Genomic DNA, 57,671 nt, shown 5'->3' with positions numbered 1-57,671 from the left:
GTAGGGCTCCCTGATATCACCTGGTTCCTGAATCATGAAGACTATAACATTTACTCCCCTTACGATGCCACGGATTCCGTTATTGATCCGGCCTACAAATCCAATATGCGGCTGCAGTTCCTGATGAGTAATTCGGGAGATATTGACCGTGTGAGCTTTTCGTATGATCCGTACGGAGATCCGGTGATATTTGATAAGCAACCGCCGGGCCCGGCTACGTCTGCCGCGGCATTGGAACGGTTTACAGGCACTTACAACCTATCCGGAACGCCTGTTACAATAAGTGTGGGTGACGGTAATGTGTTACAGATGGAATTTCCCGGTCAGCCTAAGTTCATACTGGAAGGAATTGACAGTAATGTTTTCCGCTTAAAAGGACTGAAAGACTATAAAGTGAAATTTATCAGGGATGCCAGTCAGAAAGTGCTTGCTTTAACTTTTATACAGCCCAATGGAACTTTCAGGGCAGAAAAAACGGAGAAGAAGACGGCAGAGAAGAAATAAAGAAACAGCATGGGCCCGGGAATGGGTATAAGCGTCATATACAAGAGCTTCGACACTTATCAGTATACCTCCCAGAACTCAGTATCAAATGGTGTTTCGGTAGAATCTTTTGACACTTTATCTGTTACAATACCGTCTCCAACGCCATGATACCAGGTGGTAATAATATAATCCTGGTTGGATAAGTCCATGGAAATTCCTCTTAGGAGAACAAGCCTATCTTTTTGCCACCGATATTCTTGCTTATTATGAAGGCCATAAGCACCTGATTCATAATAACTGCGGACAACGTTCGTGGCACTATCGTATTTCGCCTCACACACCCTGCCTGGTAGGACGGCCTTTACAAAACTATCCTGTCGATGCAGATATATATAACTGCTTCTCATGCCATGCATATCAGGAGGGCCTGCTGCCATCACATCTTTCACGCCATCCCCATTCATATCTTCCACTTTGAGGTAGAATGGGCCATCTAAACTATCTATTAACTGCCAGTGACTATCCCGTACGAAAGCGTATGCGATGCTATCATCTACCCATAAGTTAATAACACTGATATTACCTGAATTAAGCGAGTCTATTACTTCAAACTGTTTACTATCAAGTCTTCCGGCCATTTGTAATAATTGCTCCGTCAATGATAGTTTGGGTTGGGAATGGCAGGATAGCAATAGCAATATTGTCGCCAGGTAGGTCAGGGATTTAAGCATATAGGAGTGTGTGATTAAACAAGTAGCCCTACTCGTTATTTTTTTCCTTTTGCTCCGCCTTCCATATCAGCAAATCTATGCCGGATAATCCGGAAGGATGCGCCGCAGTTTCGTTCTTCGGTTCTTTTGCAACAGGGGCAGCCTTCTTGGCAGGCTTCTTCACTTCGCCAGGAAAATCAGTGGTGGCAGGCCGGTTGTTTTCCCAGAAGTTTGACAGGAAGTTCAGCGCTTGTTGAGGGGTATCTATTTTCTCTTCTTCCTTCAACAATTCCATTATCTTCAAATCAAATCTTACCGCAACTGGTTTGTTCTTTTCTTTTGCCATAGTTACAAATATAGGGAAATCATAGCCGATTCTGTCCCGGACACTATAATTGGGCAGGAGTCACACCAAAGCATACCGCACCATAAAAGGATTGATTTGTACATGAATTACCGTCAATTGTACAATTTTTATATAGCATTCCTTCCCGACCTTTGCGAAGCATTATCAGCAAACAGCATCCCCATAAAAATAGTGTTACAACTTAACAGTGTAACAGTTGTAGGTTTATAGAGCGGGCTCCGATGTTAATCGGAGCTTTTTGTTTGCAAATGCCCCTGGAGTCACCGACTACAGGAAGTAGTGTTCGCAGATAAACGGGTGCATGTTATTTAAGAGGTAGGCTTTTCCTCGTCAGGTTCTCTTTCTACAATAATACTGCATTCCCCGATCAGGGCGGCTACGGCGCCTATTGCCGCCAGGATGGGGGCAAATATAGCACCTACAATGCCTATCGTGAGTGGGAAAGACATTAGCTCTTTGCCCTCTTTATCTGCGATCGTAATTTTCCGGATATTTCCTTCTGCTATCAGTTCTTTTACTTTTTTTACCAGGTTTTCGCCGTGGAGGGTAAACGTTTCTTTTGTGGTCATAGTAATTATCTGGTTTTTCTTTAAGTTATCGAAAATTGTTTAATATCCGGAAGGAATTTTAAACCACCAGAGGAGGTGGTGGCCAGGTTCCCGGCCACCACTTTTTACTAGGCTACCAGGTTTTCCAATGCGCCAAAGGCATGGTCAATCAAAATTTTCCAGGTGCCATCTGCCTGTTGCTGCATGACTTCAATTCCTTTGGCGCTTACTTTCACTTCGTCGCCATCGGTAATGTTCCATTCAGAACGTCCTACTGCCAGGTTACCTGTTTGAAGACAGTACACTGTTTTAATTTCCATTTTCCCTTTAACAGATAAAATGGACCTGATGGCTGATTCAAAGGCTTCCTTACCTGAAACCGGCTTTCCTGGCTCAGGTACAATAATGCCGTTAAAATCATACATACTCAATACAGTCGCTACATCGCCGGTGTTGAATGCTGCAGCGAGCGTTGCATGTGCATCTGCTGCCCTTTTAGGTAGATTCATGGTACTTGTTTTTATATTATAGGTGAGAAATTGTTGGTGATGCTGATTTCCTGGTTAAGCCGGCCGATGCTATCATACACTTTGTTAAATAAAAATGGACCCATACTGGCTCGTTTTACGCCGAGTTTATTCAGTGTGTCAAAGTCAGGCAGACCGGGGATGCACATCACATTTAAAGGCAGGGATGTATTGCTTACTGCTATCGCAATATCTTCTGCTGCGCTGATGCAGGGAAGAAAAATGCCGTCTGCTCCGGTGTGATCATACATTTTTAATCTGCGGATGGTTTCGGGTTGCGTATGATCTACATTCAGTAGAAATGTATCACAACGAATATTCACGAACAATGACAGGTTTTCCTGCAGCAGTTTGGTTTTAATATATTCGATGGTGTGGGCAAATGTGCTGGCATCTTTCAACACTCGTCCTGTGCGATGAATAATGGAGTCTTCGATATTAATCCCTGCAACGCCCAGTTCAGCCAGCTTTCTGACGTTGGCAAAGATGGCTTCATCAGATGTGCCGTACCCCATTTCTATATCTACGGAAAGCGGAATTTGTATAGAAGACAGGATCCTGTTAATGACAAAGAGGTAGTCGTTGAAAGGCATGTCTTCGCCGTCCTGGTAACCGAGACTACCGGCAACGGCAGCGCTGGAGGTGGCAACGGCGGGAAATGCCTGCTCCTGGAAAAGTAAAGCGCTTTTAGCATCCCAGGCATTGGGTAAAATAAAAAGTTGCTCTGAATGATGCAGGTGGCTGAATTTTTCGAATGAGGAAGTCATGATGTAGCTATTTCAGATGAATAAATTTATTTGCTGATGTTATTGTTATCAGGAACAAAATTATTCACATCGCATCACCTGTAATTGTATAAAACGGAACTACTTAATTATTGGCAGTAGCCAATGTAACGGGGGAGTTCTCCAGCGTGTAGCCGGAAGGGGTATATCCTGTGAAAGATTTGAATTCTCTTATAAAGTGCGACTGGTCAAAGTATCCGCAGTCGTAGGCAATAGCGGTTAACGAAGATTCTCTTTTGAGTACGAGCTGCAGGCTGTTCTGGAAGCGGTTTATTTTGCTATATAGTTTGGGGGTAAGACCGGTATATTGTAAAAATATTTTTTGAAGATAACGGGAAGTGATACCGTATCGGGACGCAACGTTTTCTATATTATCAAAGAAATCATATCGCCGGATTTCTTTCATCACATCACTGACTACACCTATCTTATTAAATTTGGGTTCCGCAATGGCCAGTCTGTTTAACAGGAAATTTTCAACCAATGCAATCCGTGTATGCCAGGAACCTGTTTCCTGCAGTCTTGCATATAAGATGTTCACCGTATTATCTGACAGGTCGCTGAAATCTACTACCTGGTTGTTGAACAGGTCCACCTTCTCACGTAGAAACAGTGCGGCGGCGTGGGGGTAAAAACGAATGCCCAGCATGATGTTTTTGCCGATAGATTTAATGGGCAAAGGCCGGATGATTTGCCCCCACAATTCTATAGAAGGTGTGGTCACAAAAGTGTCGCCCACAGCCGTTTGCCATTTACCGGTTCCCAGGTTAAATATAATTTCTATGCAGCCGCTTGGAAATACGGTGTCATCAAAGGGAGTATTGATGTCGGATTCATAAATGTAATAACATTTTATGTAGGGCAGCAGCGGGTTACAAGGCTTGATTTCATTATATTTCATGGCAGACAAAATTAATGCTGGGAGCAAAGATCAGTCATACGAAACGTCTGAAATTGTATAAAACGGAACAAATCACCTTTGAAATACCGTAGCTGTTTGAAAGCTACGGTATTTCAAAGGTGATGCAGTTACTTTAATTTCCAGTCAGGCCGCTCAAAATGGCAGGTATATCCATGCGGATGCTTCTGCAAATAGTCCTGGTGTTCCTCTTCTGCATTCCAGAAGTCAGTGGCTGGTACCACTTCTGTTACAATCTGCCCTGGCCACTTGCCGGACGCAGTCATTTCTGCGATTAATGCTTTTGCTGTTTCCTGCTGAGTTTCATTCAGGAAGAAAATAGCGGAACGATAAGAGGTGCCCACATCATTGCCCTGCCTGTTCCTGGTGGTAGGGTCGTGGATCTGGAAGAAATATTCCAGCAGCTTCCTGTAGGAAATCTTTGCAGGATCAAATGTAATTTCAATACCTTCCGCATGCGTACCATGATTGCGATAGGTGGCATTCGGCACATTGCCACCGGTGTATCCAACTACGGTTGAAATAACACCTGGAAGGTGGCGGATGAGCTCTTCTACTCCCCAAAAACACCCTCCGGCAAGAATGGCTTTTTCAATCTCCATATATCTTTCGGTTTAAATCAGATGAAGTTTAACGCCAGCCATATGTCAGACTGGCAAAGGGTGAAAATTAACATATTTCCGCGATACGGAAAAATACCCTATTGATATACCTTCACCCAATCCACAATCATCTGCACCGGCAAGGTTGCGGGATCTACTTTTCCCACCCAGTCGCCACCCAGTTGCTGATCTATCAGCATATAAAAAGGTTGATCATAGGGCCATTGGGATGGATCCACGTTTTTTACCCGGGGATAGGTGAACGTTTCTTTTCCATTCAGCAGGAACACGATTTTATCAGGATACCAGCTGATGCCAAAGGTGTTGAAAACCTGCGGATCCAACTTTGCCGTTCCGAAATGAGGCGGATGCTCCGTTTGTTTAAGATCCAGGGTATAATAGGAGTGAGTGGTCTGGTAAATGAGGGTGTCATAGTTAAGATGCTCCATGATATCAATTTCCCCGTTCCTCGGATATTTACCATATTTGTCTGTTTCGGCCAGCAACCACATGGCAGGCCATGCGCCACGCGCACATTCCAGTTTTGCGCGGATTTCAATTTTCCCGTATTGAAATGCAAACTTCCCTTTTGTATAGATGCCGCCTGTCAGAAATGGTCTCGGATCTTTCGAGGTATCCGGGTTCCTGATACCACGGAGGTATATCTTGCCGCTATCAAGTTTGTAACATTGATCATCACTGCTCATATGCTTGTCCCAGGCGGCGGTACCTGGAGGGATACGGGTCCACCTGGTGGTATCCAGCGTAGCACCGTTGAAGTCGTCCTGCCAGACGAGTTTCCAATGCTTATTTTCCCGTCCTGATTTTTGGGTGTAAAGGTATCCATCTTTGCCACTTCGCGTGGTAACTTTGCACGCTGAGAAGCCAGCTATCATTGATAGCAGCAGGAGTATGTTTTTTTTCATTGCCGACTGTAATTGTTTGTTCTGAGCAAATATAAGCGTTTATATACAGGTAATTATCTGCCTTTTAAGCAGTTACATGGAGATGAATATTTTTGTAATTATCTTTATTTCATTAGCAACAGTAGTTAAATCATTCTCATAATGGGCAGTTACATAAACGTAATGATGCCGCTTAGCGGGTTAATAGTGTATCTCAAAGAACTGATAGAAAAGTACGGCATTGTTGTGTACCTCGAGAAAAGGGATGCGGCGATGAAACGAAGTCATGTACATTTGCAGCAGTCCGGTAGCGAACTGGAAGATGGATATAGCCAATTTTTCTTTAGCTCCAGGGAGATACCACTGGATGAAGAAACGAGTTTTTATGCGGATGGTGTTTTCGATTACTGTGTGGAAGGAAGCGGTGGGCGTGAAACGGAAGATGATATTGAGCTGATAAAGCTGCGAATCATCAGCAAGCAACCTGATAAAGCTATTCAATCTTTTTTTGCTGCAGTATACAGGAAGTTGAAGAAAGATGAAGATATGGGTATGGGCGTCTACGCGGGCGCCAGCTCGTTTTATAAGAATATCTTTTACCTGAAATCACTGGTGGGAGAGAAGAAGATGTGGTTTGATTTTAAAAGAAAAGATAATCCGATTAGCATACATGCGTGATAAAATATTTGTGGCCGCACATCGTGGCGGTCCGCCTGGAAAAAGAAGCGCGTCTGTTGCTCATTCAATGAGCGCACGATTGTGCAAGCCATATTTTGCCGCTCCAGGAGGGCGGATCATTGTCTCAGGGCTGTAGCGTATGTGCTGAAGGCAGCGGGCAGGTTGGTGGAGGAGGAGCAGCAATGGCAGGATGATCAGATGCCTGCCGGCGTGAGGTGCCTGATTTTAGCTGCACGAAAACAGGCTTGTTAACGTGCATGCATATACGTAATGGGAGACCCTTTCTCAGGAGTGATGATACTGCTCATCTGTCACTTGTTCCATCCAGTCAACAGGGGAACCATTCAGCTTCTCCTGGATAGCGATGTGGCTCATGGCCGTGGTGGCGGTAGCTCCGTGCCAGTGCTTTTCGCCCGGTGGAAAGAAAACGATATCTCCGGGATGAATTTCCTGTCTTGCTTCTCCTTCCCGTTGTACCCAGCCGGCGCCTGCAGTGATGATCAGTGTCTGACCAAGCGGATGGGTATGCCATGCAGTACGGGCGCCCGGTTCAAAAGTGACGAGTGCCATCGCCACACGGGCGGGTTCCGGGGGATTCATCAACGGATCGATTCTTACGGTGCCGGTAAAATATTCTGCGGAACCTTTGCCGGATGGTTGTGAGCCGCTGCGTATGATTTCCATAAATGGTTTTCCTCTGATTTTTAGGGTGTGAGTGAAATATTAACTAACAATCAGGAATGCTTCCTTGTTGCAGGGTACTGGCGACATATTTATATGATGCCGGTAATGATTCCATAAAGATACATCGATCAGCAAAGGAAGTGGCCGGTTTTAAAAGTATAACTTTTTCTCAGGAAACCAGCCACTCCGTTAAATCCGGATTTGAATAATAATTTTCAAGTTCTTCAAAGTCACCACCATCGTAGCATTTATTAATATAGTCTAGCGCCTTTTTGGCTTCGGGATCATTACTTGCCTGCAGATAGGCTATTGTAGCTGGTAGTCCCATAAAAGGTACCAGTTGTATATCCAGCCCGCAATAAGTATCAAAATCTGCATTTTTTGCTTCCCAGATCAACAGGCAATCCTCAATATTCTTATGAAGGGTCACGATAAAACAGGCAAACATGAGATCTTCTATATAAATGTTACTTTCATATGGTTTGCGTAAGATTATCAATGCGGTAAGTAGCCCGATGGCAAAATCCCGGTTCCGGTAGGAATGGAAGTAATTATATAGCTCCCGTTTATTACTGAGAATCCATGTAATATCATCTGTGGGAATGCTACGATGCGTATTGAAATGATCAATGATGACAGGAACTTTCATTGTTTTTCTTTTATGAAGTAATGTTTGGATGAATTGCATTTACTTAAAAGGGCGATTATGCGCAGGGGCTGGCTCTTTTAGTACATCCGACAGGCGTATTACCTTGTCTTTAAGCAGCAGCTCGATCATAGACAGAATAATAGTATCCAGATCGGTCGGAATCTCGTTCTTGTATTTGCTGCCTACAAAATCAACATACTCGCTGATCGTCAGTTTTCCTGTTGCATCCAGAAAGATCATCTGAGGCCAGGGGTCGAGGGTGATTACCCGGGGAGCATAGTTATCATTGATCGTTATCATGTTTTCAGTAAGCCAATACCAGGGTGCGGCGCGATAGAAGTACAAATCCTTCAACGGCGAATTTTTCAGGGCTTCAAAAGCAGGAGTGGACCGTTGACGTTTTTTGAAAAAATTAAATTTCATAAATAATGGGTGACGCTTATCAATGCCGGATAATATCTGACAGTCAAATGTAACAGAATTTGTTGGATACCTGTTACACTCAACGGCTTTCTGCCTGGCTGCCGGTGTCAGCAAAGAGCCGGTTCCATTATTATTAAGGTATTGTTATCATTGCCTGCATGATAAAATGGAGCAATGAAAACTTATACATTTATGACATGGAAAACGCCATTGTTTTTGAAAAACTTGCAGACAAAATAGCTGGCATTTTATATTTCAGCGAATCAGAGTACCCGCTTACCCTTGAGCAATGGGGCACACTACCAGCTACAGAATTGGCTAAGAAAATAGCCACCTTAAACAAGGTGGAACCAACCACTTTGAAGGCGGTAAAGGAAGAAGACTTTTTTAATGAGATAGAAAGGACCGCAGATCCCAGCGACACGCCGATAGTTGAAAATGCACTAAAATTTAAAGCACTTCATCAATTCCTGAAAGAAAACCTTACCAACATCCAGGTAACGCGCGTGGAAGGAGGAACCAATGTTCCTTTATACATTACCGGTTACAGGCCTGATGGTACCTGTGTGGCCCTGTTAACCACATCGATAGAATCCTGAACAACCCAAATATAGCTTCCTTCACCCTCTAAAAATGAATTATGAAACAATTCATCAGGCACCTCTGCGTAATAAGCTTTGCAGGTATATTGTTTGCTTCCTGTAAAAAAGAACTCGATGTAACACCCGTCCCGGAACAAAAAATCAACCGGGCAACTACTGAGTTGACCACCTTGCTAACGGAAAACTTTGAATCAGGCAGCAAATCAGCCTACACTTCCGGGTCGGTTACCCTTTCCAGTGGCTCCTGGACTTTAGACGATGCGTTAATAGGTAACCTCGCCACCGATCTGAAAAATGGCACTAAATCCGTACGGATCAGGAATACGGGTACCGTTACTTCCAATTTCAATATCACCGGAGGTACAGGTACTATCACCATCACCATTAAGCATGGTACATTCGGCTCGGACGGCAGCAGCGACTGGCAACTGTGGACCTCTTCCAACAGCGGGAGCACCTGGACACAACAGGGGAATACAGTTTCTACTTCCAATAGCCTGCAAACAGTAACTTTTACGGTTGCAGCAACCACCAGTCTGCGCGTTTCTATCCGCAAAATTTCCGGTGGCAGCAACAGAATCAATATAGACGACATTGCTATTACACTGGACGGCGGCGGTGGCACCACACCACCAACAGCAGGAGATGATGACAATATGCTGATGGGTAATCCCAGCAATGCTTTGGCTAGTATATCTTCGGAAAATAACTACCTGATGGTTAAAACCTATTACGCATTATCGTATAGCCGCAGTCGTGGCACCCCCAACTGGGTGAGCTGGCATATTCAATCGTCAGATCTGGGCAGCATCTCCCGTAGTAATGATTTCAGGGCAGATAATACATTGCCCTCCGGCTGGTACCAGGTACAGAATAGCAGCTACAGCGGATCAGGATTTGATCGTGGGCATAATTGTCCTTCCGGCGACAGAACCGCTACCGCTGACGCCAACTCCGCTACTTTCCTGATGACCAATATGATGCCTCAGGCACCTAATAACAACCAAAAAACATGGGCTAACCTGGAAAATTATACCCGCAGCCTTGTGAACGATGGCAATGAGGTATATGTCATCACCGGTTCGTATGGACAAGGCGGATCTGGCTCACTTGGTGGCACCACCAACACGATCAATAACGGAAATGTTACGGTACCTTCCAATATCTGGAAAGTGATAGTAGTCCTGCCTGATGGTAATGGTGACCTGAGCAGGGTTTCAGGCAGTACCCGCGTGATTGCGGTGAATACGCCCAACAAAAATGATATCAATACTGACTGGACACAGTATAAAACTACGGTGCGCAGCATAGAAAGTGCTACCGGGTACAACCTCTTATCCAGCCTGCGCACTACGTTACAGGACAGCTTGGAAACCAGGATAGATAATCAGTAATTTAATACAGGAACACGCACAACGATAGTATAAAAAGGAACGGGGAAAGATAGTATGTAATGACTATCTTTCCCGGTTCCTTTTTAATCCCATCATTTTTGGTGTTCCTGATTTTTCAGATGCGCCCATTTCACAAGCCGGTCATGCTGGGTTAAAATAAAAATTCCCTCTTTTTTTAAAATAAAATTTACTGCGCAGGTCAGTTGCGCAGTGTGGTATGCATCTTTGTATCGCAGCATTTATTATTTGCTGGTAAAAAACAAAGAGGTACACACATTTTTTTTTAACTTACAATTAAACAACTATTTGCCTTGACACTGGAAGCACTATACGAAACAATTCATCTGCGAAAAAGACCGGAAGACGTAGCCGCCCTGATACAGGATGTGCTGGGTTCCCGATTGAACGCAGCTGAGGCGGAGATATTGCAAAAAGCTGTGGCAACGGCCTTACGCAATACGGTGTGGAAGTACACGGCTATGCTGGAACAGTTTGCAAAAGTAATAGGTGCGGAGAAACAGGTACGTAAAGCTATCGAATTGTTTAAACTGGACATTACGCCCGGGGCAGACGCCTATGATGATCCGGAAGTAGTCGCGGCGTTTATAGCCACCGTTAGTCCATTGATACATAAGAACCCCGGATTTAATGATTATAAAACGGATCGGCTGAATCGTGAGGAAAGAGTGGCTGCCGGCCTTGATATTTCCAAACGTCAGTACAATAAACTGTTTCGTTGCCTGCGATTCCTGGAAAAGAAGTTGAATATCCTGATCAGAGAACGGAAAAAAAGTTTTTTCCAGCGGGCAGGTAAGCATGCTTTTGCGGAAGATATTTCAAAAGAAGATTTTATGGCGGATGTAAACAGCGCTTGTTTCATCGCCTATTATACTGCCCGTTGCAATCTCCGTAGCGAATTTACGGTGAGTGGACAACAACGGCCTTACGATGAAATTGCTGATATGCTTTTTCAGCGTTGCCTGCAGAGCAGGAAGATTGCCAACTGGTGGGCAATAGCGCAGGTATATGCGAGACCGGAGGTATTGGATAAGTTATCCGGTGAGCAGCAGGGTGCTTTACTTGGCAAGTGGACTTCCCTGCTGGAGCAGGTAGCCGTTTTTTTAGGAGAACTGTGGAGGCAGAATGACTTTAACCGTGCCACGATGACGGTTCGGCTGGGGAATGATTCTACTACCTGGAATAATACTGCCAATGCCTGGAATAAGGCAAGAGACAACTGGATGAACCTGATCTATGCGCTGGGAATGGAATTTGTGCTGGAGGAGATGTGTTTCGGAAAAGTGATGCGACTGATAGCAGGAGATGTGGCTGCCTGGCATCAATCAACAGGTAGTACCGGAGATCCGAATCTTCCTGTGTGGAATACGTTGCCGCTTCCCTGGGAAGTGTTTTCGGGAAAGGCGAATTGCAATCTTACTATGGTGCTGGAAGCCTGCAGAGCAGCGGGACTCGATCCGGAAAAATCCGGCTGGATAGCGCCAAGAGCCCATGGAGTAGTGCCTTTCCGACCTACACCAGAACTGGTGCATGGCGTCACCGTTTCAAATCCCTATCTTGCAAAAATATTAAAACAGCATAAATACTTTTCGGGGAAAGACACAAAACCGTTGTTTCCTGAACATAACTAACGGAGTAGTTCAGTGGTAGAGCTTCCGGCACTTATCCGGATAGACGCAGGTTCGAGCCCTGCCTCCGTTTCAAGGATCAGGTACCCGGCAGATAGCCGGGTACCTGATCGTATTTATCAATATCGTCACCAACGAAACCGGCACCCTCACGTGTAGTATCAGGGAATTAAAAAATCAACCGGATAGCTGATTTTTTAATTTAGTGAGATGCCTCCTATGCACCTATTAAGAGCAAGGCAATAAAAGATATTATTCTCTTAAATTATTCAGATCAGGCAGTTTTTAAAACTGTTATGTAAAGATCAACTTACAAGCTATGACCATTTACCCAATGACAGCTGATCATGCAGCAAGTGTCCTTCATATTTATGAAGAAGGTATCTCTACCGGAAATGCAACATTTCAGACCGCTGCTCCCTCCTGGGAAGATTGGGATAAATCTCACCTGACCACTTGTCGCATGGTGGTAATAGAAGATGACGAGGTGATTGGTTGGGCAGCACTTACTCCTGTTTCTGACAGATGTGTGTATGGAGGCGTAGCAGAAGTAAGCGTGTATGTAGCTTTGAGCGCAAATGGGAAAGGCGTGGGAAAAGCTTTACTGCAAAAGCTGGTGGAAGTGAGCGAAGAAAATGGTATTTGGACACTTCAGGCTGGTATCTTTCCGGAAAATGCCGGCAGTATAAAGATCCACAAAGCCAATGGCTTTAGAGAAGTAGGCAGACGGGAAAAGATCGGTAAAATGGGGAACCTTTGGCGTGATACCCTGCTACTGGAAAGACGAAGCACCAAAGCAGGTATGTGATTGACGGATTTGCGGATGCATAATTGCAACATTTTTATTGCCAGGTCTCGTTTTCCCCGCATTGCCGGTGCGCCTGTTCTACGTATTGTATATTAATATTATTATCATTATCTTGGATGAATTGTTTCAAAACACTTTTGTAAAGCCATGGGGGAGCCTGTAGAGGAAGGGGCTAAAGCCGCCACGTTATTACAGCCAGCCGTTGCCGATCTTGAGCTGGTATTTAAAGAGTGCTACGCAGTTCTCCTGGCTTATGCCTGTAAGTATGTATTGCGTGAAACTGCTGAAGACATCGTACAGGATGTTTTTGTACAAGTGCACCGGAAAAGTGCGTCCCTGCACATTACCACCAATATCAAAAGTTACCTGTTTCGCAGTATTCATAACAGTTGTCTGGATTATATTAAACACCAGGCTGTGCATCAGCGTTATGTGAATGCGGCCTTGCCAGCGCTTACGGCCGCTGAACTGGATTATTTTAATCCGGATGGTTCCCGGCAAAGCCTGCTGGAGCAGGACAACCTGGAGGCCAACGTATGGAGGGCCATAGAGGAATTGCCTCCTAAATGCCGGGAAGTGGTGAAACTTCGTTATCTGCAGGGGCTTAAAACCGGCGAAATCTCTGCTGCCATGGGTATATCCTCCCGTACCGTAGAAACACAATTATATAAGGCCATTAAGCAGCTGAGAGGAATGGTCCGTAGGGTAAATTACCTGTTCTCTTTTATTTTATTGTAGCCTGTAGTCCCGTTTTTGCCCATCTTTTTCTTCCTGAAAAAAAATATAAGAATCCCGTACGTAGAAATTATCTTCTTGTCGTCTAAATAAATGACATGTCACCACACTACAATACGAACGACTTGGATTATACGATTTTAATTAAGTTCATAGACGGACAGGCAAGTCCCGAAGAAACAGCCCTGGTGGCTGCCTGGTTAAAGGCTTCCCCCGATAATCAGGTGCTGTATTTTCAGATAAAAGACATCTTCGATCAGCAGCTGGCAACAAAGATCAGCGCCGCAGATGCAGATCAAAGCTGGCAGCAGGTAATGGCACGATTATCGGCAGCTGATCATCGTATGTCCACGGTAAAACAGTTTGGTTGGCTGAAGTATGCAGCGGCCATCCTGATACTGATACTGGCAGGAGGAATAGGTACTTACCTGTTTATGCATGCTGGCTCCCGGCAGGCGCCTTTGATAGTGCTGGTATCGAAAAAAGGATCCGTACAAACGGTATTGCTGCCAGACAGTACCCGGATATGGGTTAAGCCGGGAGGGTTAGTAAAAATGCGGGATGTAAAAGAAGGGGGCGGACGTGAAATATGGCTGGAAGGTAGTGCTTATTTTGAAGTAGTGAAAAAAGCCGAGACGCCATTTATGGTACATATGCGGGATATGACGGTGACGGTATTGGGTACCTCTTTTACCGTAAATGAAAATAGCCGTCATACAGCTGTAGTAGTAAATACCGGGTTGATTAAAGCAACTGCCTTTAACCAAGAGTTGCTGGTGCATCCGGGAGAAAGAGGAATGGTCGTAGATAGTCAGATACAGATGGATCATATAAACCCGCAGTTGTACGCTGCCTGGAAAGATGGAGATTATAAATTTGAGAACACATCTATAGATGAAATAAAAGATCTTTTGCGCGCGAACTACGGATATGAAATGGAAATATTACAACCAGAAAAATTCCGGGATACCCGTATCAGTGGACGAGTACTGATAACGGATGAAGTAAGTTTATGCAGATCTCTGGGTGCTATGCTGGAAGCCGGTGTGCGCAAAGAGGGTAACCGGATTATCGTTCAACCAAAATAAGTATAACTAAATCAATGTATCGTCAAATGCCTGTCAGCTAATCATTTAATCTGAATTTTCCTGTTTTGAAAAGCCTACGTATTACAGCCTGGAGTGGCAGGTGTAGTGATTTTATGTGCCTTGTTGGTTGAAATAGTTATCATGTAAACCGGATTAAGCCCGCGTTACGTATCTATCTTATCAACAAAGTACTGATCCGCTATTTGAATACATACATCTTTAGAAACCATATTATAATAACAGTGACAATTTATAAGAATGATAACGCGTAACGTAGTGATATCTGTACCATTTTAATAAAGTAGTCTTTAACCAAATATGTAGTCTTTAACCAAAATTTTTCCGTTATGAAATTTGGATCTCTACGGCATTGCCTGAAGGGAGTGGCTGGCCTGTGCATTGTACTGAGTGCTACGACTTCGTCCTTTGCGCAGGATGCAATGGCCGGCATCCAGGAACAAACCAACCAGGAACGCAGCAGAAACAGTCCTCCTGAAGCAGGCCGCACGCAAATGATACCGCTGAAGGATGCCCTGGAAAAAATTTATACCAAATACCAGCTCAGGATTGCACTCAACGAAAAGTATGCAAAAGATATTTATCTGCCTGACAAGGTATTGAAAATGGACCCGGAGAAAGTAGTGCCGTTTTTGCAGAAATCATTGCAGGGGCATCATCTCACCCTCAATCCAATGGGGCCTTCTCAGTATGTGATCACACCGGCAGAAAACCGCGCTGCTCCTGCCGTACATAAACCGGCAGTAAAGCTGAAGGTGTCCGGTACCGTAAAAGATAAGCTGGGCGCCCCATTGCTGGGCGTAACGGTGAAGATCGTCGGCACACCTACCGGTACTACTACCAATGAAAAAGGCTACTATGAACTGGATGTGGAACCTACAGATATACTTGAGTTTTCTTACATCGGCTATCAATCTCAACAGGTAACGGTGAGAAATAAAGTAGACATCAATGTGGAGATGCTCGCAAAAGAAGGTGGCCTGAATGAAGTGGTGGTAGTAGGATTTGGTGCACAAAAGAAAATCAGCCTCGTAGGGGCGCAGTCAACAATAAAACCAGAGGAACTGAAGCTGCCGGTGAGAAGCCTGACGAATGCACTGGGAGGACGCTTGGCGGGTATCGTAGCCGTGCAACGGAGCGGTGAACCAGGCTACGATGGCTCCGACATCTGGATACGTGGTATCTCTACCTTTGGATCCAGTCCGCGCGGCCCACTCATCATCGTAGACGGTGTGCCGGATCGTAGCATCAATGACCTGGACCCTGAAGATATCGCCAGCTTTACCGTACTGAAAGATGCTTCTGCCACCGCTGTATATGGTACCCGCGGTGCCAACGGCGTAATCCTGGTAAATACCAAAACAGGTAAGCCGGGAAAGCCGCAAATCAATATGGAACTGAACCAGGCGATTACAAAATTTACGCAGCTGCCTAAGTTCGTGGATGCACCCACCTTCATGAGATTGTATAATGAAGGTTTGCAGATGAGAGGAAGAACACCTCTTTATACAGAAGAGCGCATACAGCAACATGCTTCCGGTGAAGACCCTGATCTCTACCCTAATGTAGACTGGTTCAATGTGTTGTTTAATAAATGGGGACAGAGCAGAAGAGCCAACCTGAATGTACGTGGGGGCTCCGAATTTGCGACCTATTATATTTCCGCTGGTTATTATTCGGAAGTGGGTTTGCTGAAAAGGGATCATGTACAATCGTATAATTCAGATATTAAGCTGGATCGATATAATTTTACAACAAACGTAGATGCCAATATTACCAAAACAACCAAGCTTGAATTAGGTGTAAACGGTTTTATTATTAACAGTAATTATCCGGGCATTGGCACCGGCGCACTTTTTGACCTGGCTACCCAGGTGCCGCCTCACCTGATACCGCCGCAGTATTCCAACGGACAATGGCCTAAAATCCCCGGTGGTAGCTATCCCAGTCCCTATCGCAATCTTACGCAATCCGGTTATGCTACAGAATACCGTAATACCATCCGGTCCAATATCAGGCTCCGGCAAAATTTCGATTTCATCCTGAAGGGCTTGTCATTTACCAGCATGTTTGCCTTTGATGCTTATGGCTGGAATAATCTTAACAGGAAAAGAGAAGTACAAACATACTATGCTACCGGACGGGACTCTGCCGGAAATCTTCTTACAAAAATTGTAGACCCCGGATCCAATGTGCTGGGATTCGATGTGGCAAGAGGCGGAAACCGCCGCTTTTATACAGAAACGGCGTTGAACTATGCCAACAAATTCGGTGATCATGATGTATCCGGTTTACTATTGTATAATCAGTCGGACTATATTGATGCAGACGCCGGCACCCTTATATCTTCTATTCCCTACCGCATAAGAGGTTTGAGTGGAAGGGGTACTTATGGTTATAAGAACCGTTATTTTGCAGAAGTTAATTTCGGTTACAATGGTTCCGAAAACTTTACGCCCAACAAGCGATACGGCTTGTTTCCTTCTTATGGCGTTGGCTGGGTGGTATCCAATGAAAGCTTCTTTGCACCGATCAGTCATGTCCTCAGTTATTTAAAACTACGGTATACTTATGGTTTATCCGGCAACAGTAATACCGGATCAAGGTTTCTGTTTCTCACCAGGATAAAGAGCGATGGTGGTCTTGGCTATACTTTCGGTGTACCGGGCAACACTACGGGCTACGGCGGCTTACAGGAAGATCAAATCGGTTCTGAGGTGAGCTGGGAAACCGGTAAACGGCAAAACCTGGGCATCGAAATAAAAGCATTGCATGATGACTTGTCGCTGATTGTGGAACTGTTCAAGGAACGTAGAACAGGCATCCTGTTGAGACAATATGATATTCCTTATGCCTCTGGTTATACCAGTGATAACATCCCCTACAGAAATATAGGTATCACCGAGAATAAAGGGATTGATGTAACCCTTGATTATAATAAATCATTCTCCAAGAATTATTGGGTGGGCTTCAGGGGAAATTTCAACTTCAATATCAACAAGGACGTGTATGATGGGTTACCACCATGGCAGTATCCCTGGCTGAACCGTACCGGACATCCCATTGATCAACGCTTTGGCTATGTAGCCCTTGGCTTGTTCGCTGATTCCGCTGAGATCACGAAATCGCCCAAACAGGCCGGAGACGTACGTCCGGGAGATATTAAATATAAAGACCTGAATGGAGATGGTATCATTAACAGCTATGATCAGCAGGCGATAGGTTATGGTTCAGTACCCCGTATTGTATACGGACTCAATTTCAGCGTAGGTGTGAAAGGATTTGATCTGAGCCTGTTTTTCCAGGGTGTGGCGATGGTAGATTTTATGTATAGCGGTGGCCATGCCACTAATCCTTTTTATGAAGGACCTACTATCGGCAACCTATATACGATAGCAACAGACCGCTGGACACCAGACAACGCCAACGGCCGGCCTTTCTACCCAAGAATGTCAACCCGGCAGGATATTACCACCAACTATTATGAAAGCACCTGGTGGATGAAAAAGGCAGGCTATGTCCGTTTGAAAAGTGCTGAGTTAGGTTATACTTTCAGCAGCGACAAATTACAGCGATACGGATTGAAGAGTGTACGTACTTATGTGAACGGAACCAACCTGTTTACCATTTCGCCGTGGAAAATCTGGGACCCGGAACTGGGCGATGGCAGGGGCACTGCTTATCCTAACATGACTTCATTCAACTTTGGCATCCGCGCTAATTTCAAATAAAACTGAATCACTATGATGCGTCATTTCTTCAAAAAAAATATCCTTTTGATACTGTTGCCTGCATTGTTGGCGGCTGGTTGTAAGAAAGGATTTCTCAATACAGTACCGGATAATATCACCACATTGAAAGATGTATTTACCAACAGAGCCATGACGGAACAATGGCTGGCTCGTATCTACAATCCCATGCCGGATATGTGGAACCAGCCTTACAGCGTTCCCTGGACAGGTCAGTGTGATGAAGTGGACTATGCCTGGGTACAACCAGGTATTAACTCCGGCGCTATCACAGCAGATAATGCCAGTCCTTCCTATTGGAATGGTTATTACCAAACGATCCGGCAGGCGGCTATCTTCTTAAAAAACGCAGATCAGAATAAGGAAATCCTGGCCCAACCGGGTGGGGAACAATTACTGAAACAGTATAAAGCAGAGGCCCGCTTTTTAAGGGCATACTACTATTGGTTGCTGATGCGGCAATACGGACCGGTGGTATTGATGGGAGAAGAGCCAAAGCTGCCGGAAGATGATTTCCAGATACCTAGAAGTCCATGGGATGAATGTGTAGCCTATGTATTATCAGAAATGGATAAGGCGATGCCGGATGTGCCGGTACAACATATGAACCCTGTTGATCCCACACAGCCGGATGTAACGCAAACGGGCCGTATCACCAAGCCTATCATCCTGGCGGTGAAATCGCAGATATTGTTATATAGCGCCAGCCCTTTATTCAATGGTAATAGCGAGATGAGCAACTTTAAAAATATGGATGGTGCTGCCTTGTTTAATCCTTCTTTTGACAAGGAAAAGTGGAAGAAGGCTGCAGATGCTGCCAAGGCAGTAATAGATCTCAACAGATGGGAATTATATACGGTTGCTGATGCTGACCCGTTCCGCGCTGCTTTTCTTTCCTGCCGGAATTTATTCTTTGATGGCTGGCAGAAGGAAGCCATCTGGATCCGTACCAACTCTGATCATGTGGGCAACTGGGAGCGGCATTGTTCTCCCAGATGCGCTAATGGTGCCGGCTGGAACGGTATCGCCGTTACCCAGGAAATGGTGGATATATTCCGTACTGCCGGCGGTAAGGCGATTACAGATAACAGTAGCGGCTATACGGAAAGTGGATTTACTGCTACTGCCACTCCTTACTATGTAAGTGGTACTTCCAATATGTATAACGGAAGGGAACCCAGGTTTTATGTAGATGTGACCTTTAACGGGTCTGTTATTCCGGTGGTGCCGGAAAATGGCCAGACAAGAGTAGAGTTTTTCTTTACCGGTAATTCCGGCAAGAACGGTGCTCCCAGAGATTGGCCTACAACAGGATATACCGCCCGTAAAAATATTCACCCCAATACTGATTTCAGAAGCGGAAGAAGTTTTTCCCGCCCGGCGATGATGATTCGTCTCGGTGAAATTTACCTGAACTACGCAGAAGCGTTGAACGAATACGATCCCGGGAATCCTGATATTTTAAAATACCTCAACAAAATCCGTAACAGGGGAGGGCTTGCCGATATAGTTGCAGGAGCTGGTCAGGCAGAAATGCGTAAACAGATTCACCTGGAACGCCAGATAGAACTGATGTTTGAAGGACATCGCTACTGGGATGTTCGCCGTTGGAAAGTGGCGAATACACCGGAGCAACATCAGGGCGGACAATTCCACGGGATGAATATTGAAAAAGGAAGTTCCCTGTCTGATCCTGAATTTCATAAAAGGATTGTGGCCTTCACCAGGGCCGAATGGAATAATAAATTTTATTTTTACCCGGTGCCTCAGAGTGAAATTGACAGAAATAAAAAGCTGGTACAGTTTCCAGGGTATTAACGGAGATTTCAAAGAATGTTTAAGAAGATTTAATAACAGCCGGCTCTCACTTTGCGAGCCGGCTTTATAGTCAATATATTAATTTGCAACATAGTTGCAAATTAATATATTTGCTTTCTTTAGTAAAGCATCATGATAAATCTATACTGCCCTGTTAAGTTATTGTACATCTTACTGACCGCCATATGGCTACTGGCGCTACCTATGCAGTTGCATGCACAGGTAGCGCCGGAAGACAGTGCCATCAAAAGAAATGTTCCGGATAGCCAGCAAACAGTGGTACGGCCGTATTCGCAGCTTCGTACCATCGATATACGTGCCAGTACGCCACTGGTAAAAAAGGAGCTGGACCGGCTCATTTATGATGTACAATCAGATCCTGATCACCGCAGCCAGTCGGTATTGGATATATTGGCGAAGGTGCCACTGATCACGGTAGACGGAGAGAATAATATTAAGCTGAAAGGACAAGGTAACTTCAAAGTATTTATTAACGGCAAACCGTCTGCTATTACAGCCAGTAACCCCAAAGAGGCATTGAAAGCCATGCCTGCGGTAAATATTGCCAGCATAGAAGTCATTACCACACCGCCCGCTAAATATGATGGAGAAGGATTTACCGGCATCATCAATATTGTAACCGTAAAACAACGGAACGATGGATATAATGCATCTGTGGGAGTGGGGTTCAACAGCGTGAGTGGTGTTGGCCAGAATTATACCTTCCAGGCGAAAAAAGGAAAGTGGGGGATCAGCAGTACCGGGTATTTATATGAAGATCTTCAAAGAACCAATACCACCAGTCTGTATCAGCAAAGTACCACGGCAGTGCTGCGTCAGGAAGGCACTACTGCCTATCACAGTATTTTCGGAGGCGCCTCACTCGAAGCCAGCTACGAAATAGATTCCCTGCAACTGCTTACCAGCGCGGTATCTATCTATAAAAGCAGGGACTATTATCTAACCAGTCAACATACGGTAACATCTGCCAGTTCCTATCAGTATACCAATGATCATCATTTATACGATAATAGCCTGGATATTTCAGTTGGATATGATAAAGCAGCCAGGCGCAACGGCAAGGAAATATTTTCGCTGGGATACCGCTTTCATCACAGCCCGCAGCAACTTGCCAATAGCGTATTTTACGAACAGATAGCAGGTGAAAGTTTAACGGACTTCGGGCAGCAAAATAATAATCACCTGGATGAGCATACGTTGCAGGCCGACTATGTGTTGCCATTGTCCTCCATCCAGATAGAAAGCGGTATAAAAGGAATCTGGAGAGATGGGAACAGCAAATACCTGCTGGATGAACAAACGGCCGGCACACCCGGTTTCCTATACAAACAGCAGGTGTATAGTCTCTATCATTCCTACCAGCTGAATACAGCTGTATTGGCGGTTAAAGCGGGAGCACGGCTGGAGTACACCGCCATGGATGTATGGTATGGTACCGGGAAAAATATCGCCACCACTTATTATAACCTGATACCAGTGCTTTCCCTGCAGCATGATTTTCCGAACAGCAGCCTTTCGTTCGGATTTACCCGGCGATCAGAACGGCCAGGTATTGAACAACTGAATCCATTTATAGATAAGCGTAATCCCAACCAGTTTAATACAGGAAATCCGGCGCTTCGCCCGGTAATGCAAAATAGCGCAGAACTCTCCTTCCTGGCGGGTAAAAAATTGAGTTACCACCTGATCGGCAGTTTTCTTTTTGCCAATAACACGATTGAGAAGCTGACCAATTTCACCGATAGTAACGCCATTACTACCTATAAAAATATAGGGAATAACAGGGACCTTCATTTGAATGCAGGGTTTAGCTATCCACTCGGTACTCAGCTCAAAATAATAGTGAATGCTGATGCGGGTTATGTATGGCTCAAAGGCAGCGATGGTGAAAATAACTACCGCAATAGCGGTTTTACCGTATCCGGATTTTTCAATCTTCAGTATAAAATAGCGGACTCCTGGCGGCTGACTACCACACTCTATGCTATTACTCCATCTGTTAGTTTACAGGGAAAAACCAATGGCAACGTAGTACATACAATCAGGGTTAATAAAGAACTATTTAAAAAGAAGGCGACGGTGACTTTTTCTGTCAGCAATCCATACAGTAAATACCGGTACATTCGTACAACGCAGACTGGCGGAGCATTTGATCAGTTGTCGATACAGCAGCTGAACTATCGTAACTACGGCGTCAGCTTTACCTATACCTTCGGAAAATTATCTCAGGCCATCAGGAAAAATCAACACCTGATCCGTAATGATGATGTGAAAGCGGCATCCAAAAAAAGTAACTAAAATATTTGCTTATTTATTTGCAACGTAGTTGCAAATAATATATCTTTATAGCGTTGCAACGAGGGAGCGCCGAAACCCTGGATAACAGTAGGCATTAAACTTTTAAAACCTTATTTCATGAGAAACAATTCAAACAGCATCAAGCTTAACCTGGAAGATTTACAACTGGAAAGTTTTGTAACCAGCATTGACAGCGAAATGGCACAACGCCTTGCAGGTGGCCTGGGTAGTCTGGAACACCCAACACATACGCAGCCTACTGACACAGATGATATACCTCACGCAAAATGCACAACTGTAATTTGCTAAGCACCGTGGTATTTACAAGTGGGATGCAACTTTAAAGTTGCATCCCACTTTTTTTTATTGCTTTGCTGTAATCAATCCCGCTTCACCCAGGAGCAACAACTGCTGCCAAACGGTTTCTTTCGCCAGGGCGGAAGCGCTGGCATCAAACAAATCCGCAATATTAGCTACTAAAATCGCCGGTGGCATATCCTGCCTGAGTTGGCTCAAAATGGCGGCTGTCAAACGATTCGTTACTTTTTCGGTGATGCCTTCCGGCGTCAATTCCTGTAATATAAAAACAGGCCCCTTGCATTCAAGTGTATCCGGATGAAAAGCACATTCCACTATTCTTGCATGGTCCGATATGCCACAAATAGCGGCGTAGGCCGGGTTTGACAGTTGCCGGGCAGTATGGTCGTTCCGCTTGTAGTAGCAAAGAAAGCCTTTATGTGTTTCCCAGAAATGACAAAGCTGTTGTTCGTATGCATACACCTGTTGGACGAATGGATCCGTGATGAGTTTTTCCAACGCCTGTTGATAGTCGGGCAGCGACAAATGCTCCACCGGAATGTCGTTTTGATTTAACAGGTATAATGTTCTCCGGAAATATTTACCGAAGATCTTTTGACCTATGGATGCGGAAGTATAAGATGGCGCTACCGGAATATTACGGGCCGGCAGCTGAATATTTAAAACGTCATGGCAATTTCCCTTCTGTAAAATATTGATGAGCATGTATCCCACGCCGGCCATACCTGACAGGAGTCCCATATCATCGCTGTTGGTCGGCGCAAAAGTGTTGAAGGTGCCGGTACGCTCATATAATTCAAAAGCGCCGGTAGCTATTTTATGCAGCGCATGGTGCAGCGCCTGTTGATCTGCATAGAAAGATGTTGCCCGTAACAGGAACGTCACCATTCCTCCATAACCACTGCATAGTGTATAATCCTCCCGCGCTGCATCCAGGTGCGTCAGACTGCTTTTAACACTGGCCTCAATGATGTGGTGGTAACTGTCTTCTCCTGTAATGTTTTCAAACAGCATATGCGACAAGCCAATGCCCACCGCGCCATGCGCCCAGGAGTTTACCTGTTTCATTGTTGGCCTGAAAACGGACAGATCCCAGGTATGGGCACCAGGTAAATTGTATCGGTGTGCCCCGATACGCAGGTCCAGCCAGTTATGAGTGGGCATATCGTAATACAGCATCTCATAGTCAAACCCCAGCTTCGCCAGGCGGATTAATCCATCATAGTTAAAATAATGACCTACCTGCAGCAGTACATAAGCGATACCCGCCGCACCATGTGAAAAACCGGTGAGACTGTCGTACGCCATTTTTTTATGATCCCATTTTATGCCCTGTGGGGCTACCCTCGCGTCATCAATGATGCGGTTGAGGAGCAGTTGTATATAGGAATAAATGGTAGCATCCGCAGTATGATGATATAGTAACGTCATCACGAGCGTATTACCAGCGGCACCGCTCAGCAGGTCCATCTCCTGAATATAAATAATGTTGGAATGATGTTCTTTTGCCAGCAACAGGGCGGTTTCCAGGTATTTATCTTTACCGGTGATTTCATAAAGCTTTATGCATAAATAAATGATGCCACAGATGCCGGTATAGAAACAATAAAATTTAGGTCGCCGGCAATAAGTACTTTTCAGTATCCTGTCAGTTATTTTTTCTGCCCATTCCAGGTCTGTCTTATCTTTATTCAGTTCAAACAAAGCGAGAAAGAACAACGCAATGCCTGCGCCTCCATTGAATATTTCGTGATATTCCCGGCGGAGAAATTGCCCGCTACCCTTGTCGTAATAAGGCGTTTCCCAGAAAGGTCCTTTTTCATCCTGCACGGCGGTGGCCATGATTTGATCCCTTATTTTATACAGAAAATTGTGTATCATTTTGTTGAATATATTGAAGGCACGCTTTGGAGCAGTACATGATATAAGCTTCTTCGCTGTTTGCAATGCCCAGGCGGTTGTGTGTCATATGCATAATGCCGGTGATGGCTTCCATGAGCTGAGGCTCCGATAGCCCGCTGTGGCGGTACTGTTGCATGGCATGCCTGCTTCCCAGGAGTAAAGAAGGGCAGTCGTTTTCATACGACAGGTACCTCTCACGTATGGCGGTAGTGATTTTTTCTTTCCTGCTACTGAATGCTTTGTCAAATGTGGCGAGCCAGCCTGTTTTATCTGTTAGTGCCGCACGCAGGGGATGAAAAATTCTTAACCATTCATCAATAAAGTAATCACATATTTCCAATTGTTGTGCAATAGGGAAATCTGCTGCCTGCAGCAATTGCAGGTGAAATTGTATCGCCTGTATGCTGGCCATAGCCGATGGATTGGGCGTGGTCGCCAACCATTCCAGTACCGCCGCAGACGAATGGTAGAAAAGTTGTTCTGCCCATTTGATACTATGAATATCTCCGTAACGAGCTATTTCAGGGACGTATGCTACCACCATCATACGGGCATCAGGCAGGCTGGTACGGTTAAACGCATCGATGTGTGCCGATAACAGGGCGAGTACTTTTTCTTCCTGTGTGGTTTGTATCCGCAGGCGGATATGATCGCCCCCCTCCGGATAACGGATAAAGAAATAAGGAGTGTCGCGGTTAAAAAGCCCCCTATGCTTTTCAAGAAAAGGATGGATACAATAAAGCAATAAATCGTTCAGGGATTCATCATAATAAATGTAGGCAGATATCCAGGTTTCCATGTGCTCAGCGTTTATACCATTGCAATAAATATTCCTTTACCTGTCCGGTTGGCACAGGTAGTGCTTCTTCCAGCCAGATATGGCTGCCTGCCCTGGATAGTAATTTTTTTAGCATCGTTAGCAGGATAGGCTGTTGAAAGGAAATGAACTGGGGTTTATAGTCATCGGCCAGACCGCCGGCTTTTTCTTTTGTTTTGCTGTTACCCCGGCGCCGCAGGAAAAGAAATACGGCTGCATCGATCTGGTGTTGCTCCCGCCACTGCAGCAGCCGGATGAAATATTCCAGCTCTTTTTCATTATTCCTGATCACAGGGAAGTCCCTGGTGTCTATTTCCCATGTCTTTCTTCTCAATACTACTTGTGTGCGGTAAGTGATCCTCGGCCAAACATATACCGGTGCATTCTGACGGGGATGCTTTCTTTCATATTCACCATCTATCATTTTTACCAACGCTGTAATAGAAGGCCTGATATCCGGGTTGAAATGTGCAAGTAGCTGATAGAGACGGGAGCGGTTACGAAAGCTTTCCAGGCTCAGGTCATAGGCATATACCTGTTGCCCGCAATGGTAAAGCGATAGCTGCTTATCTTCTGCCGTAATATATAATTCGTTTAAGGAGATTTGCAGCTCCGGTGGATAGCTGTTATTGCCACCGGGCATTTTTATCTCATATGCCGCCAGTGGCGGATGGATATTGGCATTAAATCCGGACGCATCGTTTAGTTCCATGACCTTCTTGCCGGGATGCAGGGTGTGGTTGTAATCCAGGAAAGCAGTTGTTACCTTATTGTCAAATAAGGACAGAAACCTGCCATTTACCTTCCCCATGCCGGGAAGTATCGCATTCACCACTCCGCAGGTAATATTTTCCGATGAATAAAACTGCAGGAACATTCCCCTGGATTGCGGCGTGGTGGCTGTTGCTACGGTAGGAAAGTGTTCATCACGGAGATTAATAACAGCTGGTTGTCCGTATAACAGGCTATCGAGGGATTGCACAAAATTGTTTTTCCATGCGGTAGTTTCCGGATCTGGATTATTGACAACGTCTTCCTGACGAAGCTGCTGATAATAGGATTGATAGAAGCGGATTACCGGCGCCGATCCGTTAACATCGTAATGCGAGTAAAAGTGCTGGAGCATCCGTTGTCTTTCTTCATACAGTTGATCCAGCGGTTGTATTAATTCCAGCAGGGTATCTACGTTTTCTGTTATTTGTTGCACCGTGTCTTTGCAGATCACTTCTGTTTCCGGGTTATAGCAATCTTCGTAGAATAATTCATTTCCTTTAAAAAAGTGTGGCGCAAACTGCATCGTTCTTAGCCCGCTGTTGGTGCTGTCTTCCACGGTCGCGGGTGCTATCTCCACCGGCAGTCCTGCTTCCAGTTGTAAACCACTGAATACAGGATTGATCATATTTTCAGCGTTGGCTAATATATTGGCCCGTTCGGAGGCATTGGCAACAGCAAAGTTTTGTTTATATTTTTCGAGAGATGCCAACGCCTGGCAGATACGGAGAGCCGGATCATGTGCCGTGCTATGGGGATCAAAAAAAGCGATCACCTGACTGGCCCAGTTTTCTTCCATACCGGAAATGCCGGTACTCATTTCCAGCGCCCCGGTGGCGATCATCTTTAATAGGTAGTCTTTAATTTCAGCGCGGGGAATTGGAGACGCCGCTTCGGTAAGCGTATTGATCAACCTGTGAAAAGGGAGTGGCCCGTGTTCCAGCTGCTCAAGAATCAGGGTGTTGACGGCTGATGCAGGAATAGACTGAAAGGCTTCTACATTTAAGTAGTTGACAAGGAAATGAAGCTTTTTATCTTCTTCCTGAAGTGTCATATTCTTTGAAACAATTAGGAGTTCATTCAGTTCGGGATGCCGGCACAGTATACCGGTCAGGTACCTGAAAATACTGTTGTTCAGCTTTACCCGTCCGGCTGTCAGGCCGGGAGGATTTGTTTGACTGTCAGTGAAAGTACCCAAACGGGTATGGGTAAACGTACTGAAGGGAGACGTTTTGTAACAGGACCTGGTAAGATATCGTAACAGGCTGAATTCGATTTTATTTTCTGCATTTTTATAGTGGACGGGATCTTTCTCCCGGAAAGGTAGCAGTTGCCGGAATAACACCGGCGAGGATAATATGATGCCCTTTTCAATGTCCGACTGTGCCAGCAGTTCAGGAAGGTGACGTCGTTGTTGTAACAGGAAGGAATCGTACCTGTTATGTTGCTCCAGTAGCTGTTGCGCATGATTTTTTTTTGTGGAGATATAGCTATTGATATCAGCTGCTACTTCTTTTCCGAATAAAGGCAGCAGCAGATCCAGCAAATCATTGTCCGGTAGCTTATCATTGTATATCATCCTTTTCAGCGCAATGATTTTCCGGCGCAGCTGATCGTCTGTTTGTAACGTAACCAATTCATACAGTTTATCGCAGAGGGCTTCCCGCTGCTGTTGCTGTGATACTGTGTGAGGATGATAAAGGTGCGCATCCGGCAACTGCCATTGTTCCAGCAGGGAGGTATGGATGCCGGCATATCGCACTAATGTATATGGAAAGAGGTGTACTTTCATGGTCATCACTTATTTTGCTAATTCCAGTTGATTTTTTACAAGATGATAATAAGGTCCTTTTTGCAGGATCAGTTCTTCATGCGTACCTGTTTCAGCAATTTCTCCTTTGTGCATGACGATGATCTGGTCTGCATGTTTTACGGTACTAAGACGATGTGCTACCAGCAGCACTGTTCTGCCCACAAAGAATTCCTGCAGGTTGTTGACAATTACTTTTTCATTGTTGGCATCCAGTGCATTGGTGGCTTCATCCATAAAGAGGTAAGAAGGATTGCGGTATATCATCCTGGCAATCAGCAGTCTTTGTTGTTGCCCCTCACTGAGGCCGTAACCATCTTTTCCAATCACGGTATCATATCCAAAAGGCATTGATAAAAAGAAGTCGTGCATGTTGGCCATGGTAGCCGCTTCATACAGTGCCTGTTCATTTTTAACCGGGGCTCCGGCATAAATATTTTCGGCCACGCTGTCACTGAATATATATCCGTCCTGCATTACTACGCCGCATTTTTTTCGCCATTGGTTGGCGTGAATGCTGCTCAGGGACTGCTGACCGATCAGGATTTTTCCGGATACCGGTTGATAGAATTTCAGGAGAATTTTAATAAGGGTGCTTTTACCGCTGCCACTCATGCCTACAATGGCCGTTACCTTTCCTGCCGGAATGACCACATTGATATTTTTCAGCACCAACGGGCTACCTGGCTGGCCATAGCTGAAGTGCAGCTGCTGCAGTGTAATGTCTGCCGCAGTGCCGGAAATTTTTTCTTCCCGGAGATGAAAGTCTTCTTCCGGTTCCTCATATATTTCTGCTATTCGCTTTAAGCTGAAGGAGGCATTCTGGGACGATCTGATAAATTCGATCAGCTGCAGCACCGGTGTGTTCAATTGTCCGCAGATATAGGTAATGGCCAGCATGGTACCAAGACTGATATCTCCTTTGATCACCAGCCAGGCGGCAGTGAAGCTGATGAATATGTTCTTCACTTCATTAATAGAAACGCCTATTCCCTGCATAAACTGATCTAATCGTAAGCTTTCTGATTTTAAATCAAATGCCTGTCGTTGCAGTGATTCCCATTTTTGTTTTTTGTCATCGCCATTGCCGGACAGCTTTATTTCCTGCATAGCGTAAAATATTTCCAGCTGTAATTGTTGGCTGGCGGCCAGCACTTTAAACTTTTTCTGGTCCAGCAACTTCCTTCTTTGTTGCAGGGATATAGACCAGACAAAACTGCCTGCCGCACCTAAGAAGAACAATCCGAATATCCTGAAATCGTAGAACAGCAATACGCCTCCGAGGATCAGCAATGTGAGTACCGCCATTACGAAGCTGATAACAGCACTCGTAAGAAAATCTTCTATTCTTTGATTATCAGTAACACGTTGCATGTTGTCGCCGGCCTGCCGGTTATCAAAGAAAGTGAAGGGAAGCTTTAATAGTTTGTCGAGATATTTATGCAATAAGGCAATGCTGGTGATAGCGCCGATGCGGAATAGCCAACGCGCCCTGATAAAGTCCATTACGGTTTTGCCGGTGAAAAGCATTAGCTGTGCCAGGCAAATCACCACCAGTATATGCACATTGCTTTCTTTAATTCCTTTATCAACTATTTGTTGCGTGAGGATAGGGAGTGCCAGCGAAAAACCAATAACAGCCAGTATGCTGAGTGCCAGGGGAATAACAGCACGGGAATGTTTTTTCAGATAGGGCAATAAACTCCAAAGAGAAGTATTGTTTTCAACGGTGTCTTCCGCCTGACAAAATTGTGGTGTTGGGGCTACGAATAAGGCTCTACCCACATCGGTGGTGGTATTTTTTTGCCAGGATGATAAAAAACCTGTTACAGGAATAGTAATCAGCTGGTCCAGAGAAGGGTCTGCGATGAGTGCTTTTTTGGTATTTATTTTTAGTAGCACTACATAATGACTTTTTTCCCAGTGCAATATGCAGGGTAGCGGCGCTTTTTCTATCAGCGTTGATAGTGGGAGTTCCACCGCCAGGCTTTTCATGCCCATTACAGTGCAGGCTTCCTGCAGACCGGCTAGCGTGGTGCCTTGTTTACCAATGCGGCAAATATGTCTGAAGTACTGGATAGGCAGATATCTTTTGTGATAAGCAGCTATCATTTTCAGACAGGTGGGCCCACAATCCATGGAGTCTGCCTGGCGGTAGAACGGAAATTTTTGCCACTTTAAAAATTGTTTTATCATCTGTTGTAACGGGTCTTCTGTTTTTTTTCATTGATTTTTGCAACGATGTTGCTAATATCAGTATAAAAGTGCAACTTTGTTGCAAATAGTTACTGATTTTTTTTTTCCTGAATCTTTTCTGATGCATGTTAGAACGATTGTCAACCGCGAGTTAAGCAGTATTTACAGAGAACGGACATGGTTGCTTGTAAGCAGTATCACCTGGCTGTTGCTATTGGCAGCTATCGTGTTATCCTATTATCAGTATCAGCATGGCGTATCAACAAGAGCTGCGGCCAATGAGGCATTCAGGGAAGCATGGAATAAGCAGCAGCGGAATCCGCACCATGCAGCGCATTTTGGTACTTACCTGTTTAAACCGATTACACCGGCATCGGTTTTTGATCCGGGCCTGAATGATTACAGTGGTACTACTTTCCGCATTGAGGCACATGTGCAGCATGAAGTGGACTACAGCAATGCACAGGATAGTGACGCGGCGATGCGGTTTGGGAGTTTAAGTCTCGCGACTTTACTGCAGCTGATCATTCCTTTATTTATCGGTGTTACCACGGCGGCGGCGATCACTGCTGAAAAGGAGGGAGGTACCCTGAAAATGTTGCTGCTGGCTGGTGCCGGGAGGATAACTATTCTCTTTTCCAAAGCCATTACTTATTACGGTTTGTTTAGCCTGATCCTGTTGCCCTTCTGGTTATTGATGATGCTGGGAGGATGGCTCCAGGGAAATTATTTACAACCATTACTGATAGCAGGTATTTACCAGTTGTATTACCTGTTGGTGGTGTTACTCGCCATTACAGTTTCTTCACTGAGCAGGCAATCGGCTACTGCCACGCTGGTCGTGCTGGCTGGTTGGATACTAACGGGCATACTGTTGCCCAAGGTAATGGTGAATGCTGTCAACAGATCGGTGCCGGTAATGAGCAGGGCTGCATTTGAGGACAGTGTGAAACAGGGATATCTTAAAGGGATGGGTAATGACGGCAGTTATTATAGCAGGGGAGAGCAGTTTGCCCGGGAGCTGATGGACAGGTATCATGTAGATACGATCAGTCAGTTGCCCGCCTACCTGGAGGGGTTGATGCTGCAACACAACGAAGATTATCAGCAGCGTGTATTTGAACACTATTATGCCGGTGTAGCCACCGCCTTTGAAAAACAGGAATCCCTGCTGGACAAAGTATCGTTCATTAATCCTTTACTGGCTGTTAAGCGCCTGTCTATGCTGTTGGCTGGCAGCAGTTATGATCATCATCAACAATTTTACCGGCAGGCCCGCTACTACCGAAATGATTTTATCCGTACGCTGAATCTCCGGATGGTAGCATCAAAAATGCCGGAAGGCTTTAAGGAAGACCCAAATTTTTTTAAGGATATGCGGCCTTTTATGTACCGGGATGATACCGGTGGGATAACAGCCGTACGGAGCTGGCTATTATTGGCTGCATTGATGTTTTGGATAGTAATAGTGACCGGCGCCCTTTTTTGTACTGCTAAATTTTCTATACACTAACATATGTCATTACTTACCGCTGTTTGCCAGTTCGAAATCCGTCAGCTTAAACGGAGCAGGGTGGCCATCGCTTTATTTTTGTTGGTACTGCTCACCGGGATGTATAGTTTACGTTGCGGTTATGAGGTGATCAACAAACAATTGAAGGCACTGGAAATATTGGCGCAACAGCAACAAGAGCGGCTGGGTGAGCTGCATGCACGCTTCACTGCCGATACAACGGTGGTGGCGGGCGTAAAATTATCGGATCAGGCAGGTGTTCCGCAGGTCATTGAATTCAGAAGGCCTCCTGTTGCTACTAATCCACCGCATCGCCTGGCGGTACTGTCAATAGGGCAGCGCGATTTGCTGCCCTTTTTTGATATCGTGAATACCAGGTATGATGTACTCACACCACCCAACGCGGAGTTTGTGAATGCCGAAGTGCTGGCCGCCGGGAATTTCGACTTTTCTTATTTTATTATTTACCTGCTGCCATTACTGATCATTGCAGTCACTTATAACTGCTATTCGAAAGAAGTAGAGTTACATACGCTGAAGTTATTGGTATTGCAGGGTGGTAGCATTGCAAGGATGGTGCAGATCGTATTTACCATCCGGTTGATAGTTATATGGTTGCTGGTGGTGGCATTGAGCATTGCCGGTTACCTGCTGTCCGGCAGTAATGTAGCCGGTAGCTTCACAGATCTGGGATGGTGGATATATATTCTCACTTTATTATTGTTGTTCTGGTTTGCCTGTTGTTACCTTATCGTAAACCTCAGGAAATCATCGCGGCAAAACTTAATTATACTGCTTTCGTTCTGGTTAACGGTGACGATTATTTTACCTGGTATTATTAATAGTATAGCCGCACTGATAGCACCTGTTCCACTGAGATCTGAACTTGCCTCCAGGCAGCGTGAATGCAAAGAAGAAACCTGGGATCTGCCTGTCCCCGTACTGCTGGATAGTTTTTATCGGTATCATCCAGAGTTGCTTTCAGCGAGAAAAACGACAGATACCGCCACTTATGGCAACCGGAGATTTATAGCCTACTACGATTTGCTCGGGCGCCGGATGGATATGATTTCGCGGGACTATCAGCAGGAAGTGGCCCGTCATTTACAGATGGAACGAAGTGCCTGTTGGTTTAACCCCGTCATGCAATCACAATCCTTATTTAATGATATCGCAGCATCGGGATTAAAACAGTATGAGCAATATGAACAGCAGGTAAAAGCATTCAGGTGGCAATGGCTGCAATTCATGAACAGCTATCTTTTTTATGATAAAAAGCTCCGCGAAAAAGACCTTGATCAGCTGCCCGAATTTTCGCTTCAGCGCAAGGATCATATGGCCGCGACAGTGCTGACAGAGAGCTTTCCTATACTCTTCCTGACCGCCCTTATTTTCCTGGTCGGCATTTTTATACGCCCACAGCATAACATGTAATAATCTATACAAATGAGAACAACGCATTATTTTTTTTGCCTGGCCTGCTTCCTGCATGCTGCAGTGGTAAACGCACAACGCAAAGACAGTACCCTTCACCACCGTGACTTACGTGCCGTGGATGTATTGTCCAGGAAAAACAGGGACCTGGTAAAAGATACTTTGCCTGCTTCGCTGAAGCAGCAGCTATCTTACATAGAGATGCCGCAGAATATTATAGGGATTTCAGCGGAGCTGATAAAGCAACAGGGAGGGCTGGAGCTGAAAGATGTGGCCCGCAACGCCAGCGGCGTATACTTCGGGTATAACAGCACGCCCTTTGATTATTCATCGTCTATACAGATAAGGGGATTCAGTGCTTATTCTATTATCAACGGCATGCCCCGGCACGCCAATTACGGTGCCATACTTGATGATGAGGCATTGTTTGAAAGTGTGGATGTGATTAAAGGACCGGCAGGATTTGTAAACTCAGTGGGAGAGGCGAGCGGCACAATTAATATCAACACCAAAACGCCTGGCAGCCGGCTGTTGAACGTAACCGCCACCGCAGGTAGTTTTGGTATGGGAAGGATTGCGGTAGATGCAGGAAGTAACGTGAAAAGCCGCGGTTTTTCCTATCGTTTTAATGCTGCATACCAGCACAGGAACAGCTACCTGGACGAATTGAAAACAGATAAGTATGTATTGGCGCCTGTGCTGCAATATAACTTTACTCCCAATACCTACCTGTTAGCAGAATACGATCTTATCAGGGGAGAAACCAGGAACGGGTCTGATATTACCAGGATACGTACGGCAGCAGACGCCTTACATGATGATATTGGCCTGAACTATGGTGCGGCGGTTGGGTTACCTAAATCATATTACCAGGCGCAAACAATGCGATTACTGTTTAGTCATGCTATTAACAGCAACTGGAAACTGACCTCACAATCACAATACAACCTGTCGCCCTACGATACCTGGAGCATGCTTTCTTCTGAAACATATACAGGCGTGAGCTTTGATGAGCAGGGGCAAACCGCCAGGTTATCCAGTCATGCTGCGATCGGCGGAAAAACATTTGCTTCTCAATTATATTTTAACGGAAAGGTCATCACTGGTGCATTCACTCACCAACTTATTATCGGAGGTGATATTACTTCCAGCAGGGATAGCCTTCAAACAGGATTTGGACTATATACTTTCCCGCTCTATAGAAATAAATTGGACTATACCGTAAACAGGGACTCCGTAGCCGTCATGAACCCTGGGGCAGGAAGTGTATTCAGGAATAACCTGACGTATGAATCTGCCTATGTATATGACAACATAAAATTTACCTCCCACTGGATATTATCGCTGGGTGGCAGGTTTACATGGTACAATAATAAAACTATCCAGAAAGTAGCGCCATCAAGGCCGGCAAAAGAGAATTTATTTTCACAACGTGCCTTCTCACCAAGGGCTGCACTCACTTACCTGATAGATAGTACCTTCTCTGCTTTCTTTTTATATGATCAGTCTTTTGTGCCACAAAGCGGTCTTAAAGCAGGAGGTGGCATTAATGAAGCAACGGGTAAATCCAATGGTGTGCCGGTAGATCCGCAACGGAACAATGATATTGAACTGGGTATAAAGAAACAATGGTACGGAGGCAGGTTACTTTCTTCCATTAATGCCTTTCATACTGTTAAACGTAATGTACTGATGCCGGATGTACAAAATGCGGCACTCAACTTTAAGCGGCAGATTGGTGAATATGCCAGTGATGGAGCAGAAGTGGATATTTTAGGTCGTGTGAATTCCCGCATATCCGTTTCCGCCAATTACACCTTTGTAAACGCCCGGATTACTAAAGATACCGCAGGATCTGCCCTGATAGGTAACAAGTTGCCAGGCACCCCCCAACAAATCATTAATACATGGGTGCAATACAGTATGCCGCTGAAAGGAAATAAAATAGTTGCGGTAAGTCTTGGACAAACCACCCAGGTAAAACGGAGCACTTATACAAAGGATGTTCATCTTCCTGACTACACAAAATTTGATGCTGGTATCAATTTCTCCGCGTCACATTATTATGCAAGCCTGGTAGTAGATAACCTGTTGAATAAAAGATATGTGGCATCAGGTGACATTGGCAGTGACTACCCGATTCCCAATGCGGTGAACTATTTCTTTATAGAAGGAGATCCTGTCAATTTTAAATTTACAATAGGTATAAAATTATAAACCAGATAGTGCCACGAGGGCATCCCGTGGCACTATAAATGATGTACTATGATTGTTGCTCGTGGACTAACAAAGAATTACAATGGGTATCTGGCGCTCGATCACCTTGATTTGAATATAGGCGCCGGTGAAGCATTTTGTTTGCTTGGACAAAATGGTGCAGGAAAAACAACCACCATCAATTTGTTCCTGGGATTTATTGCAGCCACAGAAGGGGAGGCATTTATTAAGCAGAAAAAAGTAAAGGTAGATAGCCAGGATACCCGCAGACATATTGCTTATATTCCGGAAGTGGTGATGCTATATCCGAATCTGACCAGCCTGGAGAACCTGGAATTTTTTAGCAGGATAGCGGGATTCAGATATCAGAAAACAGCATTAAAATCTTTCCTGATCAGGGCAGGACTGGAGCCGGCGGCACTTCATAAGCCGGTAGGCAACCATAGTAAAGGAATGCGGCAAAAAGTAGGTATTGCAATAGCCATCGCAAAAAATGCAGATGTGATTTTTATGGACGAGCCTACCTCCGGCCTGGACCCTAAGGCTACAGCCGAGTTCAGCGCTATTGTAAAAGACCTCACTGCACAGGGGAAGGCAATTTTAATGGCTACCCATGATATCTTTAATGCTGTTAACATCGGTACGCATATAGGAATCATGAAAAGCGGACAGCTGGTGCATACCTGTAAAGCCGAAGGACTTGATGCCAACGATATGCAGCGGTTGTATATTGAAACAGTGAGTTAGATGATCTTTTTTAATCACAGCAATACAGCAACGAGGTGGAACTATTTAAAAGAAGCAGCTATTTTTCCCAGTATACCATCAAACAGCTGTTTTTGATTTTCAGGATACCTGATCCGCAGATGATACAACGCGCCATTTCTGATAATACTTTTTTGGTAGAAGATAAACTCGATGCCATCAGTTAGATGACCACTGATCACATACCAGGTGGGTTTTATTATTTTATAGGTAATGCCTTTCTCTGATTTCAGGTCATTGTTGTAATAAGATTGTAACTCTTCCTGTGTGCCATTTCCCCACATTTCAACCGTAACGGATATGTCGTTGTCTAACTTTGTGGGGTACCACTGTAGCGTACCACCTGCTACCAGGGAGCCTTCTTTAAAATAATCAGGTAATTGTAGGGTAAAGCCATTTTTATGATTAAATGTTTTCCATGCGGACTGGCTTTGGGCGGTGAAGCCAATCAGACAACAGATTATTGACAAGAAAAGTATAGATAAATGTTTCATGGACATAGGTACAATTGAAAATGCAAATATACGAAAGCCAGCAGTGTTGCCGCAGGTGTATTTGTATATTTTCATTTTCCGTGTTCGTAACTATACTACATGATCTGTTGAAAAGAAAGTGGCTACCTGGGGTGAGATAAAAATGGATGATAACGTTTACGGATATACGTTTTTTGAAAGAAGAAAATCATATCTTCATGACTTCTATAATATGAAAGGTATTTAACTGGTGTGGCTGTTTGTACAGCCGACAACTTTGTGTACCATGTACGCATGTCTGTTTGGAACCCAAACGTTAATTTTTTGCACAACAGAAAAAAAACGTCCATCGTTACAAGAAAAGATTTAATTTTATTACAGGAACCCCAAACCCTAAAATAAAAAGTAGATTATGCCTCTTCATGACCCCAAAAAAACGGGTAATCCTTCGGATTATCCCGGACGGAGCGTATTCTCATCAGGCAACGATTCAGCCTCATCCTCTTCCGGCGACATTCAGATGCCCGTTGTTGCATTGCCCAAAGGAGGCGGCGCCATTAAAGGTGTAGACGAGAAATTTAATGTCAATGCGGTTTCCGGCACTGCGGCTTTTTCCATCCCCATTCCATATAGTCCGGGTCGTAACGGATACCTGCCCGGCTTTGACCTGGCCTATCATTCCGGTAGCGGTAATGGCAGTTTCGGATTGGGATGGGAAATTACCATCCCTGCTATCAGCCGCAGAACGGAAAACGGCCTGCCTCGTTACCAGGACGCTGCGGAATCAGATATCTTCGTGCTGTCAGGCGCGGAAGACCTGATCCCTCTCCTGGAGTGGAATGGCAGCGAATGGAAAAATACACCTGTCCCCAGAACGGTAGACGGTATTAACTATTCCGTTATGCGTTACCGCCCGAGAATTGAAGGTTCATTTACCCGTATTGAAAAATGGACAGACATCAGTTCGGCGGTGGTACACTGGCGGATAATTTCGAGCGACAATCATACTTCTTATTACGGCTTTACTACGGACAGTAGGCTAGTTGATCCCGACAACGAAAACCGGGTGTTTAAATGGCTGCTTTGCCGCACACATGACGACAAAGGAAACCTGGTGCAACTGGTATATAAAAAAGAAGATTTCGCCGGTATTCCGGCTCAAAAAAATGAAACCAACCGGCTCCATCACTGCACCCAGTTATACATCAAAAAAGTACTATACGGTAATCAACATGCCTATTACCTGGGGGATCCCCTGCCGGCTGAAAATGATTTTCTCTTCAAAGTGATTTTTGACTACGGTGAACATGATACCGCCATCGATATCCCGAAAGATATTGACCAGGAGAAAAACACCTGGACCTGCCGCAAAGATCCTTTCTCTACCTATCGTTCAGGCTTTGAGATTCGTACCTATCGCAGGTGTAACAGGGTGATGATGTTTCACTGCTTCCCGGATGCACTGCTGCCGGTAAATCCTTGCCTGGTAAAATCGCTGCAACTGTTTTATGACGATGCTCTTCCGCTGACCGGCAGCGGTGATCAGGTAAATGGCTTCTCTTTCCTGGTAAGGGCCCGGCAAAACGGACATCTCTGGGATGCCGGCACGAACACTTATCGTACAAAACATTTCCCTGAACTGGAACTGCAGTATCAACCCCATGAATGGAATACCAGTGTACAATCTGTAAGTGCCGATAACCTGGTACATGCGCCGGTAGGCATAGACGATAAAACTTACCTGTGGGTAGATCTCTATAGTGAAGGGATTGCAGGCATACTGACGGAACAGGGAGGCGGATGGTATTATAAATCCAATCTCGGTAATGGACAGTTTTCTCCTGCGCAGCCGGTAGCTCCGAAGCCGTCTTATAAAGGGCTCAACAAAGGAGTGATGATACAGGAACTGGAAGGGAATGGAATCAAATACCTTGTACAGGTAGACAAACAATACAATGGTTTTTTCAAACTAACAGAAGATACCGGCTGGGAAGGGATGCGGTATTTTGAGCAAACGCCGGTGCTATATCCGAAAGAAAAGAACATGCGTTTCATTGATCTCACCGGAGATCATATGCCTGACATGCTCTATACCGATGAATACCAGTTTCGCTGGTATGCAGGTGCGGGTGAGAAAGGATTTAAAGTGCCGGAAACAGTGATGAAAGCAACAGATGAAGAAAAAGGACCTGCCATTGTTTTTGCAGACCAGGAGCAATGTATTTTCCTGGCGGATATGAGTGGAGATGCGCTGACAGATATTGTACGCATACGTAACGGAGAGATCTGTTACTGGCCAAACCTTGGTTATGGCCGTTTTGGCGCGAAGGTGAGCATGGATCATGCACCGGTATTCGATCACCCCGATCAGTTCAATCCTGCATTTTTGAGACTGGCCGATGTTGATGGCTCCGGCACTACCGATATTATTTACCTGGGTAAAAATAATTTCAGTGTATGGATGAACTTAAACGGTAATGAATGGGCTGCTGCCCCGGAAGTACTCACGGCTTTTCCTGCAGTGGATAATATGTCCCATATCTCCGTTATGGATTTCCTGGGAGCAGGTACAGCAGCTATCGTATATGCGTCTCCGATAGCCAGCAAACCGCTGCAGTATATCGATCTGATGGGGAGTAAGCAACCTGCTTTGTTGATCGCGTATAAAAATAACTGTGGTAAAGAAGTTACCATCGAATACAAATCTTCTACGTTTTATTATCTGGAAGATAAGGCGAATGGCATTCCCTGGATCACGAAACTACCATTCCCGGTACATTGTATTGCCCGCGTAACGACCACCGACAGGATCCGGGAAACCATTTTTACCAATACCTACAGCTATCGCCACGGCTACTACGATGCTACAGAAAAGGAATTCAGGGGATTTGCCCGGGTAGAGCAAAATGATACGGAAGTATTCAGTCAGTTTAAATTGAATGTGGCGCTGAATGTAGTAGAAGAAGATCTGCACCAGCCGCCAGTTACCAGCATCTCCTGGTTCCATACAGGTGCTTACCTGGCCAATCAGCGCCTGTTGCATCAGTGCGCCGCAGAATATTTTAATGGTACTATTACCGCTTATGATATGCCGGAATCCATACTGCCGGCAGGTTTGCAGCCGTATGAAATTCATGAGGCACTAAGAGCCTGTAAAGGACAACATCTGCGCACAGAGGTATATGCGTTTGATGGCAGCCTGCAACAGTCGTGTCCTTATACCGCCATGCAGGCCAACAATGAAATACGACTGATACAACCCAAAGGCAGCAACCGATATGCTTCCTTCCTGGTGTTGCCATCGGAAAGTATTACCTATGCTTATGAGAGAAACCCGGGCGATCCCCGTATCGCCCATTCATTTGTATTGGAAACAGACGATCTGGGGTATACCACCAAAGCTGCTGCTGTATTATATCCGCGACTGAACAGGCCCGTAGCCCCCAACGATATCCCCGATAAAGTATGGGATGAACAGCGACAGCCGCATATTACCTATAATGAAACAGCGTATACGAAAGATGTGATAGGAGATGATACCTATCGCCTCCGTGAGCTATGTGAATCGAAAGCATATGAAATAGCAGGGATTTCTCTCCCTCCCGGTTTTTATCTGCATAAAATAAATCTGTCAGGCGTTCCGGGAGCCGCCGTTATTCAATATGAAGAAGAATTTACCGGTGGCGTTCAGAAAAGATTATCCGCTCATGGGCGGATCTATTATCTGAAAGATGATCTCTCCGGTCCATTGGCATTGGGAACGCTTGGTGCATTGGGTTTTGTACATAAAAAATACCAGCTCACATTTACACAAAACCTGGTCACCAAATATTACGGTGCTGAAGTAACACCGGTGATGCTGGCAGACGCGGGCTACACACATACGGAAGCCGATGCACATTGGTGGGCGCCTTCCGGTATAGATCTTTTTTCTGGTACACCGGCAGCTGATTTTTACATCCCGGTGGGAACAAAAGATGTATTCGGACGGGAACATCATATGCAGTATGATGCGCTGCATATACTGGTGGAAAGCAGCACAGATGCTATCGGTAACACAGTGACAGCAGATAATGATTACCGGGTATTGAAGCCGTGGCTGCTGACCGATATTAACGGGAACCGCTCTGCGGTGGAAACAGATGAACTGGGCTTTGTTGTTAAAATAGCTGTCATGGGGAAGGCGGGTAGCAGTGATGGGGATACCCTGGCAGATCCTACCAACCGCATGGAGTATGATCTTTTTAACTGGGTGAATAATGGAAAGCCCAATTATGTACACTGCTTCAGCAGGGAACAACATGGCGCCTCCAATCCGCGGTGGCAGGAAAGTTACGTTTATTCCAATGGCAATGGCGGTGTGATCATGACTAAAAATCAGGTGAATCCTGGTAAAGCCAAACTATGGAACCCTGTTACCCACACTGTAGATGAAGTAGACGCCAATCCCCGCTGGATCGGCAACGGCCGCACGATCTATAACAATAAGGGGAATGTGGTGAAAAAATATGAACCTTATTTCAGTACTACTTCTGATTACGAATCTGAAAGTGAACTGGTGGAAACCGGCGCAACGGCAACACGATATTACGATCCTACCGGCCGGTTAATAAAAACGGTATTTCCCAATGGCACTTTTTCCAATATTGAATTTAATCCCTGGTATTTTAGCTCTTTCGATGTAAATGATAACGTGGTGGCCAGCCAATGGTACAGTGATCGTGGCAGCCCTTTACCAGCAGACCCGGAACCGGCAGATCCGGAAACAAGGGCTGCATGGCTGGCAGCCCGGCATAACCATACACCAGCTACTTTTCATGCAGACTCCATTGGCCGGCCTTTGATGACGATATCAGATTACGGCGGTGGCAAAACAACAGCCGTATGGGTAGAAACAGATTCATTGGGCAGGTATTCTAAGTCGTTTGATCAACTGAACCGCCTCGTTAGTCATGGTGTGAGCAACCTGGCCGGTGCACCTATGTATTCCAATACTGCTGAGAAAGGAGATAAATGGGTATTCCAGGACGTACAGGGCCGCATTTATAAAATGTGGAATGCCGCTGGTCAGTATTACCGCTTTGAGTTTGATGCATTGGACCGGCCGGTGAGCAGTTACCTGAAAGTAGGTGCTATTGAATGGTTGTTTTCGCGTGTGGTGTATGGTGATCTGTTTCCCGATGCGCAGGCCAGATTACTGAACATGAAGGGAAAGGTATACCAGGTATATGATCAGAGCGGTGTAAGCACTATTAAGCAGATTGATTTCAAAGGTAATGTCACCGAGGCGGAGAAAAGGTTAACCAAAGATTATAAACAACTCATAGACTGGACTCCTTTAAAAGGGCTCATCGCTATACCGGATATTCTCACTGCCGCTGAGCCACTGCTGGAAACAGCCACTTATTCTTCCGCCGGAACATTTGATGCGCTGAATCGTCCTGTCACGGCTACTTTGCCAGATCACTCTGTAGTACAGCCAACGTATAATGAAGCTAATTTTATTGCCACCCTGAACGTGAAGATTGGTGGTACCGGTGCGTTTATTCCATTCCTGAAAAGCCAGGATTATGATGCGAGAGGACAACGGCAAATGGCACAATATGGTAATGGTACCGTGACAAAATATTTCTATGATCCGCTGACCTTCCGTTTAACGGACCTCTTAACATTACAGAAAGATACGGATACTACTCCTGCAGCACTGCAAAACATTTCGTTCACATACGATCCGGTAGGCAATATCACCCAGATCAGGGATGATGCGCAGCAAACCCACTTTTTTAAAAATACCGTGGTATATCCGGAGTCACTGTTTGAATACGATGCTATTTACCAGTTGACTAAAGCCAGCGGAAGAGAGCACTCGGGTTTGTCGATGGATACGCAGCGTAACAATACAGATATAGCCTTCATTCCGCAATTGCCGGAAATGAATAACAGTACGGCGGTGCGGATATATACAGAGCAATATGCTTTTGATGATTGTGGTAATATTCAGTCGCTGAAACACAGCGCTACCGGGGCTACCTGGCAACAACGTTATCGTTATGAATATGAAGATGATCCTTCCAATGTCACCAACCGGTTGAAGGCAACCAGTATGCCGGGAGATGCACCTGGGGTATTCTCTGGTACTTATATGCATAATGCAGGAGGCAATATGACTTCCATGCCACATTTGCCTGGTGCCAACAGCATCACCTGGAATTTCCAGTCGCAGCTAAGTGCAGTGAATCTGGGAGGCGGTGGTCATGCATATTATGTGTATGGTTCCGGAGGACAACGGGCGCGGAAAATTATTGAGCGTATTGGAGGAAGAAAACTGGAGCGTATTTACTTCGGTGCTGTGGAGATCTACCGTGAAAGCACAGGTATGGGAGCACCTGATTTTGAGCGCTATACTTTGCGGGTGGCCGATAATACCGGTGCTATTGCCCAGGTGGATACCAAAACCATTGATACGTTGGGTAGCGATCCCGGTTCTGCGCTAAATGTGCCGGTGATACGTTATCAGTATGGCAACCTTATTGGTTCGGCCGTGATGGAAACCAATGCTGTCGGGGAAGTGATTTCCTATGAAGAATATCATCCTTTTGGTACTTCGGCTTACCGCATTGCGAAACCCGGGGCTGACCTCAGTATGAAACGTTACCGGTTCTGTGGTAAGGAAAGAGATGAGGAAACCGGCTTTTATTATGTAGGTGCGCGCTATTATGCGGCCTGGCTGGGACGCTGGACCAGCAGTGATCCGGCGGGATTTGTGGATGGTCTGAATTTGTATTGTTATTGTTCCAATAATCCTGTGATGAAACATGACCCTACCGGCATGGACGGGGTAACGATTCGCGGTCATGCCACGGGTCATGAAACGGAAGCAGATATTGCCAGGGTTTTAAGAAGACAGGGCTACGGTTTCCGGCGAATGCCTACCTGGGTACCCAATGCCAGTGGTACTGGTGGAAGATGGAATTTCGGTGATGACAATCTTTACCGGTTGCCACGTGGACATCGCAGCAGTTCACATAGTTCAGGCGCCACTCACCCTGGTGGAAGTGGGGCCGGCTCCGGCTCTGGTGGTGGTACTACGCCGCCGCCAACAGGAGGTTCTTCCGGAGGAGCGCCAGGAGCGCCTCCTCCGGATACGAACCCGCAAAGTGGTTCCACCGGTACGCCGGGTGGTGCAGCTGGTGGATCTCCGGGCGGATCTCCAGGCGGTAGCCCTGGTGGCAGTCCTGGTGGTAGCCCAGGCGGTAGTCCTGGAGGCAGCCCAACGGGAAGTCCCGGCGGTAGCCCGCAGGGAACGCCGGGAGGTAGCTCCAGTGGCACACCCGGAGGTACCGGCAGCGGTGGCGGCGGAGGAGGAGAACGTTCTTTCTGGAGTCGCGGTGGTGCCACATTACTCACTGGTTTGTTATTGCTGGGCGCTGGCTTGCTGACCATCTTTACTGCCGGTGCAGCCACACCTTTGCTGGTGCTGGCGGCTGGTGCGATGGCTACAGCCGGAGGTATCGCAGTAACTACAGCCAGCGCCGTACAACTGGGCGTTTCCTACAGTGGTGGTACTACTGCTGCGCAAGACCAGGAAATGTCTCATGCGCTGAGTACAGTGTCTTCTCTCAGTTCTCCGGGTGGACTGGTAGGTGGTACAGTAGGTGTGGCAGTTGATGGAGAGAGAGGGCTGGAAAGAGGTGCATTGATCGGCAATGTTGCAGAGCTGGGAACAGGCGTCGCCAGGTTTGGCATATCCAGGTTCTCCGGAGGATCTTACCGGATGCTGTCTCCAGACCCTGCTCTGGCAGGACAGGCCAGCACTTTTGCCCCCACTGTGCCACGAGGTGTGCAGGTGTTAAGTACACATGGCATACCCGGAATGGTGGATGTAGGAGGCACTATGGTACCGCTGGCAGAGCTGGCGCCTACCATACAAAGTACTGCAGGTGGCAGAGCCGTAGTACTTGCCTGTAACGTAGCACATGACCCTGCAGCAGTGCAGGCACTGGCTAATGAAACCGGACGGAGTATCACTGCTTACACCAACTTTGTAGGTGCTGCTGATTATAACAATATTGTGAGCTTTGCGGGCACACATCTCACCGGCCCCGTATTGCCACCCGTTATGACAGGACTTGCTACTCCGACAGTATTCAATCCGGCTTATCTGAGCCCATATCTTAGCCTGACACCTAATGTGGTTGCTCCCGCAGCCGCCACGGTAGGAGGGGTACAGGCGCAGCAATAAAAACGTGTAGTCGGTACCGTGGTAGCCATCAGGTTGCCACGGTACTCTGTAAATCCATCTTCATTGTTCTAATTCCAAAAAAATGAAAGCAAACCTCATCAAAGGGCACATTAAAAGTTCCCGAACAGGTCACCCCCTCCAAGGATTGAGGATTGAGGCCTGGAGCACAGAAGCACTCATCAATGTGCCGCTCGCCAAAGGAATGACCGACGAAAATGGCCGGTTTCTGCTGACTTTCAACGAAGGCCTGGTGCAGGAATTACTCCGGCATAATCCGCAAATCTATTTCCGGATCTGGCATGAAGAAATTATACTCTCTGGCAGCCACGATACCAAAAGCTGGAATGTTCATGAAGTAGTGGAAGAAATAGTACTGGAAGTGGAAGCAAAAGGTAGTCGCGCCAACGTACAAAGCGCCATCGTAACAGGCACCGTTTTTCAACCCGATAATACACCGGCCCCCGGCCTTACGGTGAAAGCATTTGATAAAGACCTCCGCTCTGAAACTGCTTTAGGAGAAGCGACTACCGACTCCGACGGAAAATACAGCATTCCCTACGATCAAAAGGTGGTGGAAAAAAATGAGTATAAAAGCGCAGATATACTGATGAGAGTATATCAGAAAAAGCAACTACTGTTTGAAACAGGAATCAACGACCTTGTATTCAATGCGCCCAGTAGAGTGAATATCGATATTCACCTGAAAGAAAGAGCCGGACGTACGCTCAGTGAATACGAAAACTATCTGCAGATATTATCTCCCGTAACCGGCAAAATAACACTGGATACCCTGGAAGAAACAACGGCGCACCCGGATGTAACTTTCCTTAGCAGGGAAACAGGTATCGACCATAACCGCATCGAATACCTGGCGCTGTCCTTTAAAATCCAGCAACAGTTTCAGTTTGAACCGGCCTTCTTCTATGGCTTGTTTAGGGAAGGTACCTTACTGAAGAATGACCTGCAACAATGGTTGACCACACGTGTTGCCATCAGCATTTCCTCCGACGTGAAAGCATTGGTGTATGAAACGGCATTGATAGATTCCGATATCATCAAGGCTGCCATTGCGGATGCTATCGCCGCCAATATCATCCCCGACATCAGTAAAGCGTTGGCCCGCCTGCTGCGTCAGTTACTTGACTTAAGGGAAGAAGCAAAGAAATATATACAGGAAGAAAGACCACAGCAATGGGCTAACCTGATTGTGGGTAGTATCAAAAACGGATCTTACCAAAACCTGGTAGAACTGATCAGTAAAAATGCTTTTGGCAATCTGCCGCAACTGCTGAACAACCTGGTAGCAGCCAATCCCTTTCTTAATGCCACCGCAGCAAAAGGAGCGACTGTAGATATTAATATCGCCAGTTTACTGGGTACCGATGAAACCCTGATACAGCACGTAAAAGAGACGGCCAATATAAAAGAAGAAAAAGACATATCTCAACTGGCCGCACTATCTACCGATGAATGGAAAGATTTGCTGAACCGTCTTCCCAATCATCAGCTAAGAGCCAGCATGACCGCCAGTAAAGATGCATTACACACGCATGCCACTATACTGCAAAGCCGGTTCCGCCAAAAATATCCGCATGTGGCGTTTATGGCTGATTTCAAAAGAGATCAACCTGCAGCAATGGATCAACTGAAACAGTTGCCGGATGTAGATCTTGGTGGTAATTCCATAGATGCACAGTTGAAGGATACGAAAGTATCTGACGATGCCAAAGCACAACTGCGTTCCCTGCAAAGACTATATAAACTCACACCGGATTACAGTAAAGCAAAAAAGCTACAGGATGATCAGTTAACAGCTGCTTATCATATTGTAGGACTGGGACAGAAACAATTCGTTGCCAGATATAGTAAAGACCAGACCTTTACCGAAAAGGAAGCGACCGCCGTTTATCAGAAAGCGGTGAACATCCATACCGCCGCCATAACACTCGGTGCGGAACTGAAGGAATATGCCGGTGCAGGTAAACTGAAAGCACTGAATGGGGAAGCATTGTCGTTGAAGATAGAACAGATATCGAAAGATTTCCCTAATCTGAAAAGCCTGTTCCAGGAAATAGATCTTTGCGAATGCATGGATTGCAGATCGGTGTACGGCCCGGCTGCTTATCTGGCAGATGTATTGCAGTTCCTGAAGAACCGCTTACTGGCCAATGGCACCAAAACGGCTAAAGACGTATTGTTTTCCAGACGTCCGGACATCGGTGATATCGATCTCAATTGTGATAATGCCAATACCCCCATTCCTTATATCGATCTCGTATGCGAAGTATTGGAAGATGCTGTGAGTCCCGATTTGGGCATATTACTCGATAACACTTTTACCGCCGACATGGTAAAAGGAAAAATCAATGCCCACCTGCTGACAGGTCTTACAGACAATGGTATAAAGAATGTGACTGATGAGGCCTTGCTGTATCCGAAATATTCCGCTGCCGGGGTAGATACTTATATGTTGCGGGATGCAAAAAGTACGACTAAAATATCCGCAGAAGGTACCGGCTGGCGGGTAAGGCAATTGCGGCAAACACACCTGAGCGCAGCCGAACTAAATGCTGCGCCGGAATATGTAAATGGGGATGCGTATGATACGCTCGCAATCTCACATATTTCCTTCGGGCTTCCTTTTGATATCTACCAGGAAAGAGGCAATAGTCTGCTGGAAATTGTAGGTATTGAACGGGCTGATCTGATGGACACCCTGGGTAATACCGCAGGCCCGGATGCTCCTTCCAAAGCAGCTGTGTACCTGAAAATATCGCCGGCAGAAAGAACGCTGGTCGTTACCCCTGATACTACCACCGCCGGACAGGCTGTCTACTGGAGTACAGGCGCTCTTCCATTGCTGCCTACCCTGCAGGAGGTAGATGTGTTTTTAAAGAAAAGCGGATTGAGTTATGTAGACTTGCAACAACTACTGAATCAGTCTTTCGTTAATCCCGGTAACAACCTCTTTATCCAGCACCTGGATAATACCTGTGATACGGCGAAGAAAATAATTGCCAACCTGGATGAAGCGGCATTGGATCGTATGCACCGTTTCCTGCGGCTATACCGGAAAGCAGGGGTTAGCATGGATAACCTGAACAGTATGATCATGTATACTGCGTTGGGCAATCAACAACTCAATGATGCCACGTTGGTGGTGATAGTAGATCTATTCAAACTGCAAAACAGTCTTGGTATTACACTGGAACAGGCTTTGTCTTTTTATGGACAGCAACCAGCTGCATTATATACCTCCGTGTACCTGAACAGGATCGCGACCAATCCGATAGATGAAGCATTTACAATTAAAAACATCGCGGCTAATGAGCTGTTGCCATTGGGTACCCGTGATACGTTAACTGCACATCTTACTACCCTGAGATTAAGCCTGAAAGCGAAGGCGGATGATATTACTTTTCTCATTAGCCGGTTAAACCCGGCAGATACCACGCTGACGCGCGACAACCTGGCCTTCCTGTATCGTCATGCGTTGCTGGCCAACCTGCTGGGATTGAAGTTACCGGATATGTTTACATTCAGTACGTTGTCTGCTTTACCGTTATTTACCACACCTGCTGATACCAGCGCTTTTGTGGCCAGTGTACGGTTTATGCAGACGGCAGGTTTCACGGTGAGCGAATTGCAATGGTTCCTGCAGAATAGTGATCCCAGCGGCTTATTAGCGATGCAGGATGCTACCATCACCACCTGGCTGACTGCTTTACAGACGGCTTATCAACAGGCCTTCAATACAACCCGGTCGGGATTTAATGCTGCATTGTCTCCTGATGAAAACAAGAATGGACTCAAACAACAAATGAGCCTGTTACCCGGTCTGACTGCTGCAGTAGTAGATAAGATCATGGCTATCATCAGTGGTGCTTTTGCGGATACACTTACCCCACAGGCGTATGTAGATGCCAACCTGGGAGGTTATTTCAGTACCCTTGATATCCAGGCTAAAATTACCGCGTTGCTGGCGTTGTTGCCGGGCGATCCTGGTCTGCCTGCCGCCCAGAACGCATTGATACAGTCTTTCAGTACTCCCATCTCCGTTTACCTTTTTCATGCCGGTAAACAAACGGCTTTGTACAATGCGGTGCAAGGCACATTTGGTACAACGGATGTGATCACCCAGGTACTGCTGCAATATGGGTCACTGAAATTCCCTGGCCCTGCCGCATTGCTTGGAGATATCCTGTCGGACGATTCGCTGATTGATACTTTAAATACACCGCCTGTTCCGCCGGTGATAACACCAGCCGGATTTGATGCGCAATACCGGGCCACCCGCCTGCTGAAGGTGATGGTCAGTTATCTCAGTAAGATCAGCATTTCCGCAAAAGACCTGCAATGGTTCCTGCAAAATAATGCTACAATGGGCTGGCTGGAACCTGATACGCTTCGGTATACGGGAGATGTGCCGGCGGCTGATTTTAGTAAATGGGTAAAATGGCAGGAGGCGCTGTTGCTGATGCAAAATTATGGAACGGTACAAAGTCCGGTAGATGCCAATGTGGTATTGTCCTGGACGGATGTATGGGGACAGGTGGCATCGGGTGCTTCACAGCCGGATACTTTCCAGACGCTCACGTTGTTCACAGGATGGGATCCTGCCGATATCAGCGACCTTACTATCTGGTACGGCTATACGTACCCGGCGGATTTTAAACTTCCCGCTACGTATCTCCGACTGGAAGCTGCCACGGCGGTATTACGGTTGCTGGGTGTACCAACGGCCACGGCTACACAGTTTATCCAGCCTGTACTCACGGAGGTGGAAGCAGGTCTGATCACACAGGCGCTGCGTAATAAATACGATGACAAACAATGGCTGAACGTCATTCAGCCGGTGGAAGATACATTGCGTCCGCGGAAAAGAGATGCGCTCGTTGCTTACCTGCTGGCATCTAACCCTGACCTGAACGGCTCGAATGATCTGTATGACTATTTCCTCATGGACGTACTGATGCAGCCCGGGCAGCCAAGTTCCCGCATCGTCATGGCACATGGTATACTTCAACTATTCATACAACGCTGTCTGATGGCACTGGAACCCGATGCCATCGCGGATGTAACGAATGATGACGGCTGGAGCCAATGGATTTGGATGAAAAATTTCCAGGTATGGGTAGCCAACCGGAAAATTTTCCTGTACCCGGAAAACTGGATACAGCCTGAACTACGTGCCGACCAATCTTATTTCTTTGCCGACCTGATCTCTGAACTGCAACAAAATGAAGTGACAGATGACAACGTGGAAACGGCGGCCATACATTACCTGGAAAAACTGGACGATGTAGCCACCCTCGATGTAAGGGCCTGCTACTACGATGTAAGTACTTATACCATGCACGTTATTGCACGGGTGCGCGGAGGCAGTACCTACTACTATCGCACAGGAGTGAAAGAACGCAAGTGGGAGCCATGGACTAAAGTTGATGTGGATATTTCCGGTGATCACCTGTTGGCATATATGCTTAACAACCGCCTGTTCCTGGCCTGGCATCTGCCCACCGAAGAAATACAACAAGGCCAGAGCGTGTCTATTCCCAGCACACCTATCAACCAGGCGGCGCCGGCGCCAATGAAGCGGTATAAAATACAGCTGGCCACCAGTGAATGTATCAATGGGGTATGGCAACCCAAACGGACTTCGCAGGATGTATTGCACACAAACTATTATGCTGATCTCAATCCGGTGAAAGATACCTTCCGTATGCTGGACTTCGACATGGGGGCGGTGGGCTATGGTATTCTCTGCACTTTCGATAGTCATGCCATTGGAATGTTCAATCTTACCGGATGTAAAGGTTACCCTGAAGTGGCTTACTGGGGAGATCAGTCGCTTCCTTATCTCGATTTTATCCCGGATTTTATGGATACCAAATTCCTGCAGATGCAGTACCGGGAAAACGATAACAGATCACTCGATACGCTCTCGATGAGAAGCATATTAAGTCCTTACAACTTTGATCCTGTTCTTAATGCTACCCCGGGCATCTTCCGGATTACGTATCCACATGAGTTCTCATTGATCGATTGGATTTATGTAGCACTCGAGCTGATGTCAGCTAAGAATAGCTACCCTACCAATAACGAGTTCGGTGGTCATAGGAGATTAGTGCTGCCGATGGCCAGTTTTATGCCGTTCTTTTATGCCGATGGATCCAGGGAGTACGTGATTATACCAGGCTTCTTCGGTGAAAATGGCACCAATGCACGCACCTTCAGCGATATTTACAAGTTCGTTACTGACCTGATTGCGTTAGTCGTTAAGTATGTTAAAATCCTGATAGCAGATCCGGCGCATGATTTCAATAAAATGTTGCAGCAGCTGCACGCAGATACGGAATATATCCGGCTCACAGCAGAATGGGATTTTTATAAGAAACATAAGCCGCAGCTGATGTTCCGCAACTTCTATCACCCATTGGTATGCTATATCAAGAGTACCGTGTACAAGGGAGGACTGCCGGCTATCATGACGTATGACGTGCAGTCGAAGGTGAACAGCTTTAAATTCGATACCACCTATCAGCCGCAATCACCGGTAGCAACACCTTACCCGGTAGAGAACATCGATTTTGATGCGGACGGAAGTTATTCATCCTACAACTGGGAATTATTCTATCATCTGCCTTTCTTCATAGGCAACCAGTTAAGCCAGAATCAACGGTTTGAAGAAGCGCGCAAATGGTATCACTACATCTTTAATCCTATTGGAGGCGCAGGTGGCAGTGCTCCGCAGAAATATTGGATCACCAAGCCTTTCCATGAATTCTTTGACTACGTGGATCAGCGTATCGATACCATCATGAATAACATTGCGAGTGACCCTACCGGTACGGTCTATAAGGATCTGGTCAATGCAGTAGAGAGCTGGCGGGAAAATCCGTTTATGCCACATGAAGTAGCCCGCACCCGACCGCTGGCCTATCAAAAGGCGCTGCTCATGAAATACCTCGATAACCTGATCGCCTGGGGTGATAACCTGTTTATGCAGAATACCATGGAATCCCTCGTACAGGCGACACAGTTATATATCCTGGCAGATAAGCTGCTCGGACCAAAGCCAATGATCATTCCACCTGCTGTACCCGTTCCGGATGAAACCTACAATCAGCTGGAGGTGAAGTTGGATGCTTTCAGCAACGCTATGGTAGACCTGGAAAACCTGGTACCCGACCTGAATGTGTTGCCGCATAAGGGCGCAGAATTACCTACTCCGCATAATACAGTGTCTTCCCTTTACTTCTGCATACCTGCCAACGAGCAATTATTGTCTTACTGGGATACAATTGATGACAGGTTATACAAGATACGGAACAGTGAAGATATCAATGGGGTACACCGTGTACTTGCATTGTTTGCACCGCCGATAGATCCTGGTATGCTGGTGCGTGCTGCTGCCGCTGGTTTGGATATCAGTACTGTTACCAGTATGCTCAATGCACCATTGCCATTATACCGTTTCCGTGTAATACTGCAGAAAGCCACTGAACTGGCCGAACAGGTGAAAGCCACCGGCGCAGCCTTGTTGGCTGCTTTGGAAAAGAAAGACAATGAAGCACTGGCGCTGTTAAGAGCCGGAGAAGAAATAAAATTGCAACAACAGTTGCTGTTGATCCGACAAACGCAGGTGGAAGAAGCATCACAGTCGATCGAAGCATTACGGAAAACCAAGGCGATTTCCCAGAAAAAATATGATTACTACAGCAGCCGTGATTTTATGAATGGTTGGGAAATAGCACAGGCAGGTATTTCGGCAGGTGCTATTATATCTGAAATAGTAGCCACCGTACTGGATGCTACTTCCGGCGGCACACATATGATACCGATCATCACCGGTGGTGCTGCCGGTTTTGGTGGATCGCCAGTGGTGACAGTCTCTTTTGGTGGTAATAATGTGGGTAGTTCTACCGGGCAATTCGGTACCCTGTTCCGTGGCATCGCCGGCATCCTGCATTCTACTTCCAGTCTTATTGGTAACATAGGTGCGTATCAGCGCAGAATGGACGACTGGGGTCTGCAGAAAGACATGGCTTCCCTGGAACTGGAACAGATGGACCAGCAAATAGTAGTGGCGGATATCCGGAAGGACATTGCCGTGAAGGAAACAACCACTCAACAGCTAAGGATACAACAGGCACAGGAAGTAAATACATTCATGACGAGTAAGTACACCAACAAAGACTTGTATGCATGGATGACAGGGCAAATCAGTACGCTCTACTTCCAGTCATATCAGCTGGCATTTGCCATGGCCAAACAAGCGGAACAATGCTATCAGTTTGAACTGGCGGCAGACAGTAATGTGATTCAGTATAACTACTGGGATACTATGAAAAAAGGACTCCTGTCGGGCGACCGGCTCCTGCTCGATGTGAAACGGCTGGAATCCAACTATCTTCATAATAACCAACGTGAATTTGAACTCACCAAAAATATCTCAGTAGCAGCATTGTCACCAGAAGCTCTGCTACAGCTGCGTAATACAGGTCAGTGCGATATCAATATTCCGGAAATGGTATTCGATATGGACTATCCGGGTCATTATCTGCGCCGTATTAAAGCCATTTCAGTGAGTATACCTTGTATCAGTGGGCCACTGGTATCAATATCCTGCACATTGTCGCAGGTCAGCAACAAATACCGCAGGAATACCAAGCTTAATCCTGCAGGAGCAGATGCGTATGATAAGTACGTGGAAAAAGCAGGAGGCGACGACCGGTTTACGTATAACCTTGGTGCGATTCAATCTATTGGCACCAGCCACGCACAGAATGATACAGGGTTGTTTGAACTAAGTTTCCATGACGACCGATACCTGCCTTTTGAAGGTACTGGTGCCATCAGCTCCTGGCACCTGGAAATGAATGATCCATCCTCCCTGGCACAATTCGATTACCAGAGTATCACGGATGTGATTATACAGATAAGCTATACATCCCGGCAGGGTGGAGGATTGTTCAAAAAGGAAACAACCGACTACCTGAAGATACTGTTTAAGAAAATCGTAGATAGCGTACCGGCAGCTGGTCTCTTCCGCATGTTTGATCTGCGGCATGAAATGTCGGATAACTGGTATGCATTTATGAATGGCAGCGGCACTTTCAGTGGCAGCTTAACAAAAGCAGTCTTACCTTACTTCACACAAAATAGTGCTATCAAAGTAACAGTACAGAGCGTAGCATTGTTTGTACTCACCAGTAACAGCGGCAACCTGATGGTGTCTGTTAACGGCGCCCCTGCCCAGGCCATGACGAAGAACGCCGGTAAATTTGGTACTCAGATTCAGTTGATAGATCCGATCAGTGCGATTACAGGTAATATAAAACTGGCTAGTGATCACATCGACTATAGTTTTGCGGTACAGAATTTTGCTACGGTAAAAGGTACTATTGCCGGTGCATGGCTGGTAGTGAATTATACGATGGAATAGTCATGAAGTCGTTGCCAGAGAATTTTTTATTTGATACAGTGTAGCGGAACCAGAGCATTTGTTCCAGACAGAACGAAGACCTGGACGGATAATAGGACAAGACCAGGAAGTAGCAATACCACCTGGTCTTTTTTAGTATATCAGGACAATCAATTGGACGGGTTTACAGGATAGGGAACAGAAAATCCTCGTTTTTTTATATTTTCGCTCCATGAAATGGCTGCTCCTGTTGTTTTCATTGTATGTAGTGATACTTTCCGGCATCCCCTGTGATTGCCAGGAAGATAACTTCATGTGTACAACAAGAGAGGCGATGAGCGGTCATCATCAACATGAGACGGACCACCAGAAGCAGGATTGCCCATGCTCTCCATTCTTCGCCTGTAGTACCTGCCATGGAGTAGTATTGCCAGAGGCCACCATCTGGATTACAAAACCGGTATACACCACGAAACAATCCGTCTTTCGCCCATTTAAAGAAAACGCCATCTCTCAATCCCGCTTGCCCATCTTTCAGCCGCCCCGGTTGTCATAGTTTCAGCGAACGACGCAATAACTATAAGGGATCACCAGTGCATGGTGAAGTACATTTTATTTACTATCAAACAAAGAATGAAACATATATCTTTCTTAGCAGTTTTGCTATGCTCATTTGTCGTGAGCCTGGCACAACATAAAATAATTGTGTCTGTTAGAGATGCAAATTCCAGCGCGCCATTGGCTGGTGCTACGGTACTTATAAATGGCAGCAACGGAACACAAACGGATACAAAAGGAATAGCAGTATTCACAGATATCAAAGGTGAACAGCATCAGTTAATAGTGCGTTTTGTAGGCTACAGGGAATATGATCAGCCGCTTCATTTCCCACTTTCAACAGATACGCTCACGGTATTACTGGAGCATGCAGGAGAAGACATAGAAGAAGTAGTAATTTCTTCTACCCGCAGTACAAGAACCATTCAGAATATTCCTACAAGAGTAGAGTTTATAGGAGGGGAGGAGCTGGAAGAAAAAGGAAATATGAAACCCGGTGACATCAGAATGATGCTGAATGAGAGTACCGGCATTCAAACGCAACAGGTATCCGCCACCTCTGCCAACGCGAGCATACGTATTCAGGGATTGGATGGGCGATATACACAGATATTGAAAGACGGATTTCCTTTGTATGCAGGTTTTTCCGGAGGACTGGGACTGTTGCAAACACCGCCACTGGATTTAAAACAGGTAGAAGTAATAAAGGGCGCTGCCTCCACTTTGTATGGCGGCGGTGCTATAGCCGGGCTTGTAAACCTGGTATCAAAGGTACCGGCAGCAGAAAAGGAGCTACGTTTCTTTCTAAATGGTACTTCTGCCGGCGGACTAGATTTGAGTGGTTACTACGGGCAGAAATTTGAGAAGGTAGGCGTAACAGTCTTTGCGTCCCGCAACAGCAATCAGCCATATGCCCCGGGGAACACGCCATTCACCGCTATCCCGAAATTCGACAGATACGTTATTAATCCAAAGCTATTTATTTATTTCAGTCCTATAACGAAATTGAATATAGGTGTAAATGGGGTGTTTGAAGACAGGACCGGCGGAGATATCAAATATATCAAAGGGCATGGCGACAGTACACATAGTTATTTTGAAAGAAATAAAAGTACGAGACTTTCTACTCAACTTGCATTTGAACACCAGTTGAATGAGCATAGTACGCTGACGGTAAAAAATTCATTCAATAATTTCCAGCGCACTATCACCATTCCGGACTACATCTTTGATGGTAAACAACTTTCGTCCTACTCAGAAGCAACCTATAGTAATCGGCATGAAAACGTGGAGTGGATCGGAGGACTAAATTATTATACAGATAATTTTAAAGAGCATCCTGCAGATTCATTTCCCAAAAGGAATTATGATCAGCAAACAGTAGGAGCATTTATACAAAACACCTGGAAGGCTAACCAGTGGCTGCAACTGGAAACAGGTATCCGGGGTGATTACGTAATAGACTATGGTTTTGTATTGCTCCCGCGGCTCTCTGCGCTCTTCAAAATTTCACCGAAAGTTACTTCCCGTATTGGCGGCGGCTTGGGGTATAAAACGCCCACTATTTTCACGGAAGAAACGGAACGAATTCAGTTCAGGAATGTATTTCCGGTCAATGCGGACGACAATACCCTTGAAAAATCATACGGTGGAAACTTCGACATCAATTATCGTACAGCGTTCTTTGCTGATAAATTAAGCTTAAGTATTAATCAGCTGTTTTTTTATACGCGGATAAATAATCCGTTATTAATGGAAGCCGCAGCGGCTAACCTGGTGAATGTGAATGGCTACATGGATACCAAAGGCTGGGAAACCAATGTAAAGCTGGGATACGGGGATTTCAAACTATTTATCGGATATACTTTTACAGATGCACGGATAACGGAGCAGGGAGTAAAACGTGACAATCCTTTAACGGCGCGTCACCGGCTGAACAATGTGCTGATGTATGAAATAGAAGATAAATGGAAAGTTGGGCTGGAGGCATACTATTATAGCAAGCAGCCGCTGAGTGATGGCACCATGGGGAAACAATACTGGTTATGTGGATTTATGGCTGAAAAATTATGGGAGCGGTTTTCAATATTCGTGAATTTTGAAAATATGCTGGATACCCGGCAAACGCGCTTTGATAGCATTTATATGGGTACGGTAACACATCCCGTATTCAGAGACATTTACGCCCCGCTGGATGGATTTGTAGTGAATGGCGGATTGAAATTAAAACTATAGAGTATGGGGCATAACGCCCCTGCTTTTAAATGATAACTGCGGCATATTTGCAGTGAGTTATTTTACTTTAGTAATAACCCAATCAACCGTTTCTCTCTTAATCATTTTTTTTAACCCAACCCTGTTTTATGAGCAAATACATTCTCTCCTTTCTATTGTTGAGTACTACCATATTCACTGCATGTAAGAAAGAGCAGTCCGGCTCCTCAGCCGATAACGCAGTCGCACCTGCTGATAAAGTGCAAACAACCAATCACCAGGACGAGGTACTTACACCCGCAGGCTGGGTGAATAAGTCACTGGTGCATCATGTTGAAACCGGCGAATACCTGAGTGGAGAAGGCAGCAGGCTTCGTAAGTATGACCGCCAGGGTAAAGTGGTAGCCGATTACGGCGCTATTGAACAAACAAGCGGGAACACGCCTTTTTATCCGGGTAATACAAAGAAATCCGGAAAGGATATATTCCCACTCGGTTCCGGCTGGATCACCTACACTTACTGGACGAACAGTTCGGCTACGCCTATTTCTTAT

38 protein-coding genes and 1 tRNA gene (2 of these 39 cut by a window edge) are annotated in these 57,671 nt (G+C 45.8%); 22 read left to right on the top strand and 17 right to left on the bottom strand.

Annotated elements, in window-relative coordinates; all coding sequences use genetic code 11:
* Positions 1 to 504, top strand: partial view of a serine hydrolase gene (locus AC1DCV_RS05925; protein WP_477022313.1) — the 3' portion only. The gene continues 1,323 nt to the left of window position 1, outside the view; the window shows 504 of its 1,827 coding nt (coding positions 1,324-1,827); its start codon lies off the left edge, out of view; its stop codon occupies positions 502 to 504.
* Positions 505 to 563: 59 nt separating this feature from the next.
* Here AC1DCV_RS05925 and AC1DCV_RS05920 read toward each other — a convergent pair whose 3' ends face one another.
* The 8 genes from AC1DCV_RS05920 to AC1DCV_RS05885 form a co-directional block, all read right to left on the bottom strand.
* Positions 564 to 1,217, bottom strand: a complete 654-nt coding sequence (locus AC1DCV_RS05920; RefSeq protein ID WP_477022312.1) for an XAC2610-related protein — start codon at positions 1,215 to 1,217, stop codon at positions 564 to 566.
* 28 nt (positions 1,218 to 1,245) lie between these two features.
* Complete coding sequence (locus tag AC1DCV_RS05915; protein WP_477022311.1) at positions 1,246 to 1,542, bottom strand: hypothetical protein; 297 nt, start codon at positions 1,540 to 1,542, stop codon at positions 1,246 to 1,248.
* A gap of 329 nt (positions 1,543 to 1,871) precedes the next feature.
* On the bottom strand, positions 1,872 to 2,132 hold the full coding sequence (locus AC1DCV_RS05910; RefSeq protein WP_477022310.1) for a DUF4342 domain-containing protein: 261 nt from the start codon (positions 2,130 to 2,132) through the stop codon (positions 1,872 to 1,874).
* A 107-nt stretch (positions 2,133 to 2,239) separates the two neighbouring features.
* On the bottom strand, positions 2,240 to 2,620 hold the full coding sequence (locus AC1DCV_RS05905; RefSeq protein ID WP_477022309.1) for a YybH family protein: 381 nt from the start codon (positions 2,618 to 2,620) through the stop codon (positions 2,240 to 2,242).
* Positions 2,621 to 2,631: 11 nt separating this feature from the next.
* Positions 2,632 to 3,405, bottom strand: coding sequence for an isocitrate lyase/PEP mutase family protein (locus AC1DCV_RS05900; RefSeq protein ID WP_477022308.1), 774 nt, complete (start codon positions 3,403 to 3,405; stop codon positions 2,632 to 2,634).
* 103 nt (positions 3,406 to 3,508) lie between these two features.
* On the bottom strand, positions 3,509 to 4,324 hold the full coding sequence (locus AC1DCV_RS05895; protein WP_477022307.1) for a DUF6597 domain-containing transcriptional factor: 816 nt from the start codon (positions 4,322 to 4,324) through the stop codon (positions 3,509 to 3,511).
* Positions 4,325 to 4,452: 128 nt separating this feature from the next.
* Positions 4,453 to 4,944: a peptide-methionine (S)-S-oxide reductase MsrA gene (gene msrA, locus AC1DCV_RS05890; RefSeq protein WP_441575740.1), complete on the bottom strand. Its 492-nt coding sequence runs from the start codon at positions 4,942 to 4,944 to the stop codon at positions 4,453 to 4,455.
* A 98-nt stretch (positions 4,945 to 5,042) separates the two neighbouring features.
* Positions 5,043 to 5,870, bottom strand: a complete 828-nt coding sequence (locus tag AC1DCV_RS05885) for a glycoside hydrolase family 16 protein (RefSeq protein WP_477022306.1) — start codon at positions 5,868 to 5,870, stop codon at positions 5,043 to 5,045.
* A 141-nt stretch (positions 5,871 to 6,011) separates the two neighbouring features.
* Here AC1DCV_RS05885 and AC1DCV_RS05880 point away from each other — a divergent pair, with 141 nt between their 5' ends.
* Positions 6,012 to 6,527: a hypothetical protein gene (locus tag AC1DCV_RS05880; RefSeq protein ID WP_477022305.1), complete on the top strand. Its 516-nt coding sequence runs from the start codon at positions 6,012 to 6,014 to the stop codon at positions 6,525 to 6,527.
* A gap of 124 nt (positions 6,528 to 6,651) precedes the next feature.
* Here AC1DCV_RS05880 and AC1DCV_RS05875 read toward each other — a convergent pair whose 3' ends face one another.
* The 4 genes from AC1DCV_RS05875 to AC1DCV_RS05860 all read right to left on the bottom strand — a co-directional run bounded on the left by AC1DCV_RS05875 (position 6,652) and on the right by AC1DCV_RS05860 (position 8,283).
* Positions 6,652 to 6,786 carry a hypothetical protein gene (locus tag AC1DCV_RS05875; RefSeq protein WP_477022304.1) on the bottom strand — a complete coding sequence of 45 codons (135 nt, stop codon included), beginning with the start codon at positions 6,784 to 6,786 and terminating at the stop codon, positions 6,652 to 6,654.
* 26 nt (positions 6,787 to 6,812) lie between these two features.
* A complete protein-coding gene (locus AC1DCV_RS05870; RefSeq protein ID WP_477022303.1) occupies positions 6,813 to 7,211 on the bottom strand; it encodes a (R)-mandelonitrile lyase in 399 nt (132 codons plus the stop codon).
* Positions 7,212 to 7,380: 169 nt separating this feature from the next.
* Positions 7,381 to 7,860 carry a hypothetical protein gene (locus tag AC1DCV_RS05865; protein ID WP_477022302.1) on the bottom strand — a complete coding sequence of 160 codons (480 nt, stop codon included), beginning with the start codon at positions 7,858 to 7,860 and terminating at the stop codon, positions 7,381 to 7,383.
* A 39-nt stretch (positions 7,861 to 7,899) separates the two neighbouring features.
* A complete protein-coding gene (locus AC1DCV_RS05860; RefSeq protein WP_477022301.1) occupies positions 7,900 to 8,283 on the bottom strand; it encodes a hypothetical protein in 384 nt (127 codons plus the stop codon).
* Positions 8,284 to 8,480: 197 nt separating this feature from the next.
* Here AC1DCV_RS05860 and AC1DCV_RS05855 point away from each other — a divergent pair, with 197 nt between their 5' ends.
* From AC1DCV_RS05855 to AC1DCV_RS05805, 11 genes are all read left to right on the top strand, one after another.
* Positions 8,481 to 8,882, top strand: coding sequence for a nuclease A inhibitor family protein (locus AC1DCV_RS05855; protein ID WP_477022300.1), 402 nt, complete (start codon positions 8,481 to 8,483; stop codon positions 8,880 to 8,882).
* 41 nt (positions 8,883 to 8,923) lie between these two features.
* Entirely contained in the window at positions 8,924 to 10,279 is a 1,356-nt protein-coding gene (locus tag AC1DCV_RS05850; RefSeq protein ID WP_477022299.1) for a DNA/RNA non-specific endonuclease, read from the top strand.
* 311 nt (positions 10,280 to 10,590) lie between these two features.
* Positions 10,591 to 11,928 (top strand): hypothetical protein, encoded by a 1,338-nt coding sequence (locus AC1DCV_RS05845; protein WP_477022298.1) that lies wholly within the window; start codon positions 10,591 to 10,593, stop codon positions 11,926 to 11,928.
* A tRNA-Lys gene (locus tag AC1DCV_RS05840) sits at positions 11,927 to 11,998 on the top strand. The genes AC1DCV_RS05845 and AC1DCV_RS05840 overlap by 2 nt, the downstream gene beginning before the upstream one ends.
* 246 nt (positions 11,999 to 12,244) lie before the next feature.
* Positions 12,245 to 12,733: an N-acetyltransferase family protein gene (locus AC1DCV_RS05835; RefSeq protein WP_477022297.1), complete on the top strand. Its 489-nt coding sequence runs from the start codon at positions 12,245 to 12,247 to the stop codon at positions 12,731 to 12,733.
* A 147-nt stretch (positions 12,734 to 12,880) separates the two neighbouring features.
* Positions 12,881 to 13,471 (top strand): RNA polymerase sigma-70 factor, encoded by a 591-nt coding sequence (locus AC1DCV_RS05830; RefSeq protein WP_477022296.1) that lies wholly within the window; start codon positions 12,881 to 12,883, stop codon positions 13,469 to 13,471.
* Positions 13,472 to 13,566: 95 nt separating this feature from the next.
* Positions 13,567 to 14,556, top strand: coding sequence for a FecR family protein (locus AC1DCV_RS05825; RefSeq protein WP_477022295.1), 990 nt, complete (start codon positions 13,567 to 13,569; stop codon positions 14,554 to 14,556).
* A 347-nt stretch (positions 14,557 to 14,903) separates the two neighbouring features.
* On the top strand, positions 14,904 to 18,305 hold the full coding sequence (locus AC1DCV_RS05820; RefSeq protein ID WP_477022294.1) for a SusC/RagA family TonB-linked outer membrane protein: 3,402 nt from the start codon (positions 14,904 to 14,906) through the stop codon (positions 18,303 to 18,305).
* Between the two features lie 12 nt (positions 18,306 to 18,317).
* Positions 18,318 to 20,141, top strand: a complete 1,824-nt coding sequence (locus tag AC1DCV_RS05815; RefSeq protein ID WP_477022293.1) for a RagB/SusD family nutrient uptake outer membrane protein — start codon at positions 18,318 to 18,320, stop codon at positions 20,139 to 20,141.
* A gap of 132 nt (positions 20,142 to 20,273) precedes the next feature.
* Positions 20,274 to 22,460 carry an outer membrane beta-barrel protein gene (locus AC1DCV_RS05810; protein WP_477022292.1) on the top strand — a complete coding sequence of 729 codons (2,187 nt, stop codon included), beginning with the start codon at positions 20,274 to 20,276 and terminating at the stop codon, positions 22,458 to 22,460.
* 117 nt (positions 22,461 to 22,577) lie between these two features.
* Positions 22,578 to 22,769 carry a pinensin family lanthipeptide gene (locus AC1DCV_RS05805; RefSeq protein ID WP_477022291.1) on the top strand — a complete coding sequence of 64 codons (192 nt, stop codon included), beginning with the start codon at positions 22,578 to 22,580 and terminating at the stop codon, positions 22,767 to 22,769.
* 54 nt (positions 22,770 to 22,823) lie between these two features.
* On the opposite strand, the gene AC1DCV_RS05800 is transcribed toward AC1DCV_RS05805, so the two are convergent.
* Genes AC1DCV_RS05800 through AC1DCV_RS05785 form a run of 4 tightly spaced genes read right to left on the bottom strand, consistent with a single transcriptional unit; the run spans position 22,824 to position 30,274 of the window.
* The gene (locus AC1DCV_RS05800) at positions 22,824 to 24,659 is read right to left on the bottom strand and encodes a lanthionine synthetase LanC family protein (protein WP_477022290.1); all 1,836 of its coding nucleotides are present in this window, start codon (positions 24,657 to 24,659) and stop codon (positions 22,824 to 22,826) included.
* Positions 24,637 to 25,479, bottom strand: a complete 843-nt coding sequence (locus AC1DCV_RS05795) for a thiopeptide-type bacteriocin biosynthesis protein (protein ID WP_477022289.1) — start codon at positions 25,477 to 25,479, stop codon at positions 24,637 to 24,639. Before AC1DCV_RS05795 ends, AC1DCV_RS05800 begins: the two co-directional genes overlap by 23 nt.
* 4 nt (positions 25,480 to 25,483) lie before the next feature.
* Positions 25,484 to 28,060: a lantibiotic dehydratase gene (locus tag AC1DCV_RS05790; RefSeq protein WP_477022288.1), complete on the bottom strand. Its 2,577-nt coding sequence runs from the start codon at positions 28,058 to 28,060 to the stop codon at positions 25,484 to 25,486.
* Positions 28,061 to 28,069: 9 nt separating this feature from the next.
* Positions 28,070 to 30,274, bottom strand: coding sequence for a peptidase domain-containing ABC transporter (locus AC1DCV_RS05785; protein WP_477022287.1), 2,205 nt, complete (start codon positions 30,272 to 30,274; stop codon positions 28,070 to 28,072).
* 121 nt (positions 30,275 to 30,395) lie between these two features.
* On the opposite strand from AC1DCV_RS05785, the gene AC1DCV_RS05780 reads away from it, so the two are divergent.
* Genes AC1DCV_RS05780 through AC1DCV_RS05765 form a run of 4 tightly spaced genes read left to right on the top strand, consistent with a single transcriptional unit; the run spans position 30,396 to position 36,185 of the window.
* Complete coding sequence (locus AC1DCV_RS05780; RefSeq protein WP_477022286.1) at positions 30,396 to 31,787, top strand: DUF3526 domain-containing protein; 1,392 nt, start codon at positions 30,396 to 30,398, stop codon at positions 31,785 to 31,787.
* 3 nt (positions 31,788 to 31,790) lie between these two features.
* The gene (locus AC1DCV_RS05775; RefSeq protein ID WP_477022285.1) at positions 31,791 to 33,221 is read left to right on the top strand and encodes a DUF3526 domain-containing protein; all 1,431 of its coding nucleotides are present in this window, start codon (positions 31,791 to 31,793) and stop codon (positions 33,219 to 33,221) included.
* A 12-nt stretch (positions 33,222 to 33,233) separates the two neighbouring features.
* Positions 33,234 to 35,438, top strand: coding sequence for a TonB-dependent siderophore receptor (locus AC1DCV_RS05770; RefSeq protein ID WP_477022284.1), 2,205 nt, complete (start codon positions 33,234 to 33,236; stop codon positions 35,436 to 35,438).
* 48 nt (positions 35,439 to 35,486) lie between these two features.
* The gene (locus tag AC1DCV_RS05765) at positions 35,487 to 36,185 is read left to right on the top strand and encodes an ABC transporter ATP-binding protein (protein WP_477022283.1); all 699 of its coding nucleotides are present in this window, start codon (positions 35,487 to 35,489) and stop codon (positions 36,183 to 36,185) included.
* A gap of 41 nt (positions 36,186 to 36,226) precedes the next feature.
* On the opposite strand, the gene AC1DCV_RS05760 is transcribed toward AC1DCV_RS05765, so the two are convergent.
* A complete protein-coding gene (locus AC1DCV_RS05760; RefSeq protein ID WP_477022282.1) occupies positions 36,227 to 36,673 on the bottom strand; it encodes a hypothetical protein in 447 nt (148 codons plus the stop codon).
* 415 nt (positions 36,674 to 37,088) lie between these two features.
* Here AC1DCV_RS05760 and AC1DCV_RS05755 point away from each other — a divergent pair, with 415 nt between their 5' ends.
* The 5 genes from AC1DCV_RS05755 to AC1DCV_RS05735 all read left to right on the top strand — a co-directional run.
* A complete protein-coding gene (locus tag AC1DCV_RS05755; RefSeq protein ID WP_477022281.1) occupies positions 37,089 to 44,918 on the top strand; it encodes a SpvB/TcaC N-terminal domain-containing protein in 7,830 nt (2,609 codons plus the stop codon).
* Positions 44,919 to 45,000: 82 nt separating this feature from the next.
* Complete coding sequence (locus tag AC1DCV_RS05750) at positions 45,001 to 54,366, top strand: Tc toxin subunit A-related protein (RefSeq protein ID WP_477022280.1); 9,366 nt, start codon at positions 45,001 to 45,003, stop codon at positions 54,364 to 54,366.
* Between the two features lie 211 nt (positions 54,367 to 54,577).
* Positions 54,578 to 54,901 (top strand): hypothetical protein, encoded by a 324-nt coding sequence (locus tag AC1DCV_RS05745; RefSeq protein WP_477022279.1) that lies wholly within the window; start codon positions 54,578 to 54,580, stop codon positions 54,899 to 54,901.
* Positions 54,902 to 54,978: 77 nt separating this feature from the next.
* Entirely contained in the window at positions 54,979 to 57,138 is a 2,160-nt protein-coding gene (locus AC1DCV_RS05740; protein WP_477022278.1) for a TonB-dependent receptor, read from the top strand.
* Between the two features lie 128 nt (positions 57,139 to 57,266).
* On the top strand, positions 57,267 to 57,671 hold the start of the coding sequence (locus AC1DCV_RS05735; RefSeq protein WP_477022277.1) for a hypothetical protein. The gene runs 546 nt beyond the window's last position; only the first 405 of its 951 coding nucleotides appear in the window; its start codon is at positions 57,267 to 57,269; its stop codon lies beyond the right edge, outside the window.

The sequence above is a fragment of the Chitinophaga sp. 10T418 genome, from assembly GCF_056394125.1.
Note: the sequence above shows the minus strand (reverse complement) of the source record. Positions and strands in the feature narration are given on the sequence as shown.

Excerpts from the sequence above, each read along its gene's own strand:
- AC1DCV_RS05920 (WP_477022312.1), bottom strand. The coding sequence starts at position 1,217 with ATGCTTAAATCCCTGACCTACCTGGCGACAATATTGCTATTGCTATCC.
- AC1DCV_RS05915 (WP_477022311.1), bottom strand. The coding sequence starts at position 1,542 with ATGGCAAAAGAAAAGAACAAACCAGTTGCGGTAAGATTTGATTTGAAG.
- AC1DCV_RS05910 (WP_477022310.1), bottom strand. The coding sequence starts at position 2,132 with ATGACCACAAAAGAAACGTTTACCCTCCACGGCGAAAACCTGGTAAAA.
- AC1DCV_RS05905 (WP_477022309.1), bottom strand. The coding sequence starts at position 2,620 with ATGAATCTACCTAAAAGGGCAGCAGATGCACATGCAACGCTCGCTGCA.
- AC1DCV_RS05900 (WP_477022308.1), bottom strand. The coding sequence starts at position 3,405 with ATGACTTCCTCATTCGAAAAATTCAGCCACCTGCATCATTCAGAGCAA.
- AC1DCV_RS05895 (WP_477022307.1), bottom strand. The coding sequence starts at position 4,324 with ATGAAATATAATGAAATCAAGCCTTGTAACCCGCTGCTGCCCTACATA.
- msrA (WP_441575740.1), bottom strand. The coding sequence starts at position 4,944 with ATGGAGATTGAAAAAGCCATTCTTGCCGGAGGGTGTTTTTGGGGAGTA.
- AC1DCV_RS05885 (WP_477022306.1), bottom strand. The coding sequence starts at position 5,870 with ATGAAAAAAAACATACTCCTGCTGCTATCAATGATAGCTGGCTTCTCA.
- AC1DCV_RS05880 (WP_477022305.1), top strand. The coding sequence starts at position 6,012 with ATGGGCAGTTACATAAACGTAATGATGCCGCTTAGCGGGTTAATAGTG.
- AC1DCV_RS05875 (WP_477022304.1), bottom strand. The coding sequence starts at position 6,786 with ATGCACGTTAACAAGCCTGTTTTCGTGCAGCTAAAATCAGGCACCTCA.
- AC1DCV_RS05870 (WP_477022303.1), bottom strand. The coding sequence starts at position 7,211 with ATGGAAATCATACGCAGCGGCTCACAACCATCCGGCAAAGGTTCCGCA.
- AC1DCV_RS05865 (WP_477022302.1), bottom strand. The coding sequence starts at position 7,860 with ATGAAAGTTCCTGTCATCATTGATCATTTCAATACGCATCGTAGCATT.
- AC1DCV_RS05860 (WP_477022301.1), bottom strand. The coding sequence starts at position 8,283 with ATGAAATTTAATTTTTTCAAAAAACGTCAACGGTCCACTCCTGCTTTT.
- AC1DCV_RS05855 (WP_477022300.1), top strand. The coding sequence starts at position 8,481 with ATGGAAAACGCCATTGTTTTTGAAAAACTTGCAGACAAAATAGCTGGC.
- AC1DCV_RS05850 (WP_477022299.1), top strand. The coding sequence starts at position 8,924 with ATGAAACAATTCATCAGGCACCTCTGCGTAATAAGCTTTGCAGGTATA.
- AC1DCV_RS05835 (WP_477022297.1), top strand. The coding sequence starts at position 12,245 with ATGACCATTTACCCAATGACAGCTGATCATGCAGCAAGTGTCCTTCAT.
- AC1DCV_RS05830 (WP_477022296.1), top strand. The coding sequence starts at position 12,881 with ATGGGGGAGCCTGTAGAGGAAGGGGCTAAAGCCGCCACGTTATTACAG.
- AC1DCV_RS05825 (WP_477022295.1), top strand. The coding sequence starts at position 13,567 with ATGTCACCACACTACAATACGAACGACTTGGATTATACGATTTTAATT.
- AC1DCV_RS05820 (WP_477022294.1), top strand. The coding sequence starts at position 14,904 with ATGAAATTTGGATCTCTACGGCATTGCCTGAAGGGAGTGGCTGGCCTG.
- AC1DCV_RS05815 (WP_477022293.1), top strand. The coding sequence starts at position 18,318 with ATGATGCGTCATTTCTTCAAAAAAAATATCCTTTTGATACTGTTGCCT.
- AC1DCV_RS05810 (WP_477022292.1), top strand. The coding sequence starts at position 20,274 with ATGATAAATCTATACTGCCCTGTTAAGTTATTGTACATCTTACTGACC.
- AC1DCV_RS05805 (WP_477022291.1), top strand. The coding sequence starts at position 22,578 with ATGAGAAACAATTCAAACAGCATCAAGCTTAACCTGGAAGATTTACAA.
- AC1DCV_RS05800 (WP_477022290.1), bottom strand. The coding sequence starts at position 24,659 with ATGATACACAATTTTCTGTATAAAATAAGGGATCAAATCATGGCCACC.
- AC1DCV_RS05795 (WP_477022289.1), bottom strand. The coding sequence starts at position 25,479 with ATGGAAACCTGGATATCTGCCTACATTTATTATGATGAATCCCTGAAC.
- AC1DCV_RS05790 (WP_477022288.1), bottom strand. The coding sequence starts at position 28,060 with ATGAAAGTACACCTCTTTCCATATACATTAGTGCGATATGCCGGCATC.
- AC1DCV_RS05785 (WP_477022287.1), bottom strand. The coding sequence starts at position 30,274 with ATGATAAAACAATTTTTAAAGTGGCAAAAATTTCCGTTCTACCGCCAG.
- AC1DCV_RS05780 (WP_477022286.1), top strand. The coding sequence starts at position 30,396 with ATGCATGTTAGAACGATTGTCAACCGCGAGTTAAGCAGTATTTACAGA.
- AC1DCV_RS05775 (WP_477022285.1), top strand. The coding sequence starts at position 31,791 with ATGTCATTACTTACCGCTGTTTGCCAGTTCGAAATCCGTCAGCTTAAA.
- AC1DCV_RS05770 (WP_477022284.1), top strand. The coding sequence starts at position 33,234 with ATGAGAACAACGCATTATTTTTTTTGCCTGGCCTGCTTCCTGCATGCT.
- AC1DCV_RS05765 (WP_477022283.1), top strand. The coding sequence starts at position 35,487 with ATGATTGTTGCTCGTGGACTAACAAAGAATTACAATGGGTATCTGGCG.
- AC1DCV_RS05755 (WP_477022281.1), top strand. The coding sequence starts at position 37,089 with ATGCCTCTTCATGACCCCAAAAAAACGGGTAATCCTTCGGATTATCCC.
- AC1DCV_RS05750 (WP_477022280.1), top strand. The coding sequence starts at position 45,001 with ATGAAAGCAAACCTCATCAAAGGGCACATTAAAAGTTCCCGAACAGGT.
- AC1DCV_RS05745 (WP_477022279.1), top strand. The coding sequence starts at position 54,578 with ATGAAATGGCTGCTCCTGTTGTTTTCATTGTATGTAGTGATACTTTCC.
- AC1DCV_RS05740 (WP_477022278.1), top strand. The coding sequence starts at position 54,979 with ATGAAACATATATCTTTCTTAGCAGTTTTGCTATGCTCATTTGTCGTG.